Genomic DNA, 57671 nt, shown 5'->3' on the forward strand with positions numbered 1-57671 from the left:
CAATTAGTTTCTACCCGTTCCCCCCCGAATGTCAAGCCTGATTTTGTTAAGAAAGATGTGAGTAAGGCATAGCTTAACAAGGGGGGAACAAGAGCGCTCGAAGTCCCCAATTTCTCCCTTTATATATTTTTATGCTAATCTAAAAGTAGAAATTCCAAATCGGGGAAAGTATATATGACTATTGCCACTCACCCCAAATTAACTGCACTCCCGGAACAGCGGTTGATTTTGCCGCTATCAATGACTTGGGAACAGTTCAAAGCTTTGGATTCATTGCTAGAGTACACTCGCAGTGTTCGCTTGTCTTACCTGGACGGATATGTGGAAATTATGACAAGTTCGTCGAAGCATGAAACCGTTAAATGCCTGCTGGCAGGAATGTTAGGTCAGTTTTTCTTAGAAAAAGATATTAGTTTTACACCGACGGGTAGCGCTACACTCCAAGGGGAAGCAAAAGGCAGCAGCAAGGAACCAGATTTATCTTACTACTTTGGCGAAGACAGACGGCAGCGAGAAACACCCGATTTGGCGATCGAAGTTGTTTTTACTAGCGGAACTCTCAACAAGCTGGAATACTACCGCAGATTTAACGTAGCGGAAGTTTGGTTTTGGGAAGACGGAGTGTTTGCTATTTACCAACTGAACTCGGAGGGTTACGATCGCGTTTCTCGGAGTATGCTGTTGCCGGATTTGGATCTAGAATTGCTGGGGAGATGCCTGCAAATGTCGGAAGAAAAAGAAGCTTTGAAAGTGTTTCGGGATGCAGTTCGAGCTGATTAACCTAAAAGATATACAAGTAAAATATGGCATAGTAATGCCGGCAATGGTGGAAATATACGAAATGTACGAAATGTCATAAAAATCGAAATCATCTGAAAACATCTAGGCTTTCTGGTTTTCAGAAATTTTATTTTAATCTATACTATTCGGAGTATAAAAAGTCTTACTCTTCAGCAATCACCTATGAATAGGGATTATTCGCGCTTTGATTCCCTCACCAGCATCCTCGCAGGAACAGTAACGGTAGCAGGAATAGTTGTTTTTGCACAAGCACCCGTTTTCGCCAAAACTCCCCAACAAATTGCCCAATTAGCTGAATCTGTTACGGTTCAAATTAAGGGAAAAACAAGCGGTGACGGAACTGGATTTATTATTGCTAAACAAGGCACGACTTATACGGTTTTGACAGCTAATCACGTTGTGGCCGATCGGGATACCTACACGATTCGCACTAATACGAAAAAAGACTATCCAGTAACCCGTAGTGTACTATTACAGAAAGGCCAGAATGCTCCTGATTTAGCAGTAGTAACATTTAAAAGTGCAGAATCTTATCCAGTTGTAACTTTAGGCGATTCCGAACAAGCTACTGTTGGAACAGAAATTTTTGTGTTTGGCTATCCAGCTCTTCCCGCTAGCAGAAAAGACCAACCAGATCGCAATTTTGAGTTTTCACCCGGCTATGTTACCAGCCGTCTCCCGACTCATTCAGACGGCTATACTTTGCGCTACAATGCTGTCACGAAAGGGGGCATGAGTGGAGGGCCTGTATTTGATGGAGAAGGGCGTGTAGTTGGGATTCACGGAGAGGGCGATCGCGATTACGATCGTGTCACAGATAGAGACAGAAAAGTTGTCACAGGTTTAGCCATTACTAAAACAGGATTCAATTCAGCGATTCCTATCAACACTTTTCTAGCTAAATTGTCCGATGCAGGGTTAAATCGTTCTGCTCTTTTGGTGAATACTTCTACTGCGGGGAATGCACCCCTGAAACTGAACAATCCGCAAGATGCTAAGACTTATTACGTTCGGGGTTTAACTCGGTTTGACAAGGGAGATTTGTCAGGGGCTGTTGCCGATTTTAACCAAGCAATTCAAACTCAATCTGATTACGCGGAAGCTTATTTCTATCGGGGACTCGCTTATTTCGATTTGAAACAAATGCCCAAAAGTATCGCTGATTATAGCAAGGCGATCGCCCTAAATGCCGGTTATGTTGACGCTTACTACAATCGGGGGCTGGTTTTGTCAGCAATGGGAGATAAACCAGGGGCGATCGCAGATTATACTCAAGTCATCCGCTTGGATAGAAACTTTGCAGCGGCTTACAACAACCGAGGATTAGCACTTTCGGACTTGGGCGATCAAAAAGGAGCGATCGACGATTTCAATCAAGCGCTGCAAATCAATCCCGGTCGCGCTAACACTTATTTTAACAGAGGATTGGCGCTGTTTCGCATCAATAACGATCGCTCTGCATTAGCTGATTACACTCAAGCAATTCAACTCAATCCCAATTATGCAAAGGCTTTTGCTAACCGAGGAATTACGTTGGTGAGAATGGGAGATAGACAAGGGGCGATCGCAGATTTGCAGCAAGCGGCTCGTTTATTTAGGGCTCAAGGAATGAACGCCGATGCTCAAAAAGCATTAGATTTGATTGGTCAATTGCAAAACTAGTAAATACTCTGATATAATATTATCAAGGATACCGAATAAATTCTATGGTCAAGCCAATCTACTTTTCAACTCATGCCAGAGAGCGAATGCTGCTGCGGGGTGCGGTCGAAAATGAGGTGATTATTGCCATTCGTTCGGGCAATTGGCAACCAGCCAAGCAAGGTAAGTTTTCAGCCCGCGCTCAATTTGATTTCAACAATCAATCTCCCATTAATCAACAGTTTTACGCTTACAAAGCTGTTAAGTCAATTTTTACAGATGCACCGGAAAAAATTGTAGTAGTGACAGTAAACGTCTATTACTTTAACTAACAGGATTCAATCATATGAGAATACGATACGATCGAGAAGTTGATGCTCTCTACATAGAGTTACTGTCATTAGAACCTGGAACAGCGGAAAATCGAGAATTGACTGAAGACATTATTGCTGATTACAGTCCTGACGGCAAACTGGCTGGACTAGAAATTCTTGATGCTTCGCAAGTTTTGGGTGAACAACTCAAAGAAATCATTGTCGAAGATGCTTCGGTTGGTGTCATTCATCAACTGGCTCTTTTGATGAAATGAGAACTATAAAAATGCTCTTGTGTTAGATCCCCTACTTCTTAAAGAATTCGGGGATATGATTTCTCCCTAAAACCTCACCGTCACCAAAATCACCCGCCGAGGCTGATCTTCCGCTTCAATAGTAAACTCAACACGCCCAAAACCTTTCGGCCCCGGTTCAACTAAATCATAGCGAGATGTCACTGTACCGGCGGCTGTATCGTATTGAGCAAAAACAGCACCGGGATTCCTCCCAGCAGACGCATCCGCATCCCCTCCCCAAGAGCCCCAATCATCCAATCGCGATCGCGTTGGCAATACAGAAGCCGCGATTTCAGGAGGTGTGAGTCTTTGATCGGCTAAGACTTGTTGAGCGTTATGAATAGCGCACATTGTCGGGCCGGAAATTTTGGCATCGCTATACTGATCTTCCCACTTTTGTACGAAGCCAAAGCCAACATTCGGGCCGACTTGATCCTGTCTTTGCCGCCCCCACAGCCGACTGGTATCTGATGCAAAATTAGAACCGCTGCCAGTTACGGCTAATTCGGTTCTTTTGCTGGTAAAATTGCGATTTACAAATTCTTTGTCTGCGGTGCGAATGGCGTTAGCGGCCGCTGATTCTATTTTACTGCTAACATTACTATTGCCTTGTATAATGGGTGATAGAACACCGGGGATGGGCTGTGCTCCACAATATTTTTGAATACCGTTAAAAACGCGATCGGCTGATAAAGCACTAATCGGAAATTCTAGGGAATAAGCTTCAGCAGGTTTGGGGAAAAAGATGCCGGATGTGGCGGAAGCAGCAAAAGAAGCGCCACCCCAGATGACGATACGATTAAATTGACGGCGGCTAATACTCATAATTTATCTACTCCCTGGAGAGCTTGCCCCCGGCTCTATTTGAAATTTGAAGAAGTGATAAGGTCTTCGGTCACAATTTTTTGCTGTGGAACAAGAAATCTCAAGAGCTAAACTTTTACCATTACTAATATCTGCCAACATTGTATTGATTCTCCCCGGCTTCCCCACCTGAGAAGCTACTTGATTTCCATCTACATAAACCTCTATTTTGGGGGGTGAAATCTCATCTCGATCGTCAACTCCATACTCTAATCTGAGAGAAGCACGACCACCTGGAAGTTTACAAGTCCAACTGGCCTGGCGTACTGTCATAATACTGGTGTATAGTTGTCTGCCTATAGAAATATCTGTAGGTCCCTTGTACAAATCAGCTAACCCGCCTGAATTCCGGCCACCAACTGCCAGTGTACCCTTTGTAACAAGACATTGCAGGTCGAGTATATGGATCGGGCGCTGGGCCTGTGCCACTTGTGCGCCAATAGTCCCTAACATCACACATAACATCCCAGCGAGGAACAAACCGCTGAGCCACCGCACTCGCTTCATATAAAATATCCTGCTAATACCTTAATCAATTAATATAAAGGATGAGCTGTGTAGGAAAAGTCCTGACTTTAGATAGATGACACAATCAAAAATGTCACAATTGTACGAAATGTCAGGTATAATGAATGGCGTAAACTCCAGCTTCTCGCTAATCTATGGATATTGCCGAAGTTTTGACGCTGGCAGATGAGCTAATTTTTGCTAAGACGGGAAAGCATTTAGATTACGTGCAAGAAGCTATCCTGCGGGGAACTTTACAAGACACAACTTACACGCAAATAGCTCAAGAAGTTTACTCAAGTCCAAGTCATGTCAGAAATGTCGGATCACAACTTTGGAAAATACTTTCTAAAGAATTAGGAAAAAATATTACTAAAGCAAATTTTAGGACTGTATTAGAAAATAGTAAAATTTATAATTATCAATCAGCAATCGTTGGCGAAAATGTAACAGTTGGTGAGAATGTAACAGTTAATCATAACCTTAACGTTTGTCGTGAAAAAGTGCGATCGCCCACTTCACCCCAAAACCCCCAAGCAACAGCAAAACAGCCCCGCATCGACTTAGACGACGCACCAGAAATCTCGACATTTTTCGATCGCACATCCGAACTTTCCACCCTAGAAAACTGGATTTTGGGCCGCACCCGTCTCATCAGCATCTTAGGCTTATCCGGTATTGGCAAAACCGCCCTGACACTCCAACTAATCCCACAAATTCAACAGGAATTCGATTGCATCATCTGGCGAAGCCTCCACAACACGCCACCGCTGGCATCACTCCAAACCGACATAATTAAATCCTGTAGGGGCGGTGCCCCCGTGCCCGCCCCCTCCGTGCCCGCCCCCGAAGAAAGGGCAACCACGGGGGGATTGGCCCTACAATATTTACGATCGCACCGCTGTCTAATCGTACTCGATGACGTGCAAACAATCTTCAGCAGCCAACAACTAGCAGGAAACTACAAACCAGGCTATGAAAACTATGGCGCCTTCTTCAAACAAATCATAGAATCATGCCACAACAGTTCCCTAATTTTGCTCAGTTGGGAAAAACCCAGAGAAATTGCAGCATTAGAAGGCCACCCGAAAAATTGTCAAACATTGCAACTCAATAGTTTAGGCGAACCAGCGCGAGAAATATTTATAGAAAAAGGTTTACTTGAATCTGAAAAATGGTCAGAATTGATAGACATTTACCGAGGCAACCCCTTGTGGTTAAATATAGTATCTGCTGCTATTCAAGACTTATTTAGTGGCAATATTTCTGAATTTTTATCCTATGATAGCCTAGTTTTAGGAGACTTAGAATATTTATTGCACCAACATTTTCAGCGCTTGTCAGACTCCGAAAAACAAGTAATGTCCTGGTTAGCAACTCAAATCAAAGCAGTCGAAATCTCCAAAAAGCCAGCCCTTCTGGAATTATCCCCTTCAGACTTCCTCAAAGCCGTCGAATCCTTGAGACGGAGGTTATTAATCGAAAAAGTCCAAAAGGGCGATCGCACCCTCTTCCAACTCCAACCAGCGATCGCAGAATACATAAAAAATCACATCTTATAGCAGTTTTAAGAACAGGCAAGATGCCTGTTCCACAATAGATGAATTTTAGGGCAGCAGTTTTAATAACAGGCAAGATGCCTGTTCCACAAAAGATGAATTGTCTTGTGGGGAGTAGGGGTGGCGCTTCTAGCCCGCCCTGAAAGGATTATTCAAAAAATAGCAAAACATTAATCCAAACATCCGCATTTAGCCTTAAAATTAAAAAGACTGACTAGCCAACAATGCCCTATGTTTGAAGCCCTTGCCGATCGACTCGAATCCACCTGGAAAAAACTGCGCGGACAAAATAAAATCTCCGAGTCCAACATCCAAGACGCGCTCAAAGAAGTCCGCCGCGCCCTCCTGGAAGCCGATGTCAACCTCCAAGTCGTCAAAAACTTCATCTCAGAGGTAGCGGCAAAAGCACAAGGCGCAGAAGTCGTTTCAGGCGTCCGTCCCGACCAACAATTTATCAAAATCGTCCACGACGAACTCGTGCGCGTCATGGGGGAAACCAACGTACCCCTCGCCACCGCAGACTCCGGGCCCACAGTTGTCCTGATGGCAGGTTTGCAAGGAACCGGGAAAACCACAGCTACGGCCAAACTAGCGCTGCACCTCCGCAAGCAAAATCGTACCGCACTGCTAGTCGCAACCGACATTTATCGACCAGCCGCGATCGACCAATTGCTGACCCTCGGCAAACAAATCGACGTACCAGTATTTGAATTAGGCAAAGACATTGACCCCGTAGAAATTGCCCGCCAAGGCATCGAACACGGCAAACAAATCGGCATTGATACCATCATCGTCGATACAGCAGGCCGCCTGCAAATCGACCAAGACATGATGGCAGAATTGGGCCGCATCAAACAAACAGTACAACCGCACGAAACGCTGTTAGTTGTTGATGCCATGACCGGCCAAGAAGCAGCAAATTTAACCCGCACCTTTCACGAACAAATCGGCATTACCGGCGCAATCTTAACCAAATTAGACGGCGACAGCCGCGGCGGTGCAGCCTTATCCGTGCGGCAAATATCCGGCGCGCCGATTAAATTTGTCGGAGTCGGCGAAAAAGTCGAAGCATTGCAACCATTTTATCCCGATCGCATGGCATCGAGAATACTCGGCATGGGCGATGTCTTGACGCTAGTAGAAAAAGCGCAAGAAGAATTCGACATCGCCGATGCCGAAAAAATGCAAGAGAAAATGCTCACGGCAAAGTTTGACTTTACTGACTTTCTCAAGCAAACCAGACTGTTAAAAAATATGGGTTCCCTCGGCGGCATCATGAAAATGATTCCGGGGATGAACAAACTCTCAGACGAACAAATGCGGCAGGGAGAAGTGCAGCTAAAACGCACCGAAGCCATGATTAATTCGATGACAGTTGAAGAACGCCGCAACCCCGAACTTTTAGCCAGTTCTCCATCCCGCCGCCGTCGCATCGGCAAAGGCGCCGGCTACGCTGAAAACGACGTAACTAAGCTGGTGAGCGATTTCCAGAAAATGCGTACTATGATGCAGCAAATGAGTCAAGGCAACTTCGCCGGCATGGGAGGAATGCCCGGAATGCCCGGAATGCCCGGAATGGGCGGCCCCGGAATGCAGCCCGGTTCCCGTGGCTATATGGGTGCCCAGCAGAAGAAGAAAAAGAAAAAAGATAAGCCTAAAAAAGGTTTCGGACAGTTGTAGAAAATATCAAAAATATTGCACGATTGTCAAAATTTTGTAGGGGCGGGTTCACCGATCATAATTGCCTAAAACACACAATCTCGTAAACCCGCCCCACCCCGTGCGAGAGTCCTTTAACTTTTTTTTGTTGCCGAGTTCAATATAAAAAAAACCGGAATTAAATATGGTACAAACAATTACTCAACATTGAGTTAGCATGATGATGAGAGTAGGCTTTTGGGCCTGTCCCACAAGAGTTTCATAAAATTTATCGCGGCAAACTAGATGTCAGGCCAGCTTGCTAGCCCTACTTTTAAGCCTAATAATTCGGTTGCCTTTTCGCTGTCTACAGGCCTAGAAAATAAATATCCTTGCCCCAACTCACACCCCAACTCTCGCAGTTTCTGTAGCTGTGTTGGCGTTTCTATGCCTTCTGCCACGATATCCATACCTCGGCTGCGAGCCAGCGTTACAATTGTCTGGATAATTTCTACGCCACTGTTGTCTAACCCAATGCGGCTCACAAAAGAGCGGTCAATCTTTAAGGTATCAATGGGAAACTCGTGTAAGCGGCTTAAAGAAGAGTAGCCCGTGCCAAAGTCGTCGATACACAACATAAGGCCTAGAGCTTTTAGCTGCTTCAACATCTTTTCTTCTCTGGATACAGTTTCCAAAATGCAGCTTTCAGTAATCTCTAGTTTTAGACTGTAGCTGGGAAAGCCAGTCTGCTGCAAAATCTCCTCAATTCGATTCAGTAGGTTTGCTTGCTTTAGCTGCACTGGGGAAAGATTGACATTAATCGCCAAGGGAGGTGTTTGGGGAAACTGTTGCTGCCAAATACTGATCTGGTGACAAGCTTCCTGCAAAACAAACCACCCCAGTTCATTGATCAAACCAGTTTCTTCAGCCACAGGGATAAACTCAGCAGGCGGGTAGATTCTGCCAGATGGGTGATGCCAGCGCACCAAAGCTTCAAAGCCACTCAGTTGCCCGGTAGAAAGCGAGACAATTGGCTGGTAGTGAACGCAAAATTCTTGTAGCGCGATCGCCCTTCTCAAGTCGTTTTCCAACTGCAAGCGCGTCATCGCAATAGTTTGCATAGCTGGATCGAAAACTTCGTAACGCCCTCTACCTTGAGCTTTCGCATAATACATTGCGATATCCGCATCTCTGAGCACGTCTTCGGGGCGATCGTAACCCATTGTGCTAACGATAATTCCCATGCTGATATCGGTAAATACTTCATAATCATTCAAATTAAACGGCTGCCTTAATTGGTTTTGGATGCGTTCAGCCGCCCTGGTTGGTTCGTCAATATCTTTAATATCTTCCAGCAATATCACAAATTCATCTCCTCCAAACCGCGCAACTGCATCTGTGTGGCGTAAGGAAGCTTGCAGTTGACGAGCAACGCTTTTTAGTAATTGATCCCCAACCAAATGTCCGAGGCTATCATTCACTACTTTAAAGCGATCTAGGTCAATAAATAGCACCGCATATAGATAATCTTCACGTCTGTACGACAAGTCGATCGCCTGTTGCAGCCGATTCATAAACCAAGCGCGGTTAGGCAACTCCGTTAGCGCGTCGTGAAAAGCATAATGTCCTAATTTTTCTTCTCTTTCCAACAACTGAACTTGAGCCTGTTGAAGCTCGCTGCAGGCTTGTCTAAGTTCAGCCGTTTGAGAAGCCACCCGTTCCTCTAACTCAGAAGTGAGTTTCTGCAAGGCCGCTTCCGCCTCTTTTCGCGCTTCAATTTCCTCTTTGAGAAGCACATTTTGCTCTTCCAGCGTCTTGGTCAAATTTCGCAGTCTCAGGTGTAGTTGCACGCGGGCTAGGACTTCCTCTTGCTGAAAGGGCTTGGTGATATAATCTACTGCCCCCATTGACAAACCTTTAACCTTATCCACGCGATCCGTAAGAGATGTCATAAAAATCACAGGGATATCTTTCGTTGCCACCGATGCTTTTAAGCGGTAGCAGGTTTCAAACCCATCTATCCCCGGCATCATCACATCTAACAATATGATATTTGGCGAAACTTCTTGTAACTTCTCAATAGCACTTTCCCCATCCTTAGCTACTAAAACCTTGAAGCCTGACTCCTTCAAAAAATCGAACAAAAGTTTGAGGTTATTCGGGTTGTCGTCAACAATTAAAATTACATTGTCTTTTTGGTTGAGCATTTTATTCCCCCAAATGTTTTTTTACAAAAGCTAGTAGTTCTTTTTCTTCAAAATTCTTGGCAAATTGCAAGATTTTATTAGCAAATGGTAAATAGTTACCGTCTATCTGCTTAAGTCTATCGGCTTCCTGCTCAACCACTTCAATATCGCCGATCCGAGCTGCATTAAACAGCGCTACCAGCTCTGCTGATGGCGGTATCACAAGCTCACCACTCTGAACGTTTAATAAATCAGTGAAACCTTCCGGCTGTGCGAGCGCCAAATCCGCAGGTTGGTCGTAAATCCATTCTATTTGTAAGTAATTTTTTAATACTTCTAGCAATTCTTCTACTTGGATAGGCTTTGACAGGAACTCGTTACAACCTGCTTCTTGGCTATTTTGGCGATCGAATTCAAACACGCTGGCGCTGGATGCTATCAATATTACATCCTTAAAGTCTGATGACTTTCGGAAGCGCCGCGACATTTCAAATCCATCCATTACTGGCATCACTAAGTCTGTGATAATCATATCTGGTTGAAAATCAATGGCTTTATTTAAACCCTCTTGTCCATTACAAGCTTCCATGATTTTAAAACCTAGTGGTTCTAAAAAGCTTCTAATAACACCTCTATTTTCTAATCGGTCGTCTACTAACAAAATTTTATTTTTATTGCCTTTAAAACCTGTTAAATTAATTGAAGTATTTGGCGAAGGTTGAGTAATAAATTCAGATGAGGGATTCAACTCTAAATCAAAAGAAAAAATGCTGCCTTGACCGAGTATACTTTCGACTTTTATTTCGCCTCCCATCAGTTGAACAATTTTCTGTGCGATCGCTAATCCCAACCCAGTGCCTTCTGCCTTCTGCTGGCTATTTCCGACTTGTTCAAACGGTAAAAATATTTTTTCTAACTGTTCAGGTGCCATTCCAATCCCCGTATCTTGGATATGGAAACGAATTTTAGTAAGTTGTGATTGGTCAGAGTCTTCCCCCGTACCTATTACGCCTACCTTAAAAATAACACCTCCTTTTTCTGTAAATTTAATAGCATTGCCCAAAAGGTTAATCAAAACTTGGCGCAGTCGTTTTTCATCAGCATATACAGCGTTAGGAAGTTGATTTAATACTTGATAACTAAAGGTAATTTCTTTTTGTTCAGCTCGGATGCGGCACATTTCCACAACCCCGATCAAAAAGGAAGAAAAATTAAAACTTGAGCTGTCAAGTTCCATTTTACTGGCTTCAATTTTAGAAATGTCTAAAATATCGTTAATCAGCGTGAGTAAGTGCGAACCACACTGGTGAATAATGTGGATAGCATCTTTTTGTTTAGGAGTGGTAGTTTTATCGCGCTCCATAATTTGAGAGTATCCTAGAATTCCGTTCAGGGGTGTGCGAAGTTCATGGCTCATGTTGGCAAGGAATTCGCTCTTGGCATGGTTAGCAGTATCAGCGGCAATTTTTGCCTCTTTTAGCTCACTTGTTCGTTCTTCTACTCGATTTTCTAACTCTGAGTTGGTCTTTTCCAAAGCAGCAAAAGACTCGCGCAATTGCTGTGCCATTTGGTTAAAAGATTGAGCGAGAACTCCCAGTTCATTTATCCCATTTACGTCTACTTTTTGGTTTAATTGACCGCTAGCGATCGCTCTACTCGCTTTACTCAAAAGAAAAATAGGATGGGTAATCCAGCGGGAGGCGAAGATTCCTAACAACGTCGCTAGCACTAACGCTAAAATGCAGAGTAGGATAGTGCTACGGGTATTGGCATTGATTTCCTCCATAAAGTCGGCTTCTGGAACGACTACAACAATCAGCCAATCAAGACCTCGACCATCTTGGAATGGGGATACTTGCACGAATTCCCGCTGACCATTTAGCATGAATTCTAGTTGCTGGTTGCTATCTATTTCGGTAAAGTTACCAAAGCGTTCTATTAAATGTTGCGCTGTACCCTTGATCAAAGGTACGCTGCTCTCAATCGCTTTTAATCGTTGCGTTTTTTGGCGATTTTTGCTTTTGATAAATGGCTTCTCGGCGGTGGAAGAAGCCACTAGCAAGCCAGAGCGTTCGATGATGAAAGTCTTTCCCGATCTACCAATTTTTAAACTTTGGAGAAAGTCGCTGATTTTTGAGAGAAAGAGATCGGTACTTACAACACCTATAAAAATGCCATTTTTATCGTAAGCAGGTTGGCTAGCGGAGATGCCAAGGCTAGGTTGAATATAATATTGATAAATTTTATTCCATTGGGGTTTGCCGGCAACTTTTGCAGCTTTATACCAGGGTCGAATGCGGGGATCGTAGTCTGGGTGGGTTTCCTTAAACTGAGTCGGGTTGCCCTCTCTATCTACCTTGACGATCGTATTGAGAAAATTAGTAGAGCGATCGGTTATTTCAATAACCACACTGCCATCATCCTTATATCCAGCACCCGCGTATTCTTTTTTTTCCCCTCCAAAACTGATGTAACTAACAGTGGAAAATTGCTTGAGCTGCCAGTAGAAGTAGCTTCTCATAGAACTCATATTGTCTGGATTCCATAATCCAAAGCGGCGAATGGCATCGACGCTGATGGCATTGACCAAATGGGGTGTTTCCAAGTAAGTGTTTAGTTGTTGATTGATGCGGGCGACTACCTCCGTTCGTAATTGGGTAGTAACGTTGTTGACGGCAGTTTTGCCGTTGCGTAGCGAGAGCCAACCTGTCAGTCCCACAGCGGCGAAGATTTGCAGGACGAATGGTACGACTAAGACGAGGCGCAGCGGGATTTTTTGAGGGCTTTTTGCAAGTTCATTCTCACTTGCGGTTAGTGTCATGGCGGAGTCATTTTAGTATTTGGATTATTTCAATAACAACAGTCGCTCACCCTTGGTCATTTAAAGTCAGCTCTAGGGAAATTATTGATTCCGTCTCTCTTGAACGCCAATTGGTTTAATGATATCTTATTGTTGAATAACCCGACTGAAATGAGCGGCTAATACTGATACAGTTTGCAAATTTATGAAAAAAAACCGATCCCCCATTTGAGACGAAATCTCCATAAATGTCAAATGCTATATTTTGCTTGGGGTTGCAGTGTAAGCCTACCTCCAGATTTCATGGATATTGAGTACACCTTCATTGACTTGTAGGTCTTGACCTCAATACTAATTGATCTAAGCATACAATTATAGTCACGACTTACGAACTATAGGTCTGAAACCCAGCTTCCCCGTGCTGCCCTAAAAAAGGAGGAACTTGAAAGCCCTCTTGGAAAAAGGGTTTGGGGGTTCTATGCGTAACTCTTAAGCTTACGTCAGCTAAATTGCGCTTTTTTTTCAAGGGGCTCTCTGGCCCGTCCCACAAGGATTCTCAAATAGAGGAAATGGCAACCTAGATGCACAATAACTTAATAGTCGATCGTGCATAGTAGCTAAATCAACCCTAAACTCAACAGTGCCATGAGTTCAGGTAGAATCAGATGCGAAACAGAAAAAGATTTGACTGCATGGGCGATCTACGGAAACGTAGGGCGCTGAGCGAGATAGCGTTGAAATCCGCTGTTTGGCAGTTTCGTTTTTTCTTCCAGGCATAGGTCTAATCTCCCACACCCCATCTCAAAACGAAAGCCGCACGCCCGGACACGAGAGAAGCAGTTCAACACCCTTAAACTCTCTCCAACTTAATCCGTCAATTAAGATAGGTTCATCAAGCCTTTCTAAAGTTGTTTCTAAAGTTGTCGTCATCCCAACCCCTCCTTACTCAATTCAATCTTAATTGAATGTGCGTTCATCAGCGCTCATCTGCCAACATCTGCGATCGCAATTATTGCTGTCCCAAAGTTCCCTTATACTCGTCCGGTACAAATTCCGTAACCACTTGGCCGCCGCCACCGTCGCCTTTGACAATCACAGTTTGATTTTTCAACTCTCCCGCCGCCCTCGGCCCTGTCAAATTAAACACCGGATTTAGCTGCCGATATACCACATTTCCTTCCGCATCAAAAGTCTGGTTAGTTAAATACCACGTTACGCGATCGGTATTTAATTGAGCTTGACGTTTTTCCCCAATTCCTACCACATTTCCCGTCAAATAAAAAACTTTTTTCTCTAAATCTCCCCGCCCCGTATCCCCAGTCATCGTCACCTTTTCCACGCGGTGAAAAACCTTCACAGGTCCAGGCGATACCACAGATTGCGCCGGAAAATTCCAACTCATCAAACTGCTTTCTATTTGCAGCGGCGGGTCTGATGGCATCAACTGAGCGTTTTTTGTCAGCGTCGCAATCTTGGTTTTTAAGTCTACATCTACTTGGTCGGCAAAACCGCTGTCTGTGACTATTTTATCTTTGTATCTGTCAATTTGAGTCGGTTTGGCGCTGTTTACCTTTTGTTGATCCACAAACCACACTAAGTGTTCGGTTCGCAATTGCAAAGCCGGATCTTTAACATTCGCCACCACCGAACCGAATAACTCCATCCTCTTAGCCCTACTGAAAACCCGCGCTTCCTTCGCTGAAGCCGTCACCTGTTTGTTCTCTCCCGTCAAATTATTGCGGACAACTAAAACATCTTCCTTCGGCCGCCACTCCAACTCATTTCCCCGCAACACCACTCCATTTTTCAGGTCTTTAGCAACTATGTTACCTTTGAGAAAAACCTGATTTCCTTCCTGAAATACCTGCCCGGTTTCTCCCTGAATATCGTAAATTTCTTTGCCGTCCTGAAACAATTTGCCCACTGGTTTCTGAACGTTAACTATCTTTTTGTCTTTGCTGTAAACGGCATTTTGCGAGTTTACTTTCCAGAACGTCTCGCCCTTTTCGTTTGCTTGTTCTAGGGTTACTTTGTTTAAAGTTAAAGTGCTGTTTGACTGTTGAGCAGTTTTGAGATCCTCAGCTAATTTGTTCTTTTGAGTCTCTTGCGGAACTGCACAAGCACCAATCCCCAAAATCAGTGCTGATAAAAATAGCAGCATCAATTTTGGGGATTTGAAATTGGGAATTTGGGATTTGAGATTAATCATTGGTTATTGGTAATTGGTTATTGGTAATTGGTAATTAATAATTGGCTCTTGAAAAACACTTAATCAAAAATTAAAAATGTGTCATGTTTGGTCTAAATTTTTAACTTTTAATTCTCAATGATTCAACCCATTAACCATCACCCATTACCCGTTACCCATTACCCATTACCACATCCCTATCTGTCGTCGTGTTCCTCCATCAAGCTCAGACCCGACAAAGGGCGGTAAGCATAATTAGGGCGCGATGTTTTTTGGATGTCGTCCTTAATCATTTCCAAATCGATATAGCGATCGGCTACATTAATCAAACTGTCGCTCGTCATCGATCGCAAACTCACCACCTCAACCCGCACACCGCGATAGCTCACAGCGTCTACAGCATAAGCCAAATCGCCGTCACCGCTCACCAGTACCGCCGTGTCGTAAGACCCCACTAAAGCCATCATATCCACAGCGATTTCTACATCCAAATTCGCCTTCTTAGAACCATCTGGCAACTGTACCAAATCCTTAGAAATCACGCGGTAGCCGTTGCGGCGCATCCACAGCAAAAACCCCTGCTGTTTCTCGTTAGTGCGATCGACACCCGTGTAGAAGAAAGAGCGCAGCAGCCGCGAACCCGCAGTTAAACGGCACAGCAGCTTAGTGTAATCAATCTCAATTCCTAACTGCAAAGCCGCGTAAAAAAGGTTAGAACCGTCAATAAAAATTGCCACTCTACCCCGATTTTCTAGAACCTGTTCCGGCGTAAAAAGGTCGTTGCTTTCTATTCTATTCAACATGATTGTTATGCCTCGATTTTTATGAAAGATTGGTAAGGAAATAACTGCTAATTCGTAGTCTGTCATAACACCCAGAGCCCTGGCTGCCAACTATGAAGGTACTGTTTACAGCAGTTCGATCCGCTTAAAAACAGGTTGGGGTTCCCCCAGAGTTTGGTTTGCCGGCAAAGCGCCCCAGGCAGCATGAGCTGCAAAATTCGCTAAACTGTTAACTGTAACTCGATCGTTAAAGTCAATTGAAAAACCTAGCTGTTGATAGATAGCGTTGCTGATATTGGGAATAATCGGCGATAAAAGGTAAGATGCTAGTCTAACAGATTCCAGAACAGAATATAGCACCTGTTCGACACTTTCGATTTGTCCCTGCTTGTACAAACTCCAAGGTGCTTGCACGTCAATAAACTTGTTCCCGGCTCGCACTAATGCAAGCACGGCTTCGCAAGCCTTGCTAAAAGCCAACTCTTCGTAAAAACCCGCTACTCGATCGCCCAAATCCAGGCTCATAGCCTTGAGAAGGTTGTCGCCCTCAATGTTTTCTCCCAACACATTTGGTACGCAGGCACCGCAATATTTGCGAGCCATGTTTAACGTGCGGTTAAGCAAATTTCCCAAATCATTTGCTAGCTCAGCATTCAATATATTGATAAACCGAGTTTCGTTAAAATCGCCGTCCTCTCCGAACTCAATTTCTTTGAGGAAATAGTAACGTACTGCATCAGCGCCGTATTTGTTGACCAATTCGACAGGGTTTAAAGTATTACCCTCCGTTTTTCCCATTTTTTTGCCGTCTTTGGTCAAAAACCCGTGTGCGAAAACGCGACCAGCCACCGGTAGATTCGCTGACATCAGCATTGCCGGCCAGTAAACTGCGTGGAAGCGAAGAATATCTTTGCCGATCAAATGCAAGTCAACCGGCCACCATTTAGATAAAGCATTCTCCAACATCGGGTCGCTGTCCGGATCTAGCAAGGCCGTGACGTATCCCAGCAAAGCGTCAAACCAGACGTAGATGCTGTGACTGGGGTCAACTGGCATTGGCAGACCCCATTCGAGATTCACTCTAGAAATCGAAAAGTCTTGCAGTCCAGAGTTGACGAAACTGAGCACTTCGTTGCGTCGGCTTTCCGGCGCGATGAAGTCGGGACGTTCTGCGTACAAGGCCAGCAGTTGCTCTTGATACCGCGACAGACGGAAAAAGTAATTTTCCTCGTCGCGCCACTCAACTTCCTTGCTGGTGTGGACGGAGCACCGATTTCCCGGCAACAATTCCCGTTCATCCTTGAATTCTTCACAGGAGACGCAGTACCAACCTTGTTGCTGGTTCAAGTAAATGTCGCCGGAGTTCCAGACACGCTGGAAAAATTCTTTGACAATGTACTCGTGGCGCCGCGAAGTTGTGCGGATGAAGCGATCGTACTGGATGTCGAGTTGCTCCCACAGCGCCTCAAACGCCGGAACTACTGAATCGCAGTGAGCTTGGGGCGATCGTCCCAAACTCTCGGCTGTCCGCTGAATTTTCTGCCCGTGTTCGTCCGTCCCCGTAACCAGCAAAACAGATTTGCCCCGCAGCCGCTCAAATCGGGCTAGGGCATCCGCAGCCATAGTCGTATAAGCACTGCCAACGTGAGGTAAATCGTTTACATAATACAGAGGCGTTGTGATCGCAAAGGTATTTTTAGTTTTATCGGTCGATTTCATTGAATGCTAAAAGAAAATTCCCTAAATTTCGTTTCGATCTTAACTCAGCGGTTAAATTTTTTATGGAGTGGCAATCAAGCCAAATTCACTGCAAGTTATTTGCAATTGTCTAACCCGGGCTATTCCCAAAAGAAATATTGCTTTCATATCAACACTAATCTTTTTTAGTTGTTTTTGACGAACTCTCTAAAATGTCTTAATATTTTGACATTCGGCTGCCTTGGGAAGCGACGCTCCTGGGGTACGCGCCTCCTCTATTCATTGGTCGTAGCCGCATCCCTAGAGCGGGTTTAGCAGCCCACCCGGTTGGCAACAAAACTCGTCAGTTGGGCTGCTAAACCCGCCGTTCGACTAACGCTCCGCGATTACTTTCTGTGAATGCCCGATCGCTCACCATCGCCATCTCTTTCTCGCGATCGCTGGAAAGTCGATCGCCCGCCACTCCTGCCACTTTCCGAGCCGCTCATGGACACAGAAACCGGGTTATTTAGGAAACTCTCTTGTCAAGCGCGATGCTTTAGTTTCTTGGCCCAAGAAGAGTATAAAAGCCTAGGTTTTTTATCACAAAACCCGGTTTTTAAAGGTTGCGAGTACATCCACAGACAATAAAACCCCAAGCCAGTTAAGCTTGGAGCTATCAAATTAGGGTGCATCTAACAACGGATTATCCGATCGCCCTCGATCGCCATCAGGAAAACTCACTCGATTTCCACCAATAGCTTCTGACAAATAATCCGCCGCAGCTTCCACAACCGCGATCGCATTTTCGTAAACCATCCGCGTCGGTCCCAAAACCCCAACACTACCCACCGGCACTGATCCCCGGCGGTAAGTCGAAGAAATCAGAGTACAGCCACGAATTGGTTCTAAAGAATTTTCCGAACCAATACGCACCGTTACCCGCTTTCCGGGGATGTCCAACTCAGGCGATTCAAAAATCAAAGGCCAAAGCAGTTCTTGCTCTTGTTCGAGCAGTTGCACCAGGGTTTGAACTTGCTGCAACTGCGAAAACTCAGGCAAGCGCAGCGCTTCTGCTAAACCGCCGATCAGAATCCGCGTGTAGGTTGGATTGGTTTGGCGGCTGCTCAAAGCAGTCAGCATGGTTTCCATCCACTCAGCGTACAGCTCAAAGTCCCGGTCTAACTCGCTCCAGTCTACAGCCGAGAGTTCCGAGAGCGATCGTCCCCGCAACTTGCTGTTCAAAAAATTCGACAAAATCTGCAATTGGCGATCGACAATTTCGGCATCAGGCCTGTTACCTTCTGCGTCTGAAGGCAACTGCACCAAAACCGACTGAGTTTCGTAGGCATCCGTTACCACGATCAGCATCACCTTTCCCGGCTCTAGCTGCACCAGTTGCAAGTGGCGCAAGCAAGCCATATTGGTTTGCGGAATGGTGATCATGGCTATGTAACCGCTGATAGTTGCCAGGATTTGGGCAGCGCCACGGAGTGCCGCGTCCATGCGACCATCCGACCAATTGAGTTGGTCTAGTACCTGTTCCACCTTGCGGGCCAGCGTATCAGACGGCTGAATCAACTGGTCTACATAAATTCGGTAGCCGGAGTCAGAGGGGACTCGTCCTGCCGAAGTGTGGGGCTGATAAAGCAGTCCAGCTTTTTCAAGAGTCCCCATCGCATTGCGAATTGTAGCTGGGCTGACGCTGAGGTTGAATTCGTCAGCCAAAGCTTTTGAGCCAACGGGTTCCGCTGTTGCTATGTAGTGGCGAACCGTTGCCCAAAGGATGTGTTGTTGCCGATCGGTGAGGTTAACGCGCACAGATATTTAAGCAGAATTAGAATTTAGAGTTGAAAGCCACTATTTAATCGAAACGTCTGTCCCAAGAGGGCGATCGGGCAGAGTTATCTATTTAAGATAACAGATTTAGGCGAAGGAAGTTCAGCAACAGATTGTGTACGGGATTTTACGGATTGTGTACGTGATTTTACGGAGCGATGTTGAGGGAATGAACAGGGAAAAATGTTTTAACTTTTAACTTGTAACTTTCTATTTGGGAAGCTTCGCTTCCCCGAACCGGATATCTGCCCAATGCCCCATTCCTTGGTTTCGCTTTACGCAATGCCCTTTAAGTGTGTTGTTTAAGAATATTTTGCAGATAACTAGCCACTGCATCCGGCTGTTCCACCATTGCCAAATGGCCACAATCGGGAAGCTGAAGGACATTCTCGCCGCCACCTTGGAACATCCAGTGAAAGCTAGCCAAATGCAGCACGTATTTTGGTTCCATAATTTTGTCTTTAGTACCGGCAATAAAATAAACAGGCTGCTTGAGTTGGGAGACAATTTGTGGCAAGAGGTGAATCTGGGCTTCTGTGGTGGAGTCCAACAAAGCCCCCAAAGCTGCCTCTGGATGAGCTCCCACGAAATCTATTAAGCGTTGCCGTCCCCAGGATCTGCCGATCGAGCGGGCTACAGAATCGCGGGCAAACACGTAATCTGCTAAGGGCAAGCGAGGCAGCCAGCCGGGACGCATTGTCACTAGCTGCTTGCCGACCGCTCGAAACCGCTCGAATTCTTCCTTAAGATAGATGCCGCCCCCTGCATTGATGCAGACCACGCCTTTAACGCGATCGGAGAATTTGCTTGCTCCCCAAAGGGCGATCGTACCGCCGAGAGAGTGTCCCACCAGCCAAGCAGAAGATATATCGAGTTTTTCGAGTAAAAGTTCCAAATCGCGAGCGTAAGCTGCCGGAGTGTAGCAGGAATTTAGCGGTTCGGAACATGGGCGATCGTCGCCTGCGTCCGATTGAGAATCGCCAAACCCCCGCAAATCGTAGGTAAGGCACTGATAGTTTGGTGCCAAGCGATCGGTCAAAGGTTGCCAGTAGTGGCGGCTTAACAGCCAGCCGTGGACAAATACCAGAACCGGGGAAGTTGCAGTCGGAGCCGTCAAATCGTAAGCGTGCCGAACCCCTAGGATGTCGATTGTTGCCATACTTTTATCCTACCCGCTCCATAAGACCTATGTAAACCTATGTATAGCCTTTCTCAGAAAGAGAGAGTACGCCGAAACCCTGTGTTCTCAAGTTTTTTCAGTTGAATTGTTTACCTCATCTACCCAAGAAGCGTTATAAGTTAAGTCAAAAAGACTCAACTTTATCGATTTAGCGCTTACTTCCTGCTGCAACGCGCGGTCGTTGAGGCTACTTTTGTCCACTGCACGGGCAATCTTGGCATAGCTTGCCCTTTTATGCGATCGGTCTAGAATAAATATTCCTTCAAACCAGCGTTCTATGTTTTTTGCAGTATTCAAATTTCTGTCTGCTGTATCGAGCGCAAGGGGACATACATCAGCGCGATTTTTTAAGGGCATTTTGCGGCAATAATTTCCCCATATTTAGCCGAGTCGAAAGTCGTCAAGCCTCGGTATTCCAGTGTCAAATTAGATATTTTTTTGTAGGATAGTTACCAATTAAATTCGTACCTCCTACCTTCAACTATTAAACCAACTAAATTGTTAGCATTCAACAATTATTTAATCTCTTAATTCTCTAGCTAGCGTTACCTATCCCTAGTTTTGGGCGAGGTGAGACGTAATTTTATTGAGCGCATTTTTGCGGATATTTGCGACTTTTGCGTGTAGTCCCGCGAGCTTATTTAAGTAAGTAGGCGCTGTAAAACTTAAAAAGCTTGACAACATCGTTTGGGCGTGTCTCATGTTTATGAAAACCGCTAAGCTGTTGCACATTTAAACTGTGAACTAAAATTTGATAAAGTTCGTGTGGGGTTAGCCAGAAATCCCGCACAAAAAATACGATTTAGATGCAGAACAGCTTATCTACACTCGCTTGTAGGAACAATGTTGCCGAGCTTTTTATCCTATCTCACTGGAAAACTTCTGCAAACTAATGTCTACTTATAGAAATCTAGTTATTTAGGGATCATCGGCAACTTGCCCTAAAATCGCTCGCCCAGCAATCTTTGTCGCACCCCCTCAGCGATTTTCTGCCCCAGATATTCGGGAATTAAACTTTCATTGGGGCCCAACAAATAGAGAATCAGGCGAGTTCGCCCCCGCCAAACTAGCAAATTAGCATTTACGACCAACAAATCCTCTTGCCAGATGGCATACATAACTTTGTAAAAAAGTCCAGGTTGATTATCGGCTTCAATCAGCAAAGCTGGCAAGTGGAAAACTGGATCGACGTAGAATTCGGTTGCCACATCTTCTAAACCCGCGTCTAAATTAAATTCCACCGCCAACATCTCTTCAACCTCAAAATGTCCCGCCAATGCCTCTCGAACGGCTCTACAGACGTTTTCTGCTGTTTTATCTGCCAGTACCTTGCCACCGCGAGATACGACCAATTTGATAAATACCAGCATCGGCGGGTAAATTTGACCGTACAGACTCAGACTGTGAATCGTCAGTCCGTAGGCCGCGAGCACTCCAAAAATATCGCTCAATAGAAAAGATTGGTTCCGGTAAGCAAAATGCAGGGCACTTTTGTTACCTTCGGCTCGGATTTCGATGACTGCTTGCCGAGTTTTGTAAAGCTGGTAAGCTAATTTGAGGTTTTGCAACTGGATTTCGCTGCTGACAAATTGCTCATAAAACTGCGGAAACGCTCGGTTAAAGCGCTTGAGAAGTTCTAGTGTGGATGGTTTTAAACCCGAAGCCATAATTGAGGAGAAGGTGCGGGAGATATACTGGTATTGACTCTTCCATGCCTTATGGCAATGGGATTTTCGATTCGACGATTCGACTTAAATTGTGCCCGTCTCCTCACTAAAAGCAAAACTCAAATCTGTCTGAGAACTTATCACGAGAATGTCACGTTGCGCCATTCCAGTGGTATTTCCCACCAAGGGTATAAGTTCCGGCGCGATCGCCGGCACTCAAAAGAAGCATTTCCCAATATGCCTCTGTCCTGGTTCGGCAACAAATTTTACCTTAAAAGCGGGTTGTCCGGGCACTGGCTAGCAGAACAGTTCTACCAAACTTGACAGAATCAAAAAAGCGCAGACTCAATGTTGGACGACAAATCCCTGTTTTCGGCGTAAGATGAGTGTACCGTAAACTGTTCCTCAAGAGGCTACCGGCAATTGATCCTACGCCGATCGGAGTGGGTTTATCTGTCTGGTTCTCTTTCTCGTCGTCCAACTTCTACTACCTTAACCGCGCCTGCATGGGTTTTTGGAAAAACTTATTTAGTAGTTCTGAGTCTGCCTCTGTACCCCAAACAGCGGATTTTGAGGAAGATGTGGCTGTTGGGTTAGGCGATCCGCTTTCCCCAACGTTTCGCAAGCCCGCCAGCGGAAACGCTCGCATCTTTTTCAGTTGCGATCGGGACATTGACCTCTACGAACTCGAAGAACTTTGTAATGCAGTGGGTTGGTCCCGCCGTCCCCTGCGTAAAGTCAAAAAAGCTATTCAGCACAGCTTCCTAGTCGTCTCTATGTGGGAGATGCGGGGCAGCCAGCGACGGCTGGTGGGTTTCGCCAGAGCGACTTCAGACCATGCTTTTAATGCCACGCTTTGGGATGTGGTAGTTCATCCTGACTACCAGGGCAAAGGCATGGGCAAGGCGCTGATGAAATACATCATTAAAAAACTCCGCAGTGAAGATATCAGCAACATTACCTTATTTGCTGACCCTCAAGTGGTGGATTTTTACCGCAATTTGGGCTTTATGTCCGATCCAGAGGGGATTAAGGGTATGTTTTGGTATCCAGATTAGCGAGCGAGGTGCCAGTCGGCGTTGATTTGTTGAGGAAATACAATACAATATTGACGCTGCCAACACCGACTGCACCTGTGCGCTGCCCTCAGTTACGCTTGGATGTATCCCGGCATCAGGGCAGTTATAAAGCTGTGCAAGTATTGTCAGTCGATTTGAGCAGATCACGATAGGAGTCAGGGGCTGGTATCGGTTTTTGGGTGGGGTCAAACCGCACAACCTGAAAAAAAACTTCGCCTTAGCTGCATCGAGAGCTAAATATTTAATAAAGCTTGACAAGCAAGCGGTTTTGTGTGTTAATGGTTAGAGGTTAGCTAACGATAACACCGGGATGTAGCGCAGCTTGGTAGCGCGCCTGCTTTGGGAGCAGGATGTCGCAGGTTCAAATCCTGTCATCCCGATCGCACAATGTTAAATAATAGATTGAAGCAGAACTGTCTCTGATGTTTACATTTTGTCAAAATGAAAACAAATTGAGGCAGTTTTTGTCGATCGTGTTAAGTCGCCAGTCTTTGCGTTAATGTGTTTCAGGATCGCTCCTGATGGAAAAAACATGAAATCATTAGTTCGTTTGGGCGCAATATTGGGAATTGTCGGCTGCACTCTGCTGGGCCCCTCCCCAATTGGCAAGATGTCTGCACTGGCACTGCCGGAGCCGCAAATTTTGGAAAAATTGCGCTCGGTGCCGGTATTTACGATTACAGACGCTCAGGGTGCGCCCCTCGTCGCTTCTGTTCCCAAGCAGGGTCAGGGTCAAACTGGTAATGCTTCCGTGGCGGGAATTTTCATCAGCCAGAAAGACGCTCAAGCTTTTGTCGATCAACTGAAAACCAGAAATCCTCAGTTGGCGGCCACGGTGCGCGTGATGCCCGTGTCGCTGGGGGAAATTTATCAGCTCACTCAAGCAAATAAAGGCAAGCCGGAGGAAGTGCAATTTGCTTTCGTTCCGGCGCAGCAGCAGGTGCAGTCAGCTAAAACTGTACTTCAGCAGACTGGTCAACAAGTTAACGAGTTCAACGGTGTACCTCTATTTTTGGCAAGAGGCGGCGCCGAAAATGGTTATTTGACGATTCAGCGGGGTCAGCAAGAGGTGATTCCCTTGTTTTTTAACAAGGAGGATTTACAGGGAATGGTCGATCGTTTTAAGCAGCAGCAGCCGAACGTGACTGCCACAATTAAGATTGAGGTGGTGAACTTGGAGAGCGTTTTGGAAGCTTTGCGTACTGAGAACGACCCGTTTTTGACCCAAATGATGTTGATTCCCTCGCGGGAGTCGTTGGAATTTGTGCGATCGCTCCAACCTGCCGGTGCGGGCCAAAATCCACAGGTTGCTCCGGCTCCAGCTCGGCCGGCTCCAGCTCCGGCTCCAGCTCGCTAATATTTAGTCAGTTGACAGTTGACAGTTGACAGTTGACAGTTGACTGTTGACTGTTGTCTGTTGTCATTAGTTACCAATTCCCGATGCCCGATGCCCGATGCCCAATTCCCAAAAAGTCTTATGTTTGTTTCTGGTTTAGAGCTTTGGGAATGGGCGAATCAAGCTAAAACCGAGGCGATCGCCTATGACATTCCCCTAGCAGAAATCGACTGGCTGCTGAAAGAGCTGGCTGGTTTGGATAGGTTGGCTCTGCGTTTGGAGTCGTTTAAAGATTTGCCAAAAATTGAATTAAAGTTGTCTTTATCGGAACTTGCTCAATTGTGGCAGCGGCGCTTGCAGGAACGGGTGCCGGTGCAGTATTTAACGGGAGTTGCACATTGGCGACATTTTTCGCTCAAAGTAACGCCGGCGGTGCTAATTCCGCGTCCTGAAACAGAATTGCTGATCGATTTGGCTGTGGAAGCTGTTAAAAGCCGTTTAGAAGCAGAAAATATCAATCAAAAATCTACCCCCCCCAACCTCCCCTTACTAAGGGGGGGAGAAGATTTAAACTTCTCCGAGCTTCGGGGGGGAGAATTGACCAAATCGCATTGGGTGGATTTGGGGACGGGCAGCGGGGCGATCGCGATCGGCTTGGCTTCGGCGTTGACAAATGCTAGGGTTTATGCGGTAGATTGCAGTTCGGAAGCTTTGGCAGTTGCTCGACTGAATGCTGAGAATTTGGGCTTTGAATCGCGAATTAATTTTTATCAAGGTTTGTGGTGGGAACCGCTAGAATTTCTCAAAGGTCAAGTCAGCGGCATGGTGTCTAACCCCCCTTACATTCCCAGCAGCACGGTGCTGACTCTGGAACCGGAAGTTTTGAAGCACGAACCTCATCTGGCCTTAGACGGCGGTTTGGACGGGTTAGATTGCATCCGGCATTTGGTAGAAACGGCTCCCGATTATTTAGAATCCGGGGGAGTTTGGTTGGTTGAGATGATGGCGGGACAGGCTGAGGCGGTAGCTGATATGCTCGAAAGTCACGGGAGTTATGGCAAAGTTCAGATATTTTCTGATTTAGCAGGAGTCGATCGGTTTGCCTTAGCCTACCGTCTTTAGGGTTCAAGAATATGCCGCAATTCTCAAATCTAAAATCTAAAATGGCATGACACAAGTTTCGATCGATGCCCTAGTTGAAGGGGCAATTTCTGGTAATCATATCGTCAGTTTTCCTACAGATACTGTACCCGCTTTGGCTGCGCGTCCCGATCGCTCGGAGTTGATTTTTGCAGCTAAACGCCGCAGTCAAGACAAACCGCTGATTTTGATGGCAGCATCGGCCAAGGCTTTATGGCCTTACGTGCAGGGGAGTCCAGGAGAGTTAAAGTTGTGGCAGCAAGTGGCAGAATCCTATTGGCCGGGGGCGTTAACTTTGGTACTGCCGGCTTCGCCAAAAGTCCCGGCGGCCATGAATTCGATCGACCCAACTACAATCGGAGTACGAGTTCCTAACTTTCCCCTTGCCCTAAAGATTCTAGAGCAGACAGGCCCTTTGGCTACTACCAGTGCTAATTTATCCGGTCAGCCGCCTCTGGAATCGGTGGCAGAAATTGAGGCTCAGTTTCCCGAAGTCTTGACATTAGTTCCTTCGGAATTAGCAACAGCGACAACAGCTTCGAGTTTGCCTTCGACTGTGGCTAAATGGACGGGCAGCGGGTGGGAAATATTGCGACAAGGCACGATCGAGTTAGAATGCTAAAAGCTAAACTCCAAGGCAAAGCAATATGGCGCCGATCGGCTGGAGCAACTTTATATATTTAGGTATGGGACTGGGGCTGGGTTTGGGAAGCAGTTTGATTTGGCGCCTGCGGCAAAAAAGCTCGCAACAGCCCGAACCGACGCCCAAAGTAGCCCCACCTCCTCAAGAAATTCACTTAGAGAAGTTTGATGCTCTTTCCGAGCAACTTAAGCAAACTCAATTGGCTTATCAGATGGCATCGGAGATGAGCCAATTTAAGGCTGGTTTTTTGGCTCGAACTTCTCACGAGTTGCGATCGCCCCTGAGCACTATGATTGGTACGCTGCAATTAATTCTCTCGGATTTGTGCGACGATCCTGCTGAGGAACGAGAGTTTGTCGAGCAAGCTCACGTCGCGGCACTCAAGCTGGTGAAATTAATAGATGAAATTATCTCTGTTGCTAAAACTGAACACGGCACTGAAAGGATGGATATTGAGCCGATTCAGTTAGCTAAGGTTTTTGACGAGGTTGATGATTTAACTTACTTGCAAGCTGCTAATCGCGGCATTCGTTTGGAGATATTGCCGCCAGATCCGGGGATTTATGTATTGGCAGATTTGCCGAGGTTTAGGCAAGTTTTAGTCAATTTGGTAGATACTGCTGTTGCTCAGATGGAGGAGGGGAGTATTTCTGTTTCGGCGCATTCTTCGCCGGAATCGGGATATGTTCACATTTGGGTGGACGATCAGCGTTCAGTGAGTGCTTGGAGCGAGTCTTGGGATTTGCTGAAGCACGATTTGGAGTGTGATATTACTAAGAGCAGCGATAATTCTCAGGTGTCTTCGGGAATGAGGTTATTGATGAATCAGACTCTTTTAAGTTTGATGAGCGGAAAGTTGGAGGTTCTGGCCGTGCCTTCTGAGTCCGAAGAGTGCAATTTTAACCGGACTCAGTGTTCTATTCCTTTGGCAACTTTCTGATGAAGGAAGAAGGAAGAAGGAAGAAGGAAGAAGGGAGAGAACATTGTAGGGACAGGGCACTGCCGTTTCCTCCATTTAGATCGTTGCGATCCTAACGGATTTAATATAACTATCGCTCGATTAATTGTAGGGAAACGGCACGGGTATGTCCTGATTGCCGGAATTGTAGGGAAACAGCACTGCTGTGTCCTGATTGTGGGTAATTTATAAGTAGTAAGGTGCGCCGAAGAGCACCCTACATATTATAGATTTTGGTGCCAATCGGGTGATTATTTAACAATTAGCAGTTAGCAATTCGCCGTTGCTAATTTCTAATTCGAGATTCTCTTCTAGAAGCTGATTTTCAAGTACCATTGTGGTGCTAGCGTTTTGCTGAAAACCGATGCGCTCGTAGAAGCTTTGTTTGTAAGTTGTCATCAGGTAAACTCGCTCTACTCGGCACATCCGAGGGTGACTCAAGACGGTTTGCACTAATTTGCGGCCGAGTCCTGCACCTTGGTAATCCGGGTGAATGGCGACATCCCAGATGGTGGCTCGATAGATGCCATCTGAGGTGGCTCTGGCAAAGCCGATCGCCCGTGATCCGTCCCAAACTGTAACAACTGGTTCGCTGTTGGCGATCGCAATTTCCCAATCTTCTATCTTGCGTTCCCTCGCCCAAAAGGCGGCGGCTTTAAATAGTTCTTGGATCTGTACGATGTCGGCGCGATCGCGACCTATACAAAATTGAATGTGACTGGAATCCCTAGTCGTTGATGTCATGCTCAATCTGCCTTGAAGTTGTATCTCAACTGTGTTACTTTTACTGTTTTACACGAGTGAAAGTTAATTTTGCTTGGGAACGATCAATGGTTGAATTCCCCATTTACAAAACTATTTTTATTCATACATATTTTCTAACTAATTTCGGTGATGATTAATACTTTTTGGGGTAAATTTTGAAAAAAAGTCTTTGACTCAAAATTCCCAACTTATAACTCATACCATTTGATATTTGAGATTATAGATTTTAGATGGGGAATGACAGATTTTTTAGGGGTTGGGAGTTTGTCTACAGAGAAACCGGGTTTTTTCATAGCAATACTTCGTTACAACAGAAATGTTGCACCATTGTCAATAAGCTTTTTATGAACAGGCAAGATGCCTGTTCCACAAGAAAATTCACTCTTTGTGGAACAGGCATCTTGCCTGTTCTTGAGAATGGTGCAATATCTCCGTTACAGCCCACTGAAACGGTAAAAACCCGGTTTCGAGGCGTCGTTTATCAGTAAGCGTAAGCTATAGCTAGTGTCTTGCCTAATTGCTCAAAAATCATCTATCGAGAGAGGTATCCCTAGGAGGAGTTTTTCTTAGACATTTCCCTAACAAGCTAGACAATTATTGTAGGATGGAGTGATTCACACAGAAAAACCTAATATGTCCAAATATGTACCACCAAGAATCGCTGTTCAACGACTTGGAGTATGTTCAAAAACCCTTGAGCGGTGGGAGAAAGAAGGGAAAATCAAAGCGTACCGAACGCCGTCAGGACAGCGACGCTACGACGGAGACTCAGTTGTCAATATTCCATCTACTAAGCCAACCATCCTCTACGCCAGAGTTAGCAGTCGAAGTCAAAAAGCCGACCTTCTCCGACAGCCTGACTGTCTTCTGTCTCACTACCCCGGAGGCGAAATCATCCAAGACATCGGGAGTGGCATCAACTTCAAAAGAAAAGGTCTTGTCACCTTACTGGAACACATTTACACAGGCGACATCGGAATGGTTGTCGTTGCCTCAAAAGATAGATTGTGTCGGTTCGGATTCGATATTATCTCATGGTTTGCGGAGCGGGGCGGGTGTAAGATTTTGGTTCTCAACAATAGTTCACTTAGTCCAGAAAGAGAAATGGTTGAAGACATACTCGCAATCATCCACGTCTTCAGTTGCCGACTCTACGGACTCAGGAAGTACAAAAAGCAAATCATTGAAGACTCTGACGTACCGAGTCTATCCAAAGGGGGAGACGAAGAAAGTCTGGATGTTGAGGATTCATGCCAATCGAAAAGTGTATAATAATGCAATCGCTTACCTGAATAAACACCAGGGAAAGTTTACCTACTACACTGTAGATAAAAAGACTAATCAGCCCGTTGGGAAAACTTCCGGCAAGCAAGCATTTCGGAGTTTTTGCAAAACTCTAGATTACGAGATAATCCCGGAATGGTGTAAAGAGTTAGGAATAGCACACAGTTTGGATAACGCCCTTTTCGAGGCTTATACAGCTTGGAAGAAGACTGACAAGCAGCCCGCTCAATTAGGTAAAGGAAAAAAGGCAAAACCCAATCCTTTAGTCGGACTGAAGTTAGCTCGGTTCAGGTCAATCCGCTCCCAGAAACAAACAATTCAGTTCGACCCGGGTGATTACAAGAATGGTCATGTAATGGCTAATGCTAGCAAACACCTGGAAAAGCCCCTCTGGACTGGACAAGGTTATTGCTTAGTTAAGTACGACAAAGCCGTAGAAGTTACCTATAACAAGGGACGCTGGTTCGTGAATATGCCCGTAGAGATGGATATCCCGGAGCCGAGAAATGGTGGAAAAACCATCGCACTCGATCCAGGACTGCGTTGTTTCTTGACCGGATTTGATGGCAATTATTTTAGTGAATTTGGGAAACATGACTTTGGGAAGATTGCTAGGTTGTGTCAACACTTGGATAAGATGCAATCAAAACTTAGCCGCTCAAAAGGTAGCGAGTTTTCTCGATTACGCTATCGATTAAAACAAGCTATGGAAAGGGTGAGGACGAAGATTAAAAATCTGCGGTCTGAAATCCACAAACAAGTAGCAAGTTACTTAGCTCGTAATTATGATGTTATTTACTTGCCCAGTTTTGAAACTTCTCAAATGGTGGCAAGAGGTAGTCGCAAACTTAATTCTAAGTCAGCGAGGGCGATGATGACTTGGGCATTCTATAAATTCTCGCAAACTTTAGAACATCTCTGTAATCGTTACGGTTCGAGATTAGTTAGAGTAACAGAGGAATACACTTCCAAAACTTGCACAAAATGCGGTCATGTTCATAAGAAGTTAGGTGGCTCTAAAACTTTTAGATGTCCCAACTGCGGTTATGAAATACCTCGCGATTTTAATGGTGCTTTGGGGATTTTTCTCAAAGCTTTGTGGGATACCACCATGCTCTGGGACCTGTCTGATGAGTGTGCTATATTCAGATTTTCGCCGATTGTCGGAGATTGTCTGGATTAAAAGTATCAGGTGTTGACTCCACAAGAACACCCGAAGATTGTGGTGTGGAGTCAAATCTCTAATCTCTAATCTCAAATCAAGTGAATCAGTTTTGCAGCCAGCGGGCGGCGTCTTTGGCGTGATAAGTCAAAATCAAATCACAACCAGCACGCTTGAATCCTGTCAAAGTTTCCATCACTACTCTTTCTTCGTCTATCCAACCGTTGAGGGCGGCGGCTTTCACCATCGCATATTCCCCAGAAACGTTGTAAGCAGCAACTGGCAGGTTAGTTGCTTCCTTCACGCGCCAGATGATGTCCATGTAAGCTAAAGCGGGTTTAACCATGAGCATATCTGCGCCTTCGGCAATGTCGAGAGCAATTTCTTTCAGAGCTTCGCGGCCGTTTCCGGGGTCCATTTGATAGGTGCGTCGATCGCCAAATTGCGGAGCAGACTCTGCTGCATCTCGGAATGGGCCATAATAAGCTGAGGCGTATTTTGCCGCGTAAGACATGATGGGAATATCTTCAAATCCAGCGGAGTCCAATCCTTCGCGAATTGCTCCGACAAAACCGTCCATCATTCCCGAAGGTGCGATAATATCTGCACCGGCTTTAGCTTGAGCCACGGCGGTTTTCTTCAGCAATTCTAGTGTCGGATCGTTCAAGACGCGGCCGCTTAAATCTCCGACTTCCAAATAGCCGCAGTGACCGTGACTGGTATATTCGCACAGACAAGTATCGACCATGACGATTAAATCTGGTACAGCTTTTTTAACTGCTTCCGTCGCTTGTTGAACGATGCCACAATCGTGCCAAGCACCTGTCGCGTCTGTATCTTTATCTGCGGGAATGCCGAATAAAATAATAGCGGGAATGCCGAGGTCGTAGACTTCTTTTGCTTCTTCTACTATTTTGTCTACCGATAGCTGGTAAACTCCCGGCATCGATGTGACTTCTTTAGCAAAAGCTTCCCCCGGTACGGCAAATAGGGGGTAAATTAAATCGCTGGTTGTCAAGATATTTTCGCGTACCATCCGGCGGAGTTGGGGATGGTTGCGGAGGCGGCGGGGGCGGTGAGTTGGAAACATAATGTTTTTTTTACGGTAGATAAAGCCCTGTTTTTGAGGACTCGCGGCGTTTCTTTAAAAGTCTAGAGCTTATTGTTGGCCGATCGCCCTGGACTTAAGTAAACTTCTGTAAAACCCGCGATGTCCATTGTTCGCAGTCAGGAATGCAAGTCATTTCTAGCCTTTCCCGTTCCCAGACACAGCCCTAACGCTGCTTCTTGGATCTGTTGGTACGGATATCTCGCTGGCTTCACACCTATAACCAGGCTGCCCAGAAGCGAGGATAGACTGTAAATTATAAATGTATCGAATAGTAACGGTCTTATGTACAAGCAACTAATTTCAAAGATGAAACCGCTTTTGAAATCACTATTTGCGATCGGTCTGGTACTGACGCTAGCCCTGGGTAACGCTGATGGAGCTCTGGCTGCCCGCAGCGGCGGACGCATCGGCGGCGGATCTTTTAGTGCTCCGGCGCGCAGTTACTCGTCTCCTAGTCGCACTTACGCGCCGTCGGGAGGAGGCTACTACCCCGGCGGCTATGGTGGCGGCTTTGGCGGTGGCTTCGGTTTCCCGTTCTTGCTGCCGTTTTTTGGCTTTGGGGGCGGCTTTGGCGGCCTGTTCTCGATTTTGATTTTTATTTCGATCGCTAATTTCCTCGTCCAAAGCTTCCGCCGCGCCGGGGGCGGAACTGACGAACTGGGCAACAGTGCCCCTACTACCACTGTATCTGTCGCCCGCTTGCAAGTTGGTTTGCTAGCAGAGGCCCGTGGTTTGCAAGCCGAACTCGACTCCCTAGCGCGAAAAGCGGATACCGATACAGCAGCCGGTCGCGCTCAAGTGCTGCAAGAATCTACTCTGGCGCTGCTGCGGCATCCTGAATACTGGGTTTACGCGGGCGCTGAATCTGTGCAAACTCGCTTGGAAGCAGCCGAAGCTAAGTTTAATCAACTTTCTTTGGCAGAACGCAGTAAATTTACTGAAGAAACGCTCTCGAATTATAACAATCAGCTCCGGCAAGCAGGGAGCAGCAATATCCTGCCAGGTTTGCAGGAAAATGGGGCGCTGGTGACTTCTGATGTGAATTCAGATCCTGGGGAATTTATTGTGGTGACGGTGATTGTGGGTACTCAAGGTAAATTGCAATTGCCAGCAGTGAAAAACTCTGAAGATTTGCGCCAAGCTTTGCGCCAGATTGGGGGAGTATCGAGCGAGCAGTTGCTGGCGGTTGAGGTGCTGTGGACTCCTCAAGCGAATGGGGACACTCTGACTGCTGACGATATGTTGGCCGGCTATCCTGATTTGCGATCGATTTAGTGAGCAAGACTGGGCGCGGAGCATTGTCTACCGCGCCCCATCCCGCAGCCAAGCTGGGCGGGTGAACCCACTTCCTTTTGAGACGGGAATTTCGGGGGAGGTTGGGGAGGTTGATCGAGTTAAAAAAGATTGTTTAACAAATGCTAGTATTGAGAGATCATGATTCAGCGTGATTTATCTGCTATTGGCAAAGCCTGTCCGATATGGGTTCTGCGAAGAAGTTAGGCAGGATAAGAAAAACTTTATTGAGCGAGGACTGCTTCGGAAGAAGTTGCGATCGCGCCCATCTATATTTTATATAAAGAAGAAGCGATCGAGAGCTAAAACTTATGGCCGACAGCAGCAGAAAAAAAGCACTTTTTATTTTGAGCCAGTTAAATAATGACGATATCAACTGGATCGTTCAAAAAGGCAAAAAGGAAGTTCTAGATCCGGGCGGGATTTTGATCCAGGAAGGGAGACAAATAGATGCGCTCTACATTGTTTTGAAGGGGAGTTTGAGCGTTTTAATCGAGGCTGAGCGGACTAGAGAACTCGCTAAAATAGCCAGCGGAGAACTGGTGGGAGAAGTCTCTTTCATTGATGCTCGCCCTCCTTTGGCAACGGTGAAGGCGATCGAAGAAACTCACTTGCTGGCAATTCCGAGGCGGCAGTTAGTAATCAAACTTCAAAACGATATGGGCTTTGCTTCCCGGTTTTATTATGGAATTTCACTGTGTCTGGCAGACAGGATGCGCGGTACGATCCGACATATAGAATATGGTCGCAATATTGAATTAGATCAACCAGAATTTGAACGCGAGGATATCAATCCTAACGTTCTGGAAAATTTGGCGCTAGCTGAGGCTAAGTTTAATTGGCTGAGGGAAAATGTTAAAGCTTGAGGAATTTTAAGGCGTTTTTGAGCTGGGTGTGAAAACTGGCCGATTGAGAGGGTAATTGAGATGTGTACGATGTAACTCACATCTTGCACCATTCTCAAGAACAGGCTTTCCGGCCTGTTCCACAAAGAATGAGTTTTATTGTGAGGAGTAGGGGTTGGGCAGGAGACCCAGCCCAAAAAAGGATTATTGATATTGGTGCAAGATGTACGATGTAAAGTCTCAACTCAAAAAACAGATGTGCAAAACAAAATAGGGGCGGGTTTTACCGGAAATATCGATCGATAATTGCCGGAACTATAAAAACCCGCCCCTGTGCTTTGCAGTTGCAACCTCGCGCGCTGAAACGCAACTACCAACCACACAATCTAGATAATGCCCGGCCCTTTGCCACGGGTGTCTGCATCCATTGTCAGTTTTCCTTCCTCGCCTTTTTTATCTTTGATTTCTGCGAGAATTCGAGCGCGTTCTGCTGCTTCGGCTTCTTCTTTTGCTCTCAAATCGCCCGGTTCGTTGATGTACATTTCCGGTTCGACCGCGTAATTGTTAACCAGGCCTTCTCGGTCTACTGTATAACCATCTGTGGTGTGAATGCTTTCGTCATCGGTTTGGTCATCAGTTTTTGCACTTTTCTGCTTCGCTTCGGTGGTTGTGTGCATGAAGTTAGCGCCTTCGCGGTCTTGCCGCGCTGCTGTCTCCGCAGGAGTAATGCCCCTGTCGTAGTGGGGGGCTTCCATATTGGCTTCGATTTGTTCGTCGGCCGGTGTTGATTTGCTAACTTCTTCTTTGGGGGGTATTGGTTGGCGATTAGTCATGATTTATTCCTGAGTTATCTTTTCAAAAAGGTCTTTGCGCTATATTTAAATATTATGCCAAAGCTAGCTCATTCACAAACTATCTTTGGTTATAGTTTGCGAAAAATTGCGGTTAGGGAAAATACCTTTATTGAGTCTTCCTCAAGAGTGAGAAAATTCTGTTTTTATTAAAATTTTCACTATTTACGACTATTTGGCATCTATCTAAAGATTGGGAATTGGGAATTGGGCATCGGGCATCGGGCATTGGTAACTAATGACAACAGACAACAGTCAACAGTCAACAGTCAACAGACAACTGTCAACAGTCAACAGACAACTGTCAACAGTCAACTATCAACTGACTTTACGATTCTTTAAAGAAGCGGATGATTTCGCGGACGTGGTTGAGAAATTGTCCGTCATCGGTGAGTTGGGCGATCGCACTTTCTGCATCTCTTCTCAGTTTAGTGTGTTCTGCCTGATTTGTCGCTTGCAAAGATTGTAGAGATGCGGATAAAGTAGTTAATTCTCTTCTGATAGCTTCCCGTTCCCGATTTTGGACAGCCACCCACGAATTCGGATTGTCTGAACTTATTTGATTGCTCAAATCTTTAACTGTAGATTCTAATACTGCAAAGCGGCTGCGGAGTTCGACAATATCTTCGCGGGGGTACAAAAATTGGCGGCGGATAGTTGTCAGCCGTTGGGCTAAATACTGATAACCTCGGATAGCTGGACGCAGTACAGTTAACAGCAGTGCAGCAGCGGAACTGAGATAGCCAATAGCACTAATTCCGGCGGCGGCTAGGGCGTAAAGTGCGATCGCGGTAAACAGGTGAAGTGCGATCGCCGCAAAGAGCGATCGGCTAACTAATACAGTAACGTATTTGACTTGTTCCCGATCGACAGCAATGTTTTTTTTAGTCGATTCTGCGGCTTGCGCTAAAACTTCTTTTGCTTCAAAGTGGATATTCCAGGGAACTGTAACTATCAGCAACAGCCATTCAAAAATAGCAATGGCAATTACCCAATCAATAAAACTGCCGACAGGGACGTGCAACCATTGCAGAATGGCAAAAACTAGCAGCAAAAATATGCCTGTGACGGCACCAAAACCTGCGAAAGTGTAATACATAGCGATCGCCTTGGTGGAATGTTGTTTTGATTGTGGGTAGGTGGTTTAGGTCTGGAGTAATAAACTGTGACAGTTAAGCGATCGTCCTATTAATCCCGGTTCCTTAGTTATGAGTAATAGTGCGGGTCAAGGGTTGCTAGAAACCTGGCTTTTTCCCACAAATACTTGCTCTACCTGAATCGTGGAATGTTGTTTTGATTGTGGGTAGCTTGTTTAGGTGTGGAGGAATAAGCTGTGACAGTTAAGTAATCGTCCTATTAAACTCAGTTTATTAGTGAATAGTAATACTCCGGGACACCAGGATTTCCCGACCCCTAGTTTGTTTCAGGAAAATACATCGGCTTTAACCCATTAATAAGAGTTAAATGAAACGGTTTGTTTTTTGGGAGTGCGTAAGTCCTCAATAATTAGTCATTCGGGATTAAGTAGAGCGACACGAAAAAACTTGACAATGTAACAAAATGTAAACGAATCACAGCCTCCGGGATTGCTTCATTTCACTGGCAATGACATACTTATGTTTTTCGCAGTTTGTCTACTTCGCGATCGGGATGAAGTCACTTTTTCCCCGACTCATACCATTTGAGATTTATTTGAAATTTGAGATGGGCAATAGCTTATTATGTATGGGCTTGCAGCTTGTCTACAGTTGCATTAATCTTTTGAAGTCGTATCACTAACGGCGTTACGCGGTGCTAGAAAAGCAGCAATCTCAAAATACTCCCCTCTATCCATTTTTCTTTTCCAGAGGTGCTAAATCACCTGTGGCTGAGATAAACTGATTTGGAAGTAGAGCGCGCGTTTTGCAAGTTGCCTCTGTGTAACCGAGACACTGCTACTGCAACCTGTCATCAGCCACAGCAAAATAGGTGCCAAAATTAACTCTACAGTCTCCGATTTCCATTAACTGCGCGTCTACAATCTAAAATCAAAAGTCAGCAGCAAGGACAAACCGATGGCGAACTCAACTCTTGGCCTAGAACATCAACTTTACGATTATCTGTTATCTATTTCTCTGCGGGAGCCAGATATTCTCGCTTCACTACGGGAAGAAACTGCTAAACATCCTATGGCCCAGATGCAGATTGCTCCCGAACAAGGTCAGTTTATGGAGCTAATGGTGCAGCTTATGGGAGCGACAAAAACCTTAGAAATTGGCGTTTTTACTGGTTATAGCTCGCTGTGCGTAGCTTTGGCGCTGCCTTCAAACGGTCAGATTATTGCCTGCGATGTCAGCGAGGAATATACTGCGATCGCACGACGGTATTGGGAAGCTGCGGGCGTTGCTAATAAGATTTCTTTGCAGTTGGGCCCAGCAATAAATACTCTCGACAAACTAATAGCCGAGGGACAAGCAGGAACCTTTGATTTTGCCTTCATCGACGCCGATAAAGAAAATTATGAGGCTTATTTTGAGCGATCGCTGCAACTTGTACGCAATGGCGGTTTAATTGTAATTGACAATGTTCTGTGGTCTGGACGAGTTGCTGATCCTCAAGTACAAGACGAAAGCACCACCGCCATTCGTAGTTTCAACGACAAATTGCGTAACGATCCCAGAGTTACTCTCAGTGTTGTCCCCATTGCTGACGGGCTGACTTTGGCATTGAAACGCCGTTGGGCTACCATGATGGAACCTGAACAGGATAATTAAAGAGTTATTTGCGGTTTGTGGTGGATTTCTAAGGACTCATACAAAAGCTATGAAGAAACCCGATTTCTGAGTCAAGCTTCTGGGATCAAACAGATAATTTTTTTTCATAAACCCCGTTTATAGGTTCAGGACTGTTTTTATTTGCTGCAAACCGCGAAGAAATAACAATTTAAGAATATTATATCTAAACAACGTAATTAATTGATTTGAGGCGTAACTTCGGGTGTCTAATTTACAACTAAAATTACCAATTCATGAAACTTTTCAGTGTACTGTTCAAGGCGAAGGTTACTGGACGGGGACTTTAGTTGATTTTATCAGATTGGCCGGTTGCCCTGTCCGGTGTCCTTGGTGTGACACCGGTTATGCCAATGGGGGCAAAGGTTTGCCGTCTGTACCGCAGTCGATCGCACAATTGCTCTCTCAATTGCAGTCTCCGAGAGTGGTAATTACTGGCGGCGAACCTTTCATTCACCGCGATTTGCCTGAGTTAGTTGAAGCTTTGTTAGAAGCTGACAAGCAGGTGAGTATTGAAACTTCGGGTGCTTGCTGGCAGGATGTTTCGCCACTGGCTTGGATTACTCTTTCTCCGAAGGAACACGTCAATCCTAAATATCCGGTGCAAGAGCTTTTTTGGACTAGAGCAAATGAAATTAAGTTAGTGATTAGCACTGGCGAAGAAGTAGATTTTTATCACAAGTATTTGCCAAAGAATGTGAATGTTCCGGTTTTTTTGCAACCAGAATGGAACTCGAAAGATTCAGCGATTCCCATTATCTTAGAATTGCTGAAACAAAATCCTAGTTATAGGTTATCTTTGCAAACTCATAAGTTTATTGGCGTGCAATAATTTGAAAAATTAGTCAGAGATGTTCGTCTAGTTGGCGGTGCAGAATGGGGAGTGCATCGCCTTCAAATATGTGGAAATATGCGCTAAAATTAAAGCAGTGATTTATTGTATTATGAAAGTTATGCAAGCAGCTACTGAAAATCAAATGGGGAAAGTTATCACAACCCTAGTAATTACGAATCGGCTGGATGAAGGGAAAGCAGAAGATAATCTGATTCCCATCGAGCAAGTGAGGTCTGTTACTCTAGAAAATGTTTTGGTGGATACGGGCGCGACAACTTTGTGTTTGCCTAAAGATGTCATCGCCAGACTGGGTTTGAAAATCCTCAAGCAAGTAGTTGTGGAAACAGCCACGGGCATTAGTGAGGCGAGGATTTTTCGGGATGCTTCGATTTCTCTGTGCGGGCGCGAAGGGACTTTTGAGTGTTTGGAATTGCCAGAGGGGAAAACGCCACTTTTAGGCGTGATTCCGATGGAAGCGCTGGGAATTGAAGTGGATTTGAAGCATCAAAGTTTGAAGGTTTTGCCCGACGGGCCGACGGAAACTTATTTGACAATTCTTTGATATTCTTGAGTTTGGATGCCAGCTATTCGATCGGCAGCGCTAAGATGGTTAAGCACTGTTTTGCACTACTCTCATGTCCCAACGCGCCGAAACCTCAAACAGCCAGCCAAGTGCATCCCGCAACGGGCATAATGTGACGAATTCTCACTCTAACAACCAAAATACGATTCGGGTTCGCGGTGCCAGACAGCACAACCTGAAAAATATCGATCTGGAACTGCCGCGCGATCGCCTGATCGTTTTTACTGGTGTCTCCGGTTCTGGTAAGTCTTCCCTCGCTTTCGATACAATTTTTGCCGAGGGGCAGCGCCGCTACGTGGAGTCTCTCAGCGCTTACGCGCGCCAGTTTTTGGGACAGTTGGACAAACCGGATGTGGACGCGATTGAAGGCTTGAGTCCGGCTATTTCGATCGACCAAAAGTCAACTTCTCACAACCCGCGATCGACTGTTGGCACTGTTACAGAAATTTACGATTATCTCAGATTGCTCTACGGCAGAGCCGGCGAACCGCACTGTCCGATTTGCGATCGCTGCATTGCGCCGCAGACAATTGATGAAATGTGCGATCGAGTCATGGCACTTCCCGACGGCACTCGCTTTCACCTTCTGGCACCAGTTGTGCGCGGAAAAAAAGGCACTCACCGCAAATTATTGTCGAGTTTAGCTGCGGAAGGATTTATTCGCGTCAAAGTTAACGGAGAAATTTTAGAACTTTCGGAAAATATCGAATTAGATAAAAATCATACGCACAATATCGAGATAGTTGTCGATCGGTTAATTAAAAAACCCGGTTTAGAAGAACGTTTAGTTGATTCTCTGGCAACTTGTTTGCGCCATTCTGAGGGGATTGCGATTATTGAAGAGTTACCGAGTGAAGAAAATTCCCAACCACAGGGGCCGATCGTATTTTCCGAAAACTTTGCTTGTCCCGAACACGGCGCGGTAATGGAAGAACTTTCCCCTCGGTTATTTTCGTTTAATTCGCCCTACGGCGCGTGCCCAAACTGTCACGGTTTGGGGAGTTTGCGGGCTTTTGCGCCGGAGTTGGTAGTTCCCGACGAGAAAGCGCCTCTTTATTGTGCGATCGCGCCTTGGTCAGACAAAGACAATTCTTATTATCTCTCTTTGCTTTGCAGTATTGCTGATACTTGCGGGTTTGATATCGATACTCCTTGGTATCGATTAAGGCCCGAACATCAGCGAGTAATTTTGTACGGCAATGAGCAAAAGCGCACCTCAGAAAATAAGAAGCGCGACGCCAGCACTGATTTGAGGAGAGATTTTAATGGCGTAATTTCCATGTTGCAGCGCCAGTACGACGATACTGGTTCTGATTTGATCAAACAGAAGTTGGAACAGTATCGGGTCGATCGCTCTTGCGAGGTTTGTCACGGCAAGCGCTTGAAAACAGAGGCGCTTTCGGTGCGGTTGGGACAGTACGGAATTGTGGATTTAACGAGTATTTCGATTCGCGAATGTCGCGAACGAGTAAATAATTTGGGATTGAGCGAGCGGCAATTCCAAATATCCGACTTAGCCCTGAGAGAAATCAAAGCAAGGCTGCAATTTTTGCTCGATGTCGGGTTAGATTACCTGACTTTAGACCGCGCAGCAATGACACTTTCTGGCGGAGAAGCCCAGCGAATTCGGCTGGCGACTCAAATCGGTTCTGGTTTGACGGGCGTACTCTACGTTTTGGACGAACCGAGCATCGGTTTGCACCAAAGAGACAATTTTCGCCTGCTGCAAACCTTAACAAAATTGCGGGATTTAGGCAATACTTTGATTGTCGTAGAACACGATGAAGAAACCATGCGAGCGGCCGACCATATTGTCGATATCGGGCCCGGCGCCGGCGTTCACGGCGGCAAAATTATCTCGCAAGGAAGTTTAGCAGACTTGCTGACGGCCGAGGAATCTTTGACCGGGGCTTATTTGTCGGGAAAGCGAGTAATTGAAACGCCTAATGAAAGAAGAAAAGGCAACGGCAAAGCTCTCTCAATCATAAATGCGACGCGCAACAATTTAAAAAATATTGATGTAGAAATTCCCCTGGGAAAACTGGTCTGTGTGACAGGCGTTTCCGGTTCGGGAAAATCAACTTTAATCAATGAATTGCTGTACCCGTCGCTGCAACATTATATCACCAAAAAAGTGCCTTTACCACCCGATATGGACGCCCTCAAAACTAAAGGCGAACGTTCTTTAGAGGATGTGATTGATAAGGTAATTGTAATTGACCAATCTCCCATCGGTCGCACTCCGCGTTCTAATCCCGCTACTTACACGGGAGTCTTTGATGTGATTCGGGATTTGTTTGCCGAAAGCATTGAAGCGAAGGCCAGAGGTTACAAAGCGGGGCAGTTTTCTTTTAATGTGAAAGGGGGAAGGTGCGAAGCTTGCGGCGGCCAAGGCGTGAACGTAATTTCGATGAATTTTCTGCCGGATGTTTACGTGCAGTGTGAGGTTTGCAAGGGTGCACGGTACAACCGGGAAACGCTGCAAGTTAAGTACAAAGGCAAGTCGATTTCTGATGTTTTGAACATGACTGTGGAGGAATCTTTGGAAATGTTTAAAAATATTCCCAGGGCGGGCGCCAGACTGCAAACTTTGGTTGATGTTGGTTTGGGTTACATTCAGTTGGGACAGCCGGCGCCGACGCTTTCTGGGGGCGAAGCGCAGCGGGTAAAATTGGCAACGGAACTGTCGCGCCGCGCTACTGGGAAGACGCTTTATTTGATTGATGAACCGACGACTGGTTTGTCATTTTATGATGTTCACCATTTGTTAAATGTGCTGCAAAGATTGGTGGATAAGGGGAATTCAATTTTGGTAATCGAACACAATTTAGATGTGATTCGGTGCTGCGATTGGGCGATCGATTTAGGCCCGGAAGGGGGAGATAAGGGCGGCGAGATTATTGTGGCGGGGACGCCGGAGGATGTGGCGGCAAATCAGAGGTCTTATACTGGGAAGTATTTGCAAGCGGTTTTGCAGCAGCATCCTTTGGGGGAGGCTGTAGCCGTTAGTTAATACTAACAGGAATTATTATGCAATTGGCATACTAAAATTAAATTGTAGGGTGCGTCAGGTGAGCTTTTATAACGATTATTGATAGTTACAATATCTGACGCACCTTACAACTGAAATTAATACTACTCTAAGGGGGCGATCGGTTACAGTTATTGGTGCGAAACATTCTGGTATAATATGTACTAATAGTGTCCGATATAAATCCTTGGGTAGAATCTAGAAATGGCAAAGGATCTCTTCCACAACACGGTCAAAATCGCCCTACAAAAAGATGGCTGGAAGATTACCCACGATCCCTACCAGTTACGTTATGGTGTTGCTGATGTCTACATCGATCTTGCAGCCGAAGAAGCGATCGCCGCTGAAAAAGAAGGACGTAAAATAGCTGTAGAAGTCAAAAGTTTCGCAGGTGGCTCGACCATTTCTGAATTCCACACTGCCCTCGGTCAATTCCTCAACTATCGCATTGCCATCGAAGTCTCTAGCGAACCAGAACGTATGCTGTATCTGGCAGTGCCCACCGATACCTACCAAATGTTTCTCAGATTTGAACCCGCAAAAACTGTCATCGAACGTTATGAAATTCGACTAATTATTTACAATCCAACTCGCGAGGCGATCGACCAATGGATAGACTAAACGAATACCGCAAAATTGTTTGTGACTTTCTCGAAGACTTTTCTAAAAATGACGCAAATGCTCAGCTAATATTCGATATGGCCCGCGATCGATACCTCGTTATGCACAACGAATGGCGCGACGAATATCGCATCTATGGCTGTGCCATGCAGCTCGATATCATCGAAAATCAAATCTGGATTCAACACAACAGTACCGAAATCTACATCGATCGAGAACTGATTCAACGTGGCGTGTCTCCTCAAGATATCATTCTTGGGTTTCGCTCCCCCAGCATCCGAAAACTCCTTGCCGCCAACTCTTGCTAGAGACAAAAGTGTGGAACAGTTAGATGAATATCGGCAGCGATTGGGACAGGATTCTGGTTGCTTGGTAATATGCGATCGCCGCGAGCAGGCTGGTTTAATTAGTAAGGTGCGTCAGATATTTAAACCTTCAATAATCGTTTAAGAAACTCACCTGACGCACACTACAATTAAAATACGTCATATAATCGAGATAATATAGGTGCGAATCCTTCGCCCCACCGGATATATTGACAAAATTGGGATAATCGTTCATGAAGAAATACTATTCTCATCGTACTGGCAAAAATCCTGAGGCGATTCGCTACGAGCTACCCATGTTCGTTAAACTTTTCAAAACTTTATATCTTGATTTTCTAAATAAAGATTATTTTCAGCAAAACTTTGGTGCTCTAGGTGCTGATATAGAAGCACAAATGTTTCTCGCCATCAGGAAATCTGGCTTATGGCCAATTGAGGAAAAATGTAATAATTATTCAGAGGATGACTTGTTTGATGTCATCGAGTTTCTTTACGATTGTGTTTCTGAGCCGATTTATCGATACGATGAATGGAGTAATCATGGAGATTCTTATGACACCTTCGATAGGGAGACTGGTAAGCAAGAATTTAGAGATAGGATTAATCAGCTCTTGTGTGACTATAGAGAGGGATATGAACTCTCCGAAAAGGGTGAAATTCTAGAATCTCCAGAGCAAGGATTGGAGGACTTAGTTCTTGCAAACTTGCCTCTCTACGATCCTGAAAATGTTGAGCAGCGAGTTGAATCAGCAATTCTTAAATTTAGACGTTCTCGCTCATCTCTAGATGGAAAGCATGATGCAATTCGAGACTTAGTTGATGTTCTTGAGTGGCTGCGTCCTAAAATTAAGGAAGTAATATCAAGCAAAGACGAGGACGATTTATTTAACCTAGCTAATAACTATTCAATACGACACCACAAGGACACTCAAAAGCAGGATTATGACAAAGCCATTTGGTATAATTGGATGTTCTATTACTATCTGGCAACGATACACGCTTGTATAAGGCTAATTAAAAAGCCTGAAAGCCAGTCACCATAAGCGCTAGGGGTAACAGTTTATGGCAGCGGACGAGCAAAAACCACTGGTGATGAATTCGAGGTTATTTCTCGCCGCTGCATTTTACGGCTGATTGTCTCAATCCGTTATGACATCGGAAGCTGAATCAAGAGTTAGGGATTCCGGTTGAGATTATCATCCAGCCCTAGGAGTCGGTACAAACTCCCGCTTAACAATAGAACACCATATTTTGGTTGGTAGGTAATTTTTTATCGCACAGACAATTCACCCCAACTGTCACAAAGCGGGATTTTGGATGAAAGATTAACTATCTTGAATTGTCGGAGACATCGCCATATTTTGTGCTTGTTGCTGCATGAATTCAATGTCCGATTCCAACCAAGTGCGGGGCCCGCTGCACTGATGAGCAATTAACAGCCCCCACAGTCCTTTGTTCGTTAAAATTGGCACGACTAAATTGGCGCGAACTTTCAGGCTACGCAGAAAATCTCGGTGGCATGGGTTAATTCGTTCTACTTCAATATCTGCAATTGCTTTAACCCTGCCGGCTTCGTACAAAGCAGCGTATTCGTGGTTAAAACATTCATCTGGCCCTGTTGAACCCAAGATTGAGAGTTCGATCGCACTCAACATCTCGTAAGTCACTCGACCTTGCCACTGTCTGTAAAAATAGTACAGTACGGCGCGATCGCTCTGCAAAACTTCTCGAATGTCGTAGAGGGATTTTTCAACTAATACATCGCGCTTTAGACGATCTGTCAAGCGGTTAACAATGTTTTGCAGGCGATCGCCCGACATAGTATTAACTCCTTTAATTCCTAGTACACTCGCCCGATCTTAATTCTTGAACTTGCACCCTCACCACACCTCAAATTCTTGCGCTTCGGGATTTTCGCGCGCTCTAAAATGAGTAATTTTTGGCTTAATAGTTGTCTGGATGCCAGCAACATTATACTAATATTTTGACAGAGATAGCAATCTTTGTGGGAAACGGGCGATGGCGTCGAACCCTCGCCCGTGCTACGGCTTTTTTTTACGCAGCCCTTTCGCGAAGAACCCCCGGCGGGACGCCGGTTCCACAAAGGAAGAGAAAATGAAGAGTTTACAAGTGCTGGGAGAATTGCTATATCTGCCTAAAGTTGGTTCCTCTCAAACAGAGTAACTGCTACCATATTTCTAAAGCTAAAGAAAGCATTAAATATGTCTGTGCTAGAAGCTGCTTGGAAACACGAATTTATCGCTACGAACGGCATTAAACTGCATAATGTCACTCAAGGTTCGGGGCCGCTGATGCTGATGCTGCACGGATTTCCTGAATTTTGGTATTCTTGGCGGCATCAAATTCCAGAATTTGCATCAGATTATAAAGTTGTCGCTGTGGATCTCAGGGGTTACAACGACAGCGACAAACCTCACGATCAATCTGCTTACGTGATGGCAGAGTTTGTGCAAGATGTCAAGGGCATTATTCAGGGTTTGGGATACGAAAGTTGCGTCTTAGTTGGTCACGACTGGGGAGGTGCGATCGCCTGGAGTTTTGCTTATGCTTATCCCCAAATGGTCGATAAATTAATTGTGATGAATCTACCACATCCGGCAAAGTTGGCTGAAGGGTTACGCACTCCTCAACAATTGCTGAGAAGTTGGTACATCTTTTTATTTCAGTTGCCAGTTTTGCCGGAGTTGTTAATTCAGTTGGGCGACTATCAGGCAATTTCTGCTACTTTGGAAGGTATGGCAGTGGACAAAAGCACCTTTAGCCCCTCAGATATCGAAGCTTACAAAGATGCGGCTGCCAAACGGGGCGCTCTGACTGCTACTATCAATTATTACCGCAATCTAGCTGGCGGATTTCTTGATCGCCAGAATTGGAGTGTGCTGCAAGTTCCGACGCTGATGATTTGGGGAGAAAATGATGCGGCCTTCGGCAAAGAGTTAACCTATGGAACCGCAGATTACGTGCGGGATTTTCAGATTCAGTATATTCCTAATTGCAGCCACTGGGTGCAGCAGGAACAGCCGCAGTTAGTGAATCGGTACATCAGAGATTTTTTGGCAAGTAAGTTGATTTAATCTCATATCCAGTTTGATCGGAATGCTACTGAGCCGGCGAGTAGGACGATCGCGATTCACTCAGAAAATTATTATTCCCATGCCAGCAGAGACGTTCACCGACTGCTGATTCCCTCCGTCGTGCGCCCGGTCATTTCCCTGGGGTGAATGCGGTAGATTGCAATTACCTCCGCACGTCCCAGCGAGTCAATCCAGGTGCGATTGATGGCTGGTGAAAGTGTGGGGTTGTGTTCTTTGACCAATTGCATCGCGCGATCGATGTCTGACTGTTCCGTGAGGCGTTCTGCTCGCCCGTTCACCACAACGCTGCGCCAGTGTTGGAAATCCCGGACTTCTTCCACTTGCAAGCAGACTTCTGGATTGCTGTCTATATACTTAGTTTTCATCCCGACTGTTGTGAAAATGTATATGTCCGAATCTTGGAGATAATAGTGCATTGGCACAACGTAGGGATGCCCTTCAAATACACAGCCGAGGTGTCCGTGTCCTACTTGCTGTAAAAGTTCTTGTATTTCTTTGGAACTCATTTCATCAATATCTAACATTCTTATGCTCCTTTAAGACTTACTCTAGAGAAATTCATCGATGTTTGAGGTTGCTTGACGACTGGGGCTTGGGGTCTAATTATTGCGTTTTTGAGGCGCCTGTTTTGGGGCTATAAACAAGTAGAGAATTTCACAAAAAATAACCTTAGTTAGTCCCAAATATCATCTACCTTTAGACCGAGATATTTTTTGTGGGCAAAATTGTATGATTTTGGAAATAAACCCTCGGCAATTGCTGAGGGTTTATTGTTTTTATTAAAGGGCGATCGTCTAATTAATTAATAAAAGCGTTTTTTCCTAACGGGACTTAAACAAATTTTCAGCCCAGATAAAGCCCAAACTCACTTTATCTACAGCTTGGGCGTCCATGTTTTCTTGTTACCAGCGAACAAAAGGCGATCGTCCCTTGGAATGCTCTGACCTATCTTTTTTAACACAAGTCGATCAAATATGAGCCCTGGCTGGGTTTCCGGCGGCGTTGTCACCCCGCCAGATATTTCACGCAATTTATAGGGTTAATTGTTATACCCAAATATTTTACTGTGGTTGTTCGAGGTGAACCTTCACTTTTTACTGCTACCCGTGCTATTTTACTTTATGTATTAATTATTGAAATTGGTATAATAGTTAATGCTTTTTTCTTACCACAGCTAACAAACTCGATCGCCCGTCGAGTTAGATTAGCGATGGATCTCTTTACCTCGGACGGAAAATAACCTAAATTATAGCAATCCTAAATCATTTGCATAATTATTGTAGGGGCAATCCCCCCGTTGTTGCCCGATAGATAGGGCGTAGGCAAAGAAAGGCACTACCTTACAAATTTATCTGAATCATTTAGGATGACTATAGTAGTTAATAATCAAGTGTTATCAAAAACTAGAATTCTGAATTTGTTTCTAGGCATTTTAATTGCCCTCAGCCTAGAGTTGTTCAGCGGAACGACAATTTTTGCTCAAAACATCGAAACAATTAAAATTTCCGGTACTGCTGCGGGTGTCAGCACTCGCTACATCGGTGCAGTCGAAGGCAATATCAATTTCGACCTCAAAGATTTACAAGACTTGGGAATTAATACGTACCGCATTTACGGCGGGATGTCCCGATGGGAACCCGAAGACGATGATGGTAAATACGGGTGGCCGTCTATTGACGAAATTAAGACAAATCCCAATATAATTAATTGGGCGCATTGGGATCAGATTATGACTAATCCGCCCCAGGGTAGCGATTATTGGTGGTCGGGAAAACCCGGTACTGTTTGGCAAGGCAATGGCAAAACTATTTTTAATAGTCTCAAACAAGCAAATATTCGCCCGGTTGTGACTATACGGAATGTTGATAATAGCTGGCGGCCGAGTTGGGCGCTGCAACTGAATCCCCCGCGCACAGGAGAAGATTGGAATGAGTGGTGGGAACACGTTTTTGCTACGGTTTATTGGCTAAATGTTCGCAATGATTACCGCGTGGATGATTGGGAAATTCACAACGAACCGGATAATCGCGATCAGGGTTGGGGCGGGACTAGGGCTGACTATTTTGAATTGGTTAAGGTGGCAAAAGATGCGATCGACTTTGTTTATAAAACTTATTTGCCCGAACGCACTTACCGCATCCACGGCCCGAAAACCGTAGGCGGCAGCAATTGGCCGGCTAGTGCTTTGCAGGAAATACCGAATTATTTCAATACAGTCAATGTCCACAACTACGATGCAGATATTTCTAACTACACCCGCAAAGTGCGCGGCTGGATGAAGGGTACTGTCCGCGCTAACTCGCAGCTTTGGGTAGGAGAATGGGGAACTTACAACATTAGCTACGGCGATTTATCTTTAGCTTTAAATTTGATTAAGAATTTGATTCGAGGTTCTCAACCGGGGGATAATTATATTTACGGCAGTCACATATTCTGTTTGTACGACTGGGGCAAGCCCGCAGGGGCGGAAGGTTTGCTAGGGGACGGGGGAAAACGGCGCGCGGGCTACTATGCTTTGCGGATGGGAATTAGGGCATTGCAGGGCGGGAAAGCTACCTTTTTTCCTATCACTAACAGTTCGGATTTAATGGCAGTTGCAACTATTGATGCTAGCAAGAATGTTTACTTGCTGGTTGTGAATGACCGAGCAACATCTTACACTGTTAATGCTGATATTTCGGAGCTGATAAAAACTGGTAATGGCACGGTGCGGGAGTTCAGTTCTAAAACAATGGATGAGGTTGTTGGTAGCTTAAGGCTCAAGGGCGGCAATGCGAGTTTTGCACTGGCGGGGAACAGCGCTATTCTCATCAAGTTCGATCGCCAGAATTGAAGCTCAAATCCTCTGGGCCATAATTGGGATAAGATAGAATTAGTTATGCTCAGAATTATTTATTTTCTGCCTGTTTGGCCCTGGAACCCTGGAACCCTTGAACCCTCGAACCCCTAATTGCACAGTTGCCATACCTAAGTCGTCCTGTTGTGATTCCCCTCCTGTCGCTGGTAAATTGGTAGCGTGCAGGTATCTTGCCTCAAACAGAATGCGAGCGAGAGTTCCGTTGAGGGGCAGAAAGTAGGGTGCAGTCTAGACAATCGCAGAAATTCTTGCTCGTAAACCCGCAGCAGTTAGGCTAAGCGAGGAATTACCCGCCCGCCTTCATCTGGGCCCTCTGGCAGATAGCCTTGGTTCTGAAAGTCAGAAGCCGTCAATTATCAGGATATGGCACGGAATTAATTTTAAATGCCAAGATGCTGGAAGTATGGGTGAGTCTAATCGTACAGAAACTTTGAGGGCGCTTGGAAATCTCGCGGGTAAAGCCTCTCAATCAACCTGCTGCTCGCGATCGGGTTTTTCCAACAAATATCACTTTTATGCCCCCTGATGTTTATTCCCTCCCTCAGTCAGGTCATCAACCGCAATCCCCTCACTGTCACCCCTGAGACGCCCGTAGAAAAGGCGATCGAGCTGATGAGTAGCACAGGAGCCAGTTACGTCCTCGTGGTAGAACCGCGCGGGAATTCTCAATTCGGAAATCCCACGAACGGGACTTCCCCACAATTGCGAGAACAGTCGGGTTTCTACAACGGCATACCGCGTGTGGTACAAGCAGGAGGCAACGGGCTGCGTCTCAACGGCTCAAAAGCTCCCTATGCGGGCGGCCAGACAGTGCTGGGGATTTTTACAACGCGAGATATCGTACAGCTAAATTCGATCGGCGCTGCTTTGAGGGGATTTGCGATCGAGCAAATCATGATCCGAACCGTAACGGTAGCCCGAGAATCGGAAATTCCCGACTTTTTTGCCTTAGCAAATCTGCTGGAGAAAAATCAGATAAGCCATTTGCCCGTAGTCAGCGAGGCTGAAGAACTTGTCGGTTTAATTAGCTCTCAAAGCTTGGTGCAAATGTTGCAGGGAATTGGGGAATCGACACAAAAAGCAACTAGCAGCCCTTCGCCACCTGCGGCTTTCGCGTTCCCTCCGCCGCTGCCAATTGTGCATCAGAAAGTAGAGCTACCTGCAAGTTTAATTAAACTTTATCAAATCCCTCAAATAGCAGCTTCACGAATAATTCACGCTCCTTCTAATTCTTCGGTTCGCTATTTGGCGCAACTGATGTTTAGACACAATGTTAGTTATGTATTAATCACTGAAACCCCCGATCAACAATCGACTGGTGCGGCTCACAATTCCAAATTTACAAATCCCAACATTCACAAACTGGTTGGGGTGGTAAGTTCGCGGGATATCGTGCAGTTGCAGGCCCTGGGAAGAGACTCTAACAAAATTAGAGCGGGAGCAATTTGCAGCAGTTCGCCGCCGCTGGTGCGATCGCACTCTAGCCTCGAAGCAGCCGTTGCGCTGCTGCAAAAACACTACTGCCAGTTGCCTTTATTAGTCATCAACGAAACAAATCACCCGATCGGGATTATCAATCCTAAAACTATCCTTTTACAAGCGCTGGATTCAAAATCTCTGCATTCTGGCTTAATCGCTTTGCAGCGCCAGCTAGAATCTAGCCACGCTCAATACAAAAAACTCTCAGCAGAAATACAGCGGACAGCAGCAAATAGCCACGAGATGGCTGAAATTTCTCACCACAGTTTCGTAGAGCCGCCAAATCTCCCCCCTGCCGTCAACAATCAGGGGATTTGGGACTGGAATCTCGAAACAGATGAGTTTTTTTATTCGGCGCGGTGGCAAGAAATGCTGGGCTACCAAGAAGGGGAAATCTCGAATCGCCGATCCGAATGGTGGAGTCGCATCCACCGAGATGATATTGACTCGGTAAAGGCAGCTTTAGAAGAACACTTCGCCCAAAAGACACCGGATTTTGCAGCAGAATATCGGATGTACTGTAAAGACGGCAGCACTGTGTGGGTGCTGAACCGGGGTCAAGTTTTACGCAGCGCTACCGGCAAACCGCTGCGGGTAGTAGGAACTCATACAGATATTACTCCAAACAAGCAGTTTGAAGTCAAAAACCGCGAGCACGATCGAGAACAATTCCATCTATTTGACTCTTTGAAAGCAACAGTAATTTTCCACATAGATGCGGCGGGGGTTTGGAAATTTCTCAACCGCGCTTGGACGGAAATTACGAATTATGCGGTTTCCGAAAGTTTGCAAACTAATTTTTTAGAGTGGGTGCATCCAGATGAGCGCGAGCAATGTGCAAATTTATTGGAGTCTTTGCTGTCCGGGAAGTCGGAATTTGAACGGCGAGAAGTGCGATTTAAGTCTAAGTCTGTTTCGGAGAAAAACTCCTTGGGAATTCACAGTAATTCCGGCTTTGTTTCCGTGGAACTATTTGCCCAAGTCCGCCGGAATTCCCAAGGCGAAATAGCGGGAATTTTCGGGACTTTGCACGATGTCTGCAACCGCCTCGAAGGAGTTGAGGAACTGCGGGAAAGTGAGCGGGCAATTCGATCGCTCTACGAGGTAATGGTGAGCTCGGAAGGCTCTTTTGACGATCGAACGCTCCGGTTGCTGGCAATGGGCTGTAGTCAGTTTGGGATGGATATCGGGCTGTTGGGCAGGGTTTTGGGCGATCGCTACGAAGTGATTGCGGCTTATGTACCGGAAGATTTTCCCTTTGGATTTGCTAAAGGAGACGGTTTTGCTTTGAGCAGAACCTTTGAGCGAGAGGTTTTGCGATCGAGCGAACCTATTTCTGTCGAATCAGCCGGCACTACTCAGTGGCGCAACCACCCCGCCTACAGCGTCCGCAAGTTGGAGGCTTTTGTGGGGACGAGGGTAATAGTGCAAGGGCGAGTTTATGGTACTTTGAGCTTTACTTCCCGCACCACTAAATCTCCTTTTAAACCGCTGAATTTTGAAATTTTAAAGTTGATGGGCAATTACATCGGCGCAGAAATTGCCCGCGAAGAGCGAGAGCGAACTTTGCAACGTCAGTACCAGCGCGTTTTACTACTCAAACAAATTACTCAAAAAGTGCGATCGACCTTAGACACTCAAGAAATTTTTCAAACTACCGCCACCCAAATCGGCCGCGTATTTGGTGTCAATCGCTGTACAATTCACACCTATCTTTCCGAACCTTATCCCCACCTTCCTTGCGTCGCCGAATACTTAGAACCCGGTCACGCATCGGCTTTAGATTTAGAACTTTCTGTCACTTATAACCCCTACACAGAAAAACTCCTCGCTGAAGATATAGCCCTGGCATCTCCCGATGTGTTTGCCGATCCTTTGCTGGAATCTTCGGGGCCGATGTGCCGCCGCATCGGATTAAAATCTATGTTGGCGGTTCGCACTTCCTATCAAGGAGAACCGAATGGAATTATTACTTTGCACCAGTGCGATGCAACTCGCCAGTGGACTCCAGACGAAATTGAACTATTAGAAGATGTTGCCGCGCAAGTCGGAATTACCTTAGCTCAAGCACAACTTTTAGAAACCGAAGTTCAGCGACAGCGACAGTTAGCCGAGCAAAATGAAGCTTTGGAGCAAGCGCGACAAGCGGCGGAAGTTGCTAACAGAGCTAAGAGCGAATTTTTAGCGACTATGAGTCACGAAATCCGCACTCCGATGAATGCGGTCATCGGGATGACGGGCTTGCTGCTGGATATGGAACTAACTCCTGAACAGCGGGATTTTGTGGAGACAATTCGTACCAGCGGCGATGCTTTGCTGACTATTATTAACGATATTCTCGACTTTTCCAAGATTGAATCGGGAAAATTGGATTTGGAACGCAGTCCCTTCGAGCTGCAAAACTGTATAGAAGAATCTTTGGAATTACTGGCTCCGAGAGCCTCAGAAAAAGGTTTAGAGCTGGCTTACTTTATTGATGATTCTGTTCCGAAAAACATTTTAGGAGATGTCACGAGGCTGCGCCAAATTTTGGTAAATCTGCTGGGGAATGCAGTTAAGTTTACAGAATCGGGAGAAATTGTGGTGTGCTGTACGGCTAGGCAAATTGAACAGGTAGCTGCTAATGCTTCGCCGGAAAAAATTAATATTATAGAGCCACAAGCGCTAGTAATTAACCAGGGAGAGTTGGCACGTAGCAGACAATACGAGATTCAATTTGCTGTCCAAGATACGGGAATTGGCATTCCGCCAGACCGGATGGATCGCCTGTTTAAAGCTTTTTCGCAGGTGGATGCTTCGACAACGCGACATTACGGCGGGACGGGTTTGGGACTGGCTATCAGCCAGCGTTTGAGCGATATGATGGGCGGTACAATGTGGGTTGTCAGCCAGGTTGATCCGCGAAGTTCTAAGTCTCAACCGGGAGTTTCTGCCACCGGACAAAGTATCGCTGGAAGGTCGCCAGCAGAATTTACTCCGCCGTCGATATCGGGTTCGGGTTCGATTTTTTATTTCACGGTGACTGCTGAAGCGAATGACATCCGGGCTGAGGAAAAAAGGCCCGAATTCGCCGCTGGTAAGCGCTTGTTAATTGTTGAGCATCATGCCATTAATCGGCAAGTTTTGATCCGTCAGGCAGAGTCTTGGGGAATGATACCCGTGGCTGTAACTTCGGGTGCTGAGGCTTTGGAAATCATCAAAGGAAACTCGCCGCTCGATTTAGCTATTTTGGCGATGAATCTACCAGATATGGACGGTGTGGCTTTGGCTGTGGAGATTCGGAAATTTGAGCTGAGCAATTTCTCTGGCGGCGACGAGCAAAATCCGAATGTCATCGTTAAAAACTCTCGCAAAATAGCACTACCTTTGGTGCTGTTTACTTATTTAAGTAAGGCCGAAGTTTGGAAAAAACTTGAAACTACAGAAGTACATTTTTCTGCTTTTTTAACTAAGCCTTTAAAACAGTCCCAGTTTTATAATGTGTTGCTGCAAGTTTTTGGATATGTTACTGGCAGAAGCGGCAGGGGAGAAGTTTCACATGTGGTGACTTTGACTTCGGGATTGAAGTATTTTGAAAATTCTCAAGAACAGCACCGCGTGCAGCGGACGCCTGCTGTTTTGAGGCAGGTTGGGACCAATTCTCCCGGACAGGATGCAGCTAATTCTAGTCAGATTCGGATTTTGCTGGCTGAGGACAATGTGGTGAATCAAAAAGTCGCTACGCATTTACTCGACAGGATAGGATATCGCGCTGATATTGCGGCTAATGGGTTGGAGGTTTTGGAGGCGCTGAAGCGGCAATCTTACGATGTTGTGCTGATGGATGTGCAGATGCCGAACATGGACGGGTTGGAAGCGACGCGCCGCATTTGTCAGGAATGGCCTGCTAACAAGAAGCCGAGAATTATTGCGATGACTGCTAATGCGATGCAGGGCGATCGCGAAAAGTGTCTGGAAGCAGGTATGGACGATTATATTACTAAGCCGGTACGCCGGGAAGAGTTGGCGATCGCCTTGAGCAAGTGCTCACCTCTGATTCGGGATGAATTGGAGGTGGTTACTGAGCAAAACAATCAAGATATTTCTGATGACATTGACAGTGATACTGCTGGATATTCGAGCGTTCAACCGGGAGCCGATTCGCCGATTGATTTTCACATTTTGCAAAATCTCCGCGAGCTAGACGATGATGAAGACCCGGATTTTTTGGGGGAGCTGATTAAGATATATTTGCTAGACGCACCGCAACATTTAGAAACTATTAAGGAGGCTATTTTTCTCGGCGATGCTGATAGTTTGAAGCTGGCTTCTCACACGCTGAAGTCGAGCAGCGCCAATTTAGGAGCCGTGTCTTTTTCTGCTGTTTGCAAGGAGTTGGAGTATATGGGTCGCGCGGCGGTTGAGTCTGGAGGGGAACAGGTTTTTGATGTGAGTGCGGCGCGCGATCGCCTGTTGGAAGCCCAAGCGGAGTGGGAAAAGGTGCGGGCGGCTTTTGAGACGGAATTGGAAACGGGGAAGTTGCGATCGCAAATAGGGTAATTTGTTATATCAATTCCGGTTGCACTCTTCCGGAATTGTTGACTGTTGACTGTTGACTGTTGACTGTTTGAACAATAGCGATGCAACCGGAAACGATATTATTTGTTATTTGTTGGTTTTTGGCTGTTAGTTGTCAGTTTCAATAACCAATGTCCAATGCCCTGTTTGCCCAATGCCCAATGCCCCTATTTAACTTTCACCTAAATATGCTTTGCGAACAGTTTCATTTGACTGCAAATCGCTAGCACTACCAGCGACTACAACCTGACCGGTTTGGATAACATAGCCGCGGTGGGCTACACTTAAAGCCATGCGGGCGTTTTGTTCCACCAGTAAAATAGTTGTTCCTTCAGCATTAATATCGCGGACGATCGCAAAAATTTGACTGACTAACATCGGTGCCAATCCCATACTCGGCTCGTCCAATAATAACAAGCGGGGGCGCGACATCAAAGCCCGGGCGATCGCCAACATTTGCTGTTCGCCACCGCTGAGAGTTCCCCCTTTTTGACTAATTCTTTCTCGCAAACGAGGAAATAAATTTAATGCTTTTTCCATATCCGACTTGATACCGAGAGTATCGTTGCGGAGATAAGCACCCATTTCTAGGTTTTCTTGCACCGTCATTCGCGGAAAAATTAGCCGCCCTTCGGGACTTTGAGAAATCCCCAAACGGACGATCGCCTCTGTAGATAGTGCTTCTAAAGGCTTTCCCTCAAATAATACAGTGCCTTGGCGCGGGCGCAGCAGTCCTTGAATTGTCCGGAGAGTTGTAGTTTTCCCCGCCCCGTTGCTGCCGATTAATGTCACAACTTCTCCCTGCGAGACTGTTAGCGATACTCCTTTGAGGGCGTGTATATTTCCGTAGTAGGTGTGGATGTCTTTAATTTCCAACATAATTGCTCTTTGTGGGCTATCTTTACCTAAATTTTAATCAAAATATGGAGATATTTACCCATTAACCATGTGCATCTTCTTCTTTTCCCAAATATGCCTCAATTACGCGAGGATCTGAGCGAACTTCTGCCGGAGTTCCCTCAGCAATTTTAGTACCGTACTCCATTACACTCACGCGATCGCTAATTCCCATCACCACCTTCATATCATGTTCAATCAGCAAAATACTCAAATTCAATTCATCGCGAATCCGGTAAATAAAGCGAGTTAAATCAGCCGTTTCGTTCGGGTTCATCCCCGCCGTCGGTTCGTCTAAAAGCAGCACTTTCGGATCGGAAGCCAAAGCCCTGGCAATTTCCAATCTGCGCTGGTCGCCGTAGGAAAGGTTTTTTGCCAACTCCGACGCTTTAGAAGCACCTAAACCGACAAAATCCAGCATACTCCAGGCTTTTTTCTTAGCTTCCCGTTCCTCCAAAATCACAGCCGGAGGGCGGAGAATTGCACCCAACAAACCTGTTTTTAATCGGCAGTGTCTACCTACTAAAACATTATCCAGCACAGTCATGTTGTTAAACAAGCGGATATTTTGAAAAGTTCTAGCAATGCCGAAAGTTGTCAGGCGATCCGGCGGTAAACCCGTGATATTTTTATTTTCAAGTACCAACTGTCCCCCACTCGGTTTGTAGATACCCGTCAGCATATTAAAAAAAGTAGTTTTCCCCGCACCGTTGGGGCCGATCAAACTGGCGATCGATCCTTTTTCCAAGGTTAAACTCACCTGGTTGACCGCAGTCAAACCGCCGAATCGCATTGTAAGTTGTTGTGCTTCTAATAATGACATTGGGGTTGTGTTTCCTAATATTTTATAGTAGTGCGAGCGAGATACTCGCGAGGTTTCACGCAGGGGAATCAATTGGGAATATTTTAGGACATATTCTCTAACGTACAAACAAAATAAAACTTAAAAAGATTAGATTCTAGCGAACGGCGAGGGCGATATTGTGCCTGTAAATCGGCCGTCGCAAAGTTTTCAATAACTTTGAGATGGAGTTCGTCAGCCAAAGTTGCAATGTTTTCAAACCCAGTAATCCACGGTGCATACATACTTTCGTATTTATCTATATAATCATTGATATCTTGGTAGCCCGTCGTTCTCAAAATCACCTTTTCCGACATATAATCAAAGGACAATCGGAAATTATGAACATTGTCGCGAATTTTTTCTAATACAAATATTACCTCTTTTTTGTCAAGCAAGGTGGTGTTGCCTTCCCACAAAAAATATGTCGGTCGCTCGAAATCAAATTCACTCTGTTTCAGCAAGGAGATTAAACCGTCTTTTACGTAATCGCCGGGAAGGTAGCGAACATTAGCAGTAACTTTGTTAGCTTTGAGAGTTTCTTCTTTTAATTGAAGAGTCGCGGGGTCGTCTATTTCAAAATAAATCACTCCTTCTCCATTAATCCTAGCAGCGCGAGTATCCAAACCCGAACCTAAAATAACTACTTGTTTGCAACCTCCTAAAATGTGATTTGACAAAACATCATCAAAATATTTAGTCCGCAACTTAACCATTTCTTTAGCCGCAGGAGAGTTTTGAGCTATTTTTGCAGCTATTTCTTTTGTTTCCTCATTGAGCCAAATTTTTACTACATGATCAGTGTAGAGAGGAATTGCCTCTTCATTCTCTTCGGCTCTAAATTCCGCAACGATAAAAGCAGTACCAGTTACATTCTTCATGGCTAATCTTTCACCCTTACTAAGTAGTTGGTTACAAATAAACGTTAGATGGGGACGGGGGTGTTTATACCCCTAAACTCCCTTGCATCCTAGATTCTTAGCTAAACCTGCCTACAAAATACTATGGTTTTTGCCCTTACCTACTTATTGACTTCTCGCATCGGCTAAAGACTCATTGCTCGCTTCAGCATCCGAATGCAGTTCAGCTTGGTGTATCTTATCAGGAATCAGCCCCTCCGGCCGCACGAGCATCATGACAACAAGAGTTAGACCGAATAGAAATAAGCGCATTTGAATCGGGTCTAAACTGGTTGCCAGAAAGTCTCGCAACTGGGGAATTGCAATCCTGGGGAGTACAAAAGTATTCAGAAAACCCTTCAGGACTTGCGCTAATTGTGGCAGATAAAGCCGATCGGCAGACATGATAATGATAGCGCCCAAAATCACCCCGGTCATGTTGCCCAAACCGC

49 protein-coding genes and 1 tRNA gene (1 of these 50 running past the window's edge) are annotated in these 57671 nt (G+C 45.6%); 28 read left to right on the forward strand and 22 right to left on the reverse strand.

Annotation, left to right across the window (positions count from 1 at the left end):
• Positions 1 to 174 precede the first annotated feature (174 nt).
• The 4 genes from QUB06_RS19230 (at position 175) to QUB06_RS19245 (ending at position 3031) form a co-directional block, all read left to right on the forward strand.
• Positions 175 to 780 carry a Uma2 family endonuclease gene (locus QUB06_RS19230; RefSeq protein ID WP_333436611.1) on the forward strand — a complete coding sequence of 202 codons (606 nt, stop codon included), beginning with the start codon at positions 175 to 177 and terminating at the stop codon, positions 778 to 780.
• 183 nt (positions 781 to 963) lie between these two features.
• The gene (locus QUB06_RS19235; protein ID WP_333436612.1) at positions 964 to 2463 is read left to right on the forward strand and encodes a tetratricopeptide repeat-containing serine protease family protein; all 1500 of its coding nucleotides are present in this window, start codon (positions 964 to 966) and stop codon (positions 2461 to 2463) included.
• A gap of 44 nt (positions 2464 to 2507) precedes the next feature.
• Entirely contained in the window at positions 2508 to 2774 is a 267-nt protein-coding gene (locus QUB06_RS19240; protein ID WP_333436613.1) for a DUF4258 domain-containing protein, read from the forward strand.
• A gap of 14 nt (positions 2775 to 2788) precedes the next feature.
• Positions 2789 to 3031: a DUF2283 domain-containing protein gene (locus QUB06_RS19245; protein WP_333436614.1), complete on the forward strand. Its 243-nt coding sequence runs from the start codon at positions 2789 to 2791 to the stop codon at positions 3029 to 3031.
• A gap of 66 nt (positions 3032 to 3097) precedes the next feature.
• Here the strand turns inward: QUB06_RS19245 and QUB06_RS19250 are convergent, their stop codons facing one another.
• On the reverse strand, positions 3098 to 3877 hold the full coding sequence (locus QUB06_RS19250; RefSeq protein ID WP_333436615.1) for a Tat pathway signal protein: 780 nt from the start codon (positions 3875 to 3877) through the stop codon (positions 3098 to 3100).
• A 3-nt stretch (positions 3878 to 3880) separates the two neighbouring features.
• Positions 3881 to 4423, reverse strand: a complete 543-nt coding sequence (locus tag QUB06_RS19255; RefSeq protein WP_333436616.1) for a hypothetical protein — start codon at positions 4421 to 4423, stop codon at positions 3881 to 3883.
• Between the two features lie 155 nt (positions 4424 to 4578).
• On the opposite strand from QUB06_RS19255, the gene QUB06_RS19260 reads away from it, so the two are divergent.
• Positions 4579 to 5985 (forward strand): NB-ARC domain-containing protein, encoded by a 1407-nt coding sequence (locus tag QUB06_RS19260; protein WP_333436617.1) that lies wholly within the window; start codon positions 4579 to 4581, stop codon positions 5983 to 5985.
• 228 nt (positions 5986 to 6213) lie between these two features.
• Positions 6214 to 7662, forward strand: coding sequence for a signal recognition particle protein (gene ffh, locus QUB06_RS19265; protein ID WP_333436618.1), 1449 nt, complete (start codon positions 6214 to 6216; stop codon positions 7660 to 7662).
• Between the two features lie 260 nt (positions 7663 to 7922).
• Here the strand turns inward: ffh and QUB06_RS19270 are convergent, their stop codons facing one another.
• The 10 genes from QUB06_RS19270 to QUB06_RS19315 form a co-directional block, all read right to left on the reverse strand.
• On the reverse strand, positions 7923 to 9827 hold the full coding sequence (locus QUB06_RS19270; protein WP_333436619.1) for an EAL domain-containing protein: 1905 nt from the start codon (positions 9825 to 9827) through the stop codon (positions 7923 to 7925).
• Position 9828: 1 nt separating this feature from the next.
• Positions 9829 to 12627, reverse strand: a complete 2799-nt coding sequence (locus QUB06_RS19275) for an ATP-binding protein (RefSeq protein ID WP_333436620.1) — start codon at positions 12625 to 12627, stop codon at positions 9829 to 9831.
• Positions 12628 to 13407: 780 nt separating this feature from the next.
• Positions 13408 to 13536: a hypothetical protein gene (locus tag QUB06_RS19280; RefSeq protein ID WP_333145132.1), complete on the reverse strand. Its 129-nt coding sequence runs from the start codon at positions 13534 to 13536 to the stop codon at positions 13408 to 13410.
• Positions 13537 to 13615: 79 nt separating this feature from the next.
• The gene (gene lptC, locus QUB06_RS19285; RefSeq protein WP_333436621.1) at positions 13616 to 14815 is read right to left on the reverse strand and encodes an LPS export ABC transporter periplasmic protein LptC; all 1200 of its coding nucleotides are present in this window, start codon (positions 14813 to 14815) and stop codon (positions 13616 to 13618) included.
• Between the two features lie 176 nt (positions 14816 to 14991).
• Positions 14992 to 15597: a LabA-like NYN domain-containing protein gene (locus QUB06_RS19290; protein WP_006631885.1), complete on the reverse strand. Its 606-nt coding sequence runs from the start codon at positions 15595 to 15597 to the stop codon at positions 14992 to 14994.
• 105 nt (positions 15598 to 15702) lie between these two features.
• A complete protein-coding gene (gene metG, locus QUB06_RS19295; protein WP_333436622.1) occupies positions 15703 to 17295 on the reverse strand; it encodes a methionine--tRNA ligase in 1593 nt (530 codons plus the stop codon).
• A gap of 642 nt (positions 17296 to 17937) precedes the next feature.
• Positions 17938 to 19080: a heat-inducible transcriptional repressor HrcA gene (gene hrcA / locus QUB06_RS19300; RefSeq protein WP_445251403.1), complete on the reverse strand. Its 1143-nt coding sequence runs from the start codon at positions 19078 to 19080 to the stop codon at positions 17938 to 17940.
• A gap of 301 nt (positions 19081 to 19381) precedes the next feature.
• Complete coding sequence (locus tag QUB06_RS19305; protein ID WP_333436624.1) at positions 19382 to 20251, reverse strand: alpha/beta hydrolase; 870 nt, start codon at positions 20249 to 20251, stop codon at positions 19382 to 19384.
• Positions 20252 to 20338: 87 nt separating this feature from the next.
• Positions 20339 to 20569, reverse strand: a complete 231-nt coding sequence (locus tag QUB06_RS19310) for a hypothetical protein (protein ID WP_333436625.1) — start codon at positions 20567 to 20569, stop codon at positions 20339 to 20341.
• Between the two features lie 644 nt (positions 20570 to 21213).
• Positions 21214 to 21939, reverse strand: coding sequence for a hypothetical protein (locus QUB06_RS19315; RefSeq protein WP_006631881.1), 726 nt, complete (start codon positions 21937 to 21939; stop codon positions 21214 to 21216).
• Between the two features lie 506 nt (positions 21940 to 22445).
• On the opposite strand from QUB06_RS19315, the gene QUB06_RS19320 reads away from it, so the two are divergent.
• The 6 genes from QUB06_RS19320 (at position 22446) to QUB06_RS19345 (ending at position 27077) form a co-directional block, all read left to right on the forward strand.
• A complete protein-coding gene (locus tag QUB06_RS19320) occupies positions 22446 to 22997 on the forward strand; it encodes a GNAT family N-acetyltransferase (protein WP_172187348.1) in 552 nt (183 codons plus the stop codon).
• 327 nt (positions 22998 to 23324) lie between these two features.
• A tRNA-Pro gene (locus tag QUB06_RS19325) sits at positions 23325 to 23398 on the forward strand.
• 152 nt (positions 23399 to 23550) lie between these two features.
• Positions 23551 to 24375, forward strand: a complete 825-nt coding sequence (locus QUB06_RS19330) for a Tic22 family protein (RefSeq protein ID WP_333436626.1) — start codon at positions 23551 to 23553, stop codon at positions 24373 to 24375.
• Between the two features lie 120 nt (positions 24376 to 24495).
• Positions 24496 to 25476 carry a HemK/PrmC family methyltransferase gene (locus QUB06_RS19335; RefSeq protein WP_333436627.1) on the forward strand — a complete coding sequence of 327 codons (981 nt, stop codon included), beginning with the start codon at positions 24496 to 24498 and terminating at the stop codon, positions 25474 to 25476.
• Positions 25477 to 25522: 46 nt separating this feature from the next.
• Entirely contained in the window at positions 25523 to 26116 is a 594-nt protein-coding gene (locus tag QUB06_RS19340) for an L-threonylcarbamoyladenylate synthase (RefSeq protein WP_333436628.1), read from the forward strand.
• A 25-nt stretch (positions 26117 to 26141) separates the two neighbouring features.
• Complete coding sequence (locus QUB06_RS19345) at positions 26142 to 27077, forward strand: sensor histidine kinase (RefSeq protein WP_333436629.1); 936 nt, start codon at positions 26142 to 26144, stop codon at positions 27075 to 27077.
• A gap of 273 nt (positions 27078 to 27350) precedes the next feature.
• Here the strand turns inward: QUB06_RS19345 and QUB06_RS19350 are convergent, their stop codons facing one another.
• Entirely contained in the window at positions 27351 to 27839 is a 489-nt protein-coding gene (locus tag QUB06_RS19350) for a GNAT family N-acetyltransferase (RefSeq protein WP_333053288.1), read from the reverse strand.
• 654 nt (positions 27840 to 28493) lie between these two features.
• Here QUB06_RS19350 and QUB06_RS19355 point away from each other — a divergent pair.
• Complete coding sequence (locus QUB06_RS19355; protein ID WP_333436630.1) at positions 28494 to 29132, forward strand: IS607 family transposase; 639 nt, start codon at positions 28494 to 28496, stop codon at positions 29130 to 29132.
• The gene (locus QUB06_RS19360; RefSeq protein ID WP_333436631.1) at positions 29098 to 30327 is read left to right on the forward strand and encodes a transposase; all 1230 of its coding nucleotides are present in this window, start codon (positions 29098 to 29100) and stop codon (positions 30325 to 30327) included. Before QUB06_RS19355 ends, QUB06_RS19360 begins: the two co-directional genes overlap by 35 nt.
• 85 nt (positions 30328 to 30412) lie before the next feature.
• Here the strand turns inward: QUB06_RS19360 and hemB are convergent, their stop codons facing one another.
• Positions 30413 to 31396 carry a porphobilinogen synthase gene (hemB, locus tag QUB06_RS19365; RefSeq protein ID WP_333107810.1) on the reverse strand — a complete coding sequence of 328 codons (984 nt, stop codon included), beginning with the start codon at positions 31394 to 31396 and terminating at the stop codon, positions 30413 to 30415.
• A gap of 303 nt (positions 31397 to 31699) precedes the next feature.
• Between hemB and QUB06_RS19370 the strand changes: the two genes are divergently transcribed.
• Positions 31700 to 32692 carry a DUF1517 domain-containing protein gene (locus QUB06_RS19370; RefSeq protein WP_333436632.1) on the forward strand — a complete coding sequence of 331 codons (993 nt, stop codon included), beginning with the start codon at positions 31700 to 31702 and terminating at the stop codon, positions 32690 to 32692.
• A gap of 329 nt (positions 32693 to 33021) precedes the next feature.
• The gene (locus tag QUB06_RS19375) at positions 33022 to 33576 is read left to right on the forward strand and encodes a cyclic nucleotide-binding domain-containing protein (RefSeq protein WP_333409661.1); all 555 of its coding nucleotides are present in this window, start codon (positions 33022 to 33024) and stop codon (positions 33574 to 33576) included.
• A gap of 365 nt (positions 33577 to 33941) precedes the next feature.
• On the opposite strand, the gene QUB06_RS19380 is transcribed toward QUB06_RS19375, so the two are convergent.
• Positions 33942 to 34388: a hypothetical protein gene (locus tag QUB06_RS19380; protein WP_333145148.1), complete on the reverse strand. Its 447-nt coding sequence runs from the start codon at positions 34386 to 34388 to the stop codon at positions 33942 to 33944.
• Positions 34389 to 34734: 346 nt separating this feature from the next.
• Positions 34735 to 35505 carry a hypothetical protein gene (locus QUB06_RS19385; protein ID WP_333436633.1) on the reverse strand — a complete coding sequence of 257 codons (771 nt, stop codon included), beginning with the start codon at positions 35503 to 35505 and terminating at the stop codon, positions 34735 to 34737.
• A gap of 955 nt (positions 35506 to 36460) precedes the next feature.
• On the opposite strand from QUB06_RS19385, the gene QUB06_RS19390 reads away from it, so the two are divergent.
• From QUB06_RS19390 to QUB06_RS19425, 8 genes are all read left to right on the forward strand, one after another.
• Positions 36461 to 37159, forward strand: a complete 699-nt coding sequence (locus QUB06_RS19390; RefSeq protein ID WP_333436634.1) for a class I SAM-dependent methyltransferase — start codon at positions 36461 to 36463, stop codon at positions 37157 to 37159.
• A gap of 223 nt (positions 37160 to 37382) precedes the next feature.
• Positions 37383 to 38009 (forward strand): 7-carboxy-7-deazaguanine synthase QueE, encoded by a 627-nt coding sequence (locus QUB06_RS19395; protein ID WP_333436635.1) that lies wholly within the window; start codon positions 37383 to 37385, stop codon positions 38007 to 38009.
• Positions 38010 to 38130: 121 nt separating this feature from the next.
• Complete coding sequence (locus QUB06_RS19400; RefSeq protein WP_333436636.1) at positions 38131 to 38574, forward strand: retroviral-like aspartic protease family protein; 444 nt, start codon at positions 38131 to 38133, stop codon at positions 38572 to 38574.
• Positions 38575 to 38647: 73 nt separating this feature from the next.
• Positions 38648 to 41608: an excinuclease ABC subunit UvrA gene (uvrA, locus tag QUB06_RS19405; RefSeq protein ID WP_333436637.1), complete on the forward strand. Its 2961-nt coding sequence runs from the start codon at positions 38648 to 38650 to the stop codon at positions 41606 to 41608.
• Between the two features lie 222 nt (positions 41609 to 41830).
• Complete coding sequence (locus QUB06_RS19410; RefSeq protein WP_333214083.1) at positions 41831 to 42247, forward strand: XisH family protein; 417 nt, start codon at positions 41831 to 41833, stop codon at positions 42245 to 42247.
• Positions 42235 to 42555 (forward strand): XisI protein, encoded by a 321-nt coding sequence (locus QUB06_RS19415; protein ID WP_333436638.1) that lies wholly within the window; start codon positions 42235 to 42237, stop codon positions 42553 to 42555. The genes QUB06_RS19410 and QUB06_RS19415 overlap by 13 nt, the downstream gene beginning before the upstream one ends.
• Positions 42536 to 42697: a hypothetical protein gene (locus QUB06_RS19420; protein ID WP_333436639.1), complete on the forward strand. Its 162-nt coding sequence runs from the start codon at positions 42536 to 42538 to the stop codon at positions 42695 to 42697. The genes QUB06_RS19415 and QUB06_RS19420 overlap by 20 nt, the downstream gene beginning before the upstream one ends.
• 109 nt (positions 42698 to 42806) lie before the next feature.
• Positions 42807 to 43616 carry a hypothetical protein gene (locus QUB06_RS19425; RefSeq protein WP_333436640.1) on the forward strand — a complete coding sequence of 270 codons (810 nt, stop codon included), beginning with the start codon at positions 42807 to 42809 and terminating at the stop codon, positions 43614 to 43616.
• A gap of 282 nt (positions 43617 to 43898) precedes the next feature.
• Here QUB06_RS19425 and QUB06_RS19430 read toward each other — a convergent pair whose 3' ends face one another.
• Complete coding sequence (locus tag QUB06_RS19430; RefSeq protein ID WP_333436641.1) at positions 43899 to 44393, reverse strand: GAF domain-containing protein; 495 nt, start codon at positions 44391 to 44393, stop codon at positions 43899 to 43901.
• Positions 44394 to 44795: 402 nt separating this feature from the next.
• Here QUB06_RS19430 and QUB06_RS19435 point away from each other — a divergent pair, with 402 nt between their 5' ends.
• Positions 44796 to 45668, forward strand: a complete 873-nt coding sequence (locus tag QUB06_RS19435) for an alpha/beta hydrolase (RefSeq protein WP_333436642.1) — start codon at positions 44796 to 44798, stop codon at positions 45666 to 45668.
• A gap of 95 nt (positions 45669 to 45763) precedes the next feature.
• On the opposite strand, the gene QUB06_RS19440 is transcribed toward QUB06_RS19435, so the two are convergent.
• Positions 45764 to 46213, reverse strand: a complete 450-nt coding sequence (locus tag QUB06_RS19440; protein WP_333436643.1) for a pyridoxamine 5'-phosphate oxidase family protein — start codon at positions 46211 to 46213, stop codon at positions 45764 to 45766.
• A gap of 542 nt (positions 46214 to 46755) precedes the next feature.
• Here QUB06_RS19440 and QUB06_RS19445 point away from each other — a divergent pair.
• The 3 genes from QUB06_RS19445 (at position 46756) to QUB06_RS19455 (ending at position 54564) form a co-directional block, all read left to right on the forward strand.
• Complete coding sequence (locus QUB06_RS19445) at positions 46756 to 46929, forward strand: hypothetical protein (RefSeq protein ID WP_333436644.1); 174 nt, start codon at positions 46756 to 46758, stop codon at positions 46927 to 46929.
• Between the two features lie 150 nt (positions 46930 to 47079).
• Complete coding sequence (locus tag QUB06_RS19450) at positions 47080 to 48522, forward strand: hypothetical protein (protein ID WP_333436645.1); 1443 nt, start codon at positions 47080 to 47082, stop codon at positions 48520 to 48522.
• Between the two features lie 549 nt (positions 48523 to 49071).
• On the forward strand, positions 49072 to 54564 hold the full coding sequence (locus tag QUB06_RS19455) for a response regulator (protein ID WP_333436646.1): 5493 nt from the start codon (positions 49072 to 49074) through the stop codon (positions 54562 to 54564).
• A gap of 189 nt (positions 54565 to 54753) precedes the next feature.
• On the opposite strand, the gene QUB06_RS19460 is transcribed toward QUB06_RS19455, so the two are convergent.
• From QUB06_RS19460 to QUB06_RS19475, 4 genes are all read right to left on the reverse strand, one after another.
• Positions 54754 to 55461, reverse strand: a complete 708-nt coding sequence (locus QUB06_RS19460; protein WP_041623339.1) for an ABC transporter ATP-binding protein — start codon at positions 55459 to 55461, stop codon at positions 54754 to 54756.
• Positions 55462 to 55522: 61 nt separating this feature from the next.
• Positions 55523 to 56302, reverse strand: a complete 780-nt coding sequence (locus tag QUB06_RS19465; protein ID WP_333436647.1) for an ABC transporter ATP-binding protein — start codon at positions 56300 to 56302, stop codon at positions 55523 to 55525.
• Positions 56303 to 56385: 83 nt separating this feature from the next.
• Positions 56386 to 57201 carry an SAM-dependent methyltransferase gene (locus QUB06_RS19470; protein WP_333436648.1) on the reverse strand — a complete coding sequence of 272 codons (816 nt, stop codon included), beginning with the start codon at positions 57199 to 57201 and terminating at the stop codon, positions 56386 to 56388.
• Positions 57202 to 57345: 144 nt separating this feature from the next.
• On the reverse strand, positions 57346 to 57671 hold the final stretch of the coding sequence (locus QUB06_RS19475; protein WP_333436649.1) for an ABC transporter permease subunit. Its footprint extends 1240 nt past the window's final position; 326 of the gene's 1566 nt are visible here — the last part of the coding sequence; its start codon lies off the right edge, out of view; its stop codon occupies positions 57346 to 57348.

This window comes from Microcoleus sp. D2_18a_D3, from assembly GCF_036702455.1.
Lineage (GTDB): Bacteria > Cyanobacteriota > Cyanobacteriia > Cyanobacteriales > Microcoleaceae > Microcoleus.

Bases quoted from the DNA above. Each gene is read 5' to 3' on its own strand.
- QUB06_RS19230 (WP_333436611.1), top strand. From the start codon at position 175: ATGACTATTGCCACTCACCCCAAATTAACTGCACTCCCGGAACAGCGG.
- QUB06_RS19235 (WP_333436612.1), top strand. From the start codon at position 964: ATGAATAGGGATTATTCGCGCTTTGATTCCCTCACCAGCATCCTCGCA.
- QUB06_RS19240 (WP_333436613.1), top strand. From the start codon at position 2,508: ATGGTCAAGCCAATCTACTTTTCAACTCATGCCAGAGAGCGAATGCTG.
- QUB06_RS19245 (WP_333436614.1), top strand. From the start codon at position 2,789: ATGAGAATACGATACGATCGAGAAGTTGATGCTCTCTACATAGAGTTA.
- QUB06_RS19250 (WP_333436615.1), bottom strand. From the start codon at position 3,877: ATGAGTATTAGCCGCCGTCAATTTAATCGTATCGTCATCTGGGGTGGC.
- QUB06_RS19255 (WP_333436616.1), bottom strand. From the start codon at position 4,423: ATGAAGCGAGTGCGGTGGCTCAGCGGTTTGTTCCTCGCTGGGATGTTA.
- QUB06_RS19260 (WP_333436617.1), top strand. From the start codon at position 4,579: ATGGATATTGCCGAAGTTTTGACGCTGGCAGATGAGCTAATTTTTGCT.
- ffh (WP_333436618.1), top strand. From the start codon at position 6,214: ATGTTTGAAGCCCTTGCCGATCGACTCGAATCCACCTGGAAAAAACTG.
- QUB06_RS19270 (WP_333436619.1), bottom strand. From the start codon at position 9,827: ATGCTCAACCAAAAAGACAATGTAATTTTAATTGTTGACGACAACCCG.
- QUB06_RS19275 (WP_333436620.1), bottom strand. From the start codon at position 12,627: ATGACACTAACCGCAAGTGAGAATGAACTTGCAAAAAGCCCTCAAAAA.
- QUB06_RS19280 (WP_333145132.1), bottom strand. From the start codon at position 13,536: ATGACGACAACTTTAGAAACAACTTTAGAAAGGCTTGATGAACCTATC.
- lptC (WP_333436621.1), bottom strand. From the start codon at position 14,815: ATGATTAATCTCAAATCCCAAATTCCCAATTTCAAATCCCCAAAATTG.
- QUB06_RS19290 (WP_006631885.1), bottom strand. From the start codon at position 15,597: ATGTTGAATAGAATAGAAAGCAACGACCTTTTTACGCCGGAACAGGTT.
- metG (WP_333436622.1), bottom strand. From the start codon at position 17,295: ATGAAATCGACCGATAAAACTAAAAATACCTTTGCGATCACAACGCCT.
- QUB06_RS19305 (WP_333436624.1), bottom strand. From the start codon at position 20,251: ATGGCAACAATCGACATCCTAGGGGTTCGGCACGCTTACGATTTGACG.
- QUB06_RS19315 (WP_006631881.1), bottom strand. From the start codon at position 21,939: ATGGCTTCGGGTTTAAAACCATCCACACTAGAACTTCTCAAGCGCTTT.
- QUB06_RS19320 (WP_172187348.1), top strand. From the start codon at position 22,446: ATGGGTTTTTGGAAAAACTTATTTAGTAGTTCTGAGTCTGCCTCTGTA.
- QUB06_RS19330 (WP_333436626.1), top strand. From the start codon at position 23,551: ATGAAATCATTAGTTCGTTTGGGCGCAATATTGGGAATTGTCGGCTGC.
- QUB06_RS19335 (WP_333436627.1), top strand. From the start codon at position 24,496: ATGTTTGTTTCTGGTTTAGAGCTTTGGGAATGGGCGAATCAAGCTAAA.
- QUB06_RS19340 (WP_333436628.1), top strand. From the start codon at position 25,523: ATGACACAAGTTTCGATCGATGCCCTAGTTGAAGGGGCAATTTCTGGT.
- QUB06_RS19345 (WP_333436629.1), top strand. From the start codon at position 26,142: ATGGCGCCGATCGGCTGGAGCAACTTTATATATTTAGGTATGGGACTG.
- QUB06_RS19350 (WP_333053288.1), bottom strand. From the start codon at position 27,839: ATGACATCAACGACTAGGGATTCCAGTCACATTCAATTTTGTATAGGT.
- QUB06_RS19355 (WP_333436630.1), top strand. From the start codon at position 28,494: ATGTCCAAATATGTACCACCAAGAATCGCTGTTCAACGACTTGGAGTA.
- QUB06_RS19360 (WP_333436631.1), top strand. From the start codon at position 29,098: ATGTTGAGGATTCATGCCAATCGAAAAGTGTATAATAATGCAATCGCT.
- hemB (WP_333107810.1), bottom strand. From the start codon at position 31,396: ATGTTTCCAACTCACCGCCCCCGCCGCCTCCGCAACCATCCCCAACTC.
- QUB06_RS19370 (WP_333436632.1), top strand. From the start codon at position 31,700: ATGTACAAGCAACTAATTTCAAAGATGAAACCGCTTTTGAAATCACTA.
- QUB06_RS19375 (WP_333409661.1), top strand. From the start codon at position 33,022: ATGGCCGACAGCAGCAGAAAAAAAGCACTTTTTATTTTGAGCCAGTTA.
- QUB06_RS19380 (WP_333145148.1), bottom strand. From the start codon at position 34,388: ATGACTAATCGCCAACCAATACCCCCCAAAGAAGAAGTTAGCAAATCA.
- QUB06_RS19385 (WP_333436633.1), bottom strand. From the start codon at position 35,505: ATGTATTACACTTTCGCAGGTTTTGGTGCCGTCACAGGCATATTTTTG.
- QUB06_RS19390 (WP_333436634.1), top strand. From the start codon at position 36,461: ATGGCGAACTCAACTCTTGGCCTAGAACATCAACTTTACGATTATCTG.
- QUB06_RS19400 (WP_333436636.1), top strand. From the start codon at position 38,131: ATGCAAGCAGCTACTGAAAATCAAATGGGGAAAGTTATCACAACCCTA.
- uvrA (WP_333436637.1), top strand. From the start codon at position 38,648: ATGTCCCAACGCGCCGAAACCTCAAACAGCCAGCCAAGTGCATCCCGC.
- QUB06_RS19410 (WP_333214083.1), top strand. From the start codon at position 41,831: ATGGCAAAGGATCTCTTCCACAACACGGTCAAAATCGCCCTACAAAAA.
- QUB06_RS19415 (WP_333436638.1), top strand. From the start codon at position 42,235: ATGGATAGACTAAACGAATACCGCAAAATTGTTTGTGACTTTCTCGAA.
- QUB06_RS19425 (WP_333436640.1), top strand. From the start codon at position 42,807: ATGAAGAAATACTATTCTCATCGTACTGGCAAAAATCCTGAGGCGATT.
- QUB06_RS19430 (WP_333436641.1), bottom strand. From the start codon at position 44,393: ATGTCGGGCGATCGCCTGCAAAACATTGTTAACCGCTTGACAGATCGT.
- QUB06_RS19435 (WP_333436642.1), top strand. From the start codon at position 44,796: ATGTCTGTGCTAGAAGCTGCTTGGAAACACGAATTTATCGCTACGAAC.
- QUB06_RS19440 (WP_333436643.1), bottom strand. From the start codon at position 46,213: ATGTTAGATATTGATGAAATGAGTTCCAAAGAAATACAAGAACTTTTA.
- QUB06_RS19455 (WP_333436646.1), top strand. From the start codon at position 49,072: ATGTTTATTCCCTCCCTCAGTCAGGTCATCAACCGCAATCCCCTCACT.
- QUB06_RS19460 (WP_041623339.1), bottom strand. From the start codon at position 55,461: ATGTTGGAAATTAAAGACATCCACACCTACTACGGAAATATACACGCC.
- QUB06_RS19465 (WP_333436647.1), bottom strand. From the start codon at position 56,302: ATGTCATTATTAGAAGCACAACAACTTACAATGCGATTCGGCGGTTTG.
- QUB06_RS19470 (WP_333436648.1), bottom strand. From the start codon at position 57,201: ATGAAGAATGTAACTGGTACTGCTTTTATCGTTGCGGAATTTAGAGCC.